We start from the raw sequence: 57,671 nt of genomic DNA, 5'->3' as shown, positions 1-57,671 counted from the left end.
TAGCTTTGGGTAGTTTTAGTGAAGTAAAAAAAGGGAATTTGTTTACTCGCAAAAAGTTGAAAAACTTTAAAGCGAAACTTGGCGATTTTTATAATGCAAAATGGAATATTTCAGCCGCAGATGGTTATAATGGAGTGGTTTCAGTCGGTACCCCGGGAGATAAACGACGTATTATTAACGTGGCCAAGGGGCGAATTAGTGAAAAATCGTCAGATGCTATTAATGGCAGTCAGATTTATTACTTAGCTAATGATTTAATGAATCAAATTACCGCTGCCGGCGGTAGTGTTGCACCGGGAACGAATATTGCGTCTGTAGTTGAAGGCACTGATAAAGACGGCAAGAAACAATATACTGTTAATGCTAAAGGTGCCAGTGTAAGCGTTGATGAAAATTTCGTTTTAACATCGAAAGAAGATGCCTCAACAAATATAACGGATTACAACATTAAGTTAAACGACATTGTTACAATCGGGACCGCTACAGAAGGCAACCATCCGATTAAAATTGATGGCAAAGAAGGTTATATTACCGGCTTAACTAATACGACACTTACGGTTGAAGATTTTGCGACTGTTGGTCGTGCAGCTACAGAAGAACAGCTTAAAGCTGCTATGGGGGATATGAAAGCGGATCAAAAACTTCGAGACCAACATCTAGTTGCAAATCCGGCTGGTGGTAACTATAAAGCTGATGCCGAAGGTAAAGTAACCTTAAAAGTTCAAAGTATTGACGATAATGGCAAGACGATATATAACGATGTAGTTGTGGAAGATGTGGCCTCTAAGACACATTTAGACAATCTGCAAAAACAGGTTGGGGATGGTAAGTACATCAATAACGAGACCGGCCAGGGAAATGTTGTCAACAACAATATGAATGTGACCCAAGCTATTGGCGAATTAGATAAGGCTATTGATACAGTTAAAGGAGAAGCTAGTAAGCATATTGATATCAATAAGGGCAATGGTATTCATCTCGAAAAAATTGACGAAACTGAAACTGAGGGAGCTATTCATGTTATATCCCTTGAAAATGACATTACTTTGGCAGAAAATGATAGTGATCACAGTGTCCGTATTAATGGTATAGATGGTACCGTTACAGTTACAGATAAAGTATCAGCAGGCGTAACTTCAATTAGTAGTGATGGTGTAACAGTAGGTGAGAATACTTATATCACGACAGAAGGGCTTAATGCGAATGACCAGTTAATTACCAATGTGAAAGCAGGGGTAAGTGATACAGATGCTGTCAATGTAAGTCAATTAAAAGAGCTTGAACAAAATGTGACGAACAACAGCAATGCTATCGTTAACCTCGGCGGCAAAGTAAACGAATTAGACAACCGCATCGACAAAGTAGGTGCCGGTGCCGCCGCGTTGGCAGCCCTTCACCCACTAGACTTTGATCCGGATGACAAATGGGACGTTACCGCCGGTTACGGTCACTATCGTGGTGAAAACTCCGTAGCCTTGGGTGCTTTCTATCGTCCTAACGAAGACACCATGTTTAGCGTAGGCGGTACCATAGGTAACGGCAACAGTATGATAAATGCCGGGATTTCCCTTAAAGTCGGTCAAGGCAACAATGTGTCTACCTCTAAGGTAGCCATGGCCAAAGAAATTAAAGACTTACGTCAAGAATTGGAAGCTTTGAAATCAGCCATGCTCGACTCCCAAGCAGGTCGTAAGATTGATACATCCAAACTGCAACTCTTCCCGGATGTACCGCAGAATCATTGGGCCTATGAATACGTTGCCGTACTCGCCGGTAACGGCATGATTAAGGGCAATGCGGATGGTAACTTTGCCGGCGATCGTCCGTTGACCCGCTATGAATTTGCTCAAATGTTATACGATGCCATGCTTAACGGTGCTACTTTGTCGGATAAGATTCTTACCGAATTTGCTCCGGAATTGGAACGCTTCACAGTAGATGTCGTTCATACGGACAAAGATGGTAATCCGACGGTAGAACGTGTTCGTGTAAAAAAATAATCAAATCGTGAAAAATTTAATAATTTTGCCGAACAACCGGTAAATAGCTAAAAAAAAAGCCTGCATCTGGGGTGATGTACACCTCGGATGTAGGCTGTTTTGCATTTTCATTGACAATAGTTCATCTGAGAATTACAAAAACTCGATTTTTACATAAACTTTACAAATGAAAAGTGTAATGTTGTTAACCACGATTGCCAATTCGTGTTATACTAAGAGTAAAGGCTTTGTAAATTATCAAGATAGTGTAAAATGTATTTGTGTGGAGGAGTCGAACATGTCCTTACAAGAAGTCTCAGAACGACCTTTGGTACTCGGCGTTTTGACCGTATCGGATACCCGTACACCGGAAACCGATAAGGGCGGCGACACGGTTGTTCAACTAATCGAGGAAGGAGGCCATATTGTAAAAGTCAGGACGATTGTACCTGATGATTTTACAAGAATTTCCGAAGTATTGCAACGTTGGATTGCAATCGAAAGTCTGGATGCTGTTATTTTAACAGGCGGTACAGGCATAGCCAAGCGTGATGTATCGATTGAAGCAGTGGAGTCACTGTGCACTAAAATAATCCCGGGATTTGGCGAATTATTCAGATATTTAAGCTTCACCGAAGATATCGGCACGAGAGCCATTGCGTCGCGAGCAACGGCCGGTGTAAGTTCCGATGTATTGCTTATTTCATTGCCCGGATCGGTCGGCGCCGTTACACTCGGCATGACCAAATTAGTATTGCCTGAAATTCGTCACTTAGTTTTTGAAATCAATAAATAGCAAGTACCACAATCATAAGTTATGGAGGATATTATGGCTTTTCATTTAAAAGGCAAGGAAGAAAAATTTTTCAACATTTTAAATAATCATGTTTCACTATGCCATGACGCATCCGTTGTTATGGAGCAGGCATTTAAAAATGAATTACCTAAAGAAGAAGCACTCCGCGTAATCGATCAGAAAGAAAAAGAAGCCGATCAATTGGTGAACCAAACGATTGAACAGTTGCGTTCCACCTTTATTACCCCAATGGATCGTGAAGATATTCAACAACTCATTGAACAGTTGGATATTACCTTGGATAGCATGAAAGACATTATGGATAAAATGTGCATGTATAACGTAGGTCAACCTACCAAAGGTGCTATCCGTTTAATTGAAATTGTGCAGAAATGTTTAAAACATATTACAAAATCCATTTCTTATATGAATAGCCTTAAGAAGAATCATGTTCGTGTAGAAGGCCGCGTGCTTGAAGTACTTCGTTTGGAAGAAGAAGCTGACGCCGTATATCATGAAGAAATGGCCATTTTATTCCGCGATTGTAAAGATCCGATTGAAATCATCAAATGGAAGGAAATCCTCAGCTCCATGGAAGAAGTCATTGACGGTTGCGAGGATTTGGTCGGTACATTCCGCCGGGTTGTGTTGAAGTATGCTTGATCATTGGTTTGTATGGCTGGTGGTACTTTTAGCATTGGCTTTTGACTATATTAACGGGTTCCATGATACGGCCAACGCCATTGCGACATCCGTATCGACGCGAGCCATTTCACCTAAAAAAGCGGTTATGATGACGGCGGTCCTCAATTTCGTGGGGGCTCTCGTAAGTACCGGTGTAGCTAAGACCATCGGCGGTGATTTAGTTATGTCCGCCAATTTAATTAATGCGGAAGTTATCAGTGCGGCCCTCTTGGGCGCTATTATTTGGAACTTGGTTACATGGTGGTACGGAATTCCGAGTTCTTCGTCACACGCCCTTATCGGCGGTGTTATCGGGGCGGTTATGGTAGCTGTGGGTCATGAAGCCCTTAATTTTAACGGCATCGGTAAAATTTTCTTATCACTCGTGTTATCGCCGATTATTGCCATGATTTTAGGTTATATTATCATGCACATCTTGTTGTTCCTGTTCGGTAGTTTTTCGCCGATTGCTTTGAATGACAGATTCCGCAATATGCAGTTATTATCCGCCACCTTAATGGCGTTTTCCCACGGTTCTAATGATGCGCAGAAGGCGATGGGGATTATTACCTTAACCTTACTTAGCGGCGGTTATATCGATACTTTGGATGTACCAACTTGGGTAAAAGTAGCCTGTGCGTCCGCTATGGCCTTAGGTACGGCAGCCGGCGGTTGGCGTATTATCAGCACCATGGGTACTAAGATTTTTAAATTGGAAAGCATCAACGGCTTTGCCGCCGATTTGAACTCCGCCATTACGATTTTTACCGCTACTTTCTTACACTTACCGGTATCGACCACGCACGTTGTGAGCGGCTCGATTATGGGGGTAGGGACGGCTAAACGTGTTAAGGCCGTAAACTGGGGTGTAGCGCGCTCCATGGTATTAGCTTGGTTTGTGACCATTCCGTTAAGTGCCATTATGTCAGGCATAGCCTATTTAGCAATCGATATGATTCGCGAAATTTTATAAAAATTCGCTGAATATCTTGTAAAATTGAATAGATATGTTATTGCAATTACACACTGTATTGTCTATAATGTAAGTAATAGAAAAAATGCTCGAGATTTGAGCATTTTTTTGTGAACTCAATGTATACTAAGATTGTATTGTTCAATCTTACAAAAGGGAAAGCGAATTATTGGGATAATGATTCGAATTAGGATTTAGGGGGTCACAATGAAACTTAACCAAGCAACAGATTATGCATTCCGTATGGTTTTGCATATGTCGCTCCTGCCGAATGGGACGAAAATTACCGGCGGGGAGCTCGCCAAAGCGCAGAAAATTCCGGATCGATTCCTTCTCAAAATAATGAGAAATTTAATATCAGGCAATATTATGCAATCGTTCCGTGGTGTAGATGGCGGTTTTGCCTTAGCACGTAAACCTAAAGAAATCACTTTATTAGATGTTATAGAAGCTGTAGAAGGGGCAACCTATTTGCAGCGGTGTTTGTATGATAGTGAAACTTGTTCCCGTGGTTGTCACGGTAATTGTTCGGTACAAGAGCAATTTTGTCAAATTCAAAGCCATTTAGTTAAGGAACTACAAGCTGTGGATTTTGAAACCTTGGCGAAACGTGAACGAGAAATACATTTACAGAGAGTTTGTCCATCGAAGGCGCAAGCGCGCGATTTATAAGTGAGGAGGTTTTACGTATGATGGAAGCATTACTGTTAGCTCGATGGCAATTTGCCTTGACATCGATCTATCACTGGCTGTTCGTTCCGGTAACTCTCGGGATGACAGTTGTCGTTGCAATTTTGGAAGTTACCTATGTATCGACAAACAATGAAGTTTACAAAAAAATGGCAAAGTTCTGGGGGAAATTATTTTTAATCAATTTTGCCATGGGTGTTGTAACCGGTATCGTACAGGAGTTCCACTTCGGTATGAACTGGGCTGAATATTCCCGTTTCATGGGCGATATCTTCGGCGCACCTCTTGCTTTGGAAGCTTTAACAGCTTTCTTCCTTGAGTCCACTTTTATGGGTGCTTGGATTTTCGGCTGGGACAAATTGTCCGCTAAAGCTCATGCGGTTGTAGCCGTATTGGTAGCTATCGGTACCAACTTATCCGCTTTCTGGATTTTGGTTGCCAGCTCCTTTATGCAGCATCCGGTTGGTTATGTGATTCGTAATGGCCGTGCAGAAATGCAGGACTTCGGCGTTATTTTGAGCAACGGTTATGTACCGGGTCAATTCAGCCATATTTTCTTTGCCGGTCTCATGACTGCAGGCGTTATCATCGCATCTATCAGTGCTTGGCACATTCTCCGCAATAATGCGGTAGATTTCTACAAACGCTCTATTAAATGGGGCTTAGTTTTCACCATTATCGGTGGTGTTTTAGTTGCCGGTGCCGGTCACTTACATGGCCAGTATGTAACTAAAGTACAACCTATGAAAATTGCATCCGTTGAAGGTCTTTGGGACACAACTAAAGGTGCATCTTTCAGTTTAGTTGCTTCGATTGATGAAAAAAATCAGGTAACTAACAGTGCTATCGAAATTCCGGGTTTACTCAGCTTCATCGCTACTGATGACTTCAACGGCGAAATGAAAGGTATGAAAGACCTTCAGAATGCTGATGTACAGAAATATGGTCCTGGGGACTATATCCCACATGTAACTTCCATGTACTGGACATTCCGTGCTATGATTTTCTCCGGCTCTTTAGTATTGTTGGTAGCTATCATTGCCTTCGCAATGAACCGTGCCGGCAAATTGGAACAATCCCGCGGTATGTTACAACTCGTATTCTGGATGTTACCATTCCCTTACATTGCTAATGCAACCGGCTGGTATGTTGCTGAAATGGGTCGTCAACCATGGATCGTTTACGGCTTACAGAAAACAGCTGACGGTGTATCCAGCACTGTAACGGCTGCTGAAGTTTGGACTACTATTATTGGTTTCTCCGCTGTTTATATCTTGGCAGCGATTGCAGCTCTTTACTTAGCTGTTAAACACATTAAAAAAGGTCCTGAAGGCAATCCGTCTCATGATATCGAAGGAGAGGAGGCAGCATTATGGAAGTAATTTTACAGAACTTAGACGTAGTGTGGTTCATCCTCGTTTGCGTATTATTCGCCGGGTTCTTCACACTTGAAGGCTTTGACTATGGTGTAGGCATTTTGCTTCCATTCTTAGGTAAAACTGATGTGGAACGTCGTCAAATGATCAATACGGTTGGTCCTGTATGGGACGGCAACCAGGTATGGATGATTACGGCCGGCGGTGCAACATTTGCATCTTTCCCACATGTTTACGCTACTTTATTCAGTGGTTTTTACTTGGCTTTGTTCTTGATGTTGGCTGCATTAATTGCGCGCGGCGTGGCATTCGAATTCCGTAGTAAAGATAAATCTATTGCATGGCGTAAAACTTTCGATTATTGCATTTTCTTCGGTTCTTTAATTCCGGCTCTTCTTTGGGGCGTTACCGTTGGTAACTTGATTCAAGGTACTCCAATCGATGCTCAGATGAACTTCGTAGGCGGCTTCTTCGATTTGCTTAGCCCTTACACAATCCTTTGCGGTTTGGCATTCATCTTGGTATTCGTTTATCATGGTGCTTTGTACACGGCGATTAAAACAACCGGTCCTATCGCTGAACGTGCACGTGCTACCGCTTTGGTAGAAGGCGTGATTACTGCTGTAGGCGCGCTCGTATTAGTAGGTGCTACTTACTACTACACCGATTTATTCAACAGCATGATTGCAACAGTTGCGTTTGCTCTTTGCATCGTATTCTTCTTGATTTCCTGGGGCTTCACCCGCGTACGTCGTCCGGGCGTTGGCTTCACATTCAGCTGCTTGAGCATTATTTCGGTAACAGCTGCTTATTTCTCAGGTTTGTTCCCACGTATCATGGTTTCCAGCTTGAACCCTGCTTGGAGCTTAACAATTAAAAACGCATCTTCTTCCGAATATACGTTGACATTGATGACGATTGTAGCCCTTATCTTCGTGCCAATCGTATTGCTCTACCAAGCTTGGACTTACTGGACATTCCGTCATCGTGTAAGCCCTGACGATTTACACTATTAATTAAATACTGACTCATTAGAGCCTTCGATTGGATTATAATGAGATTTTGAAAAGCGTGCCGCAAGGTGCGCTTTTCTTTTTGTATGGCGGTGCTTTTCCTTTAATATTCAGCCATATCATTTTATATATTTATTCGTATTCGATATACTAAAAGACGGAATAAATTGTATTATGAGATTACAGATGTCCCCGGAGTGTGGTAAGATAAAGATAGCAGTTGAAAAATACTCGTAATTAAGACATTAGGGAGGCGTGGTTCACATGAGTACATATAAGAGTGTTGCATTTGCCAACGATAATCGTGAAAAATTTATAGCTATGCGTCGTGATTTGCATCAATATCCGGAACCGGGTTGGTTGGAATATCGGACGGCGGCTATGGCAGCCGATCGTTTGACCGAATTAGGTTACGATTTAAAAGTCGGCAAAGAGGTTGTTAAGGCCGAATCACGTATGGGGGTTCCGGACGAAGCCGTTATGAAAGCGGCTATGGACCGAGCGCTTCAAGAAGGGGCTAATCCAAAGTGGGTAGAAGCCATGGGATATGGTTTTACCGGCATGGTAGCGACCTTGCATTTTGATGACGAAGGACCTACGGTAGCTTTTCGTGCCGACATCGACTCCAATGATGTTATGGAATCCACGGCTGACGATCATTTACCGGTTAAAGAAGGGTTTGTGTCGCTCCATGAAAAAGCCATGCATGCTTGTGGTCATGATGCCCATTTAACAATGGCTTTAGGCCTGGCCGAATATATAGCAACTCATAAAGAGGGCCTCCACGGTACCTTTAAATTGATTTTACAGCCTGCTGAAGAAGGGGTTCGTGGTGCGAAATCCATGGTTGATGCCGGTGTTGTTGATGATGTAGATATCTTCTTCGGTATGCATATCGGGATTAATAAGAATATTGCCGGTTGCCTTGCTTGTTTAAATAACGGCTTCTTAGCTACGACTAAATTAGATGTAACATTTAAAGGCTATTCGTCTCATGCCGGTGGTTCGCCGGAGCTTGGCAAAAACTCCTTATTGGCAGCTTGTACGGCGGCTTTAAACTTACAAGCTATTTCTCGTCACTCCAAAGGAAATTCCTGTATTAACGTAGGTGTATTGGAATCAGGCACAGGCCGTAACGTTATTCCGGACCGAGCCTATTTACAGATAGAAACGCGCGGTGCTACCGGTGAAGTTAATGATTATATCTGCAAACGAGCCTATGAAGTGTTAAACGGTGCGGCCGCTATGTATGAAAATGAAGTGGACATCAAAGAAATGGGCAGTGCGCCGGCCTGCATTAACTCGGAAGATTTGGCTAAAGAAGTACAGGTAATTGCCAAAGATTTAGGTATCTTTAAAGATGTACCGTTAGCCAATGAAGGGGGCGGCAGTGAAGACTGCGCTTACTTCTTGGAACGGGTAATCGGCCACGGTGGACGCGGTACTTATATGATTTTAGGTTCCGATATTGCGGCACCGCATCATAATCCTAAGTTTAATATTGACGAAAAGGATATGATTAACGGTATCGCTTTTACAGGCGCTTTAATTGAATCTTATTTACAAGGTAAAAAATAAGAATTACATTAAGACGGTTTTCAAAATCAATGTAAGGTGATAGAAAGCCGGTTGGCGATTCATTCGTATATAAAAACAGAGCCTCAAGCAATCGGTTTAACCGGTTACTTGGGGCTCTGTTGTACAATTACAGCCTATATTTATTTTTTAAGCAGTTGCTACTTTAAATTTTTGGTGTTGAATATACCAAACACGCCAAGTGAAGAGGGTAGCGGCAATAGCGGTACTGCCTAAAAGACCGATCCAAATTGCGTACGGGCCGTAGTTGAGTACAAAGGTAAAGAAGGCTGCAATGGGAATACTGGTGCCACAGAAGCTGGTGAGCGCGATAATGGAGATGATGCGCACATCTTTATAACCACGCAAAATACCTTGAATCGGAGTTCCTAATGCATCGATAACCGTGAAGAATACGGCATAACTGAGGAAACTGCCGATTAAATCAACCATGTTTGGGTCGTTCGTGTAATAACCGGCAATCGTCGGTAAGTTTGTAAAGGTGTACAGACAAATGCTGAGTGCCAAGACGACAGCCATACCGCGCGCAATGTAGGAATAGGTTTTGGCCATATGGAAATCCTTGGCGCCTACGGCATAACCTACCGTAATGGTGGCAGCAATACCAATACTGAGCGGCACGCCGTAGAATAGGGATGTAAAGCTGATAGCAGCCTGATGGGCGGCTATAATTTTCGTACCATAAGCTGTGGCAGCGATACCGGCGAGACTGAAAATACTGCTTTCCGCAAAAATAGCCAGCCCGATAGGAATACCCAAACGCAATTGCTCACGAATATAAAAGAAGTCAAACCGGAAGCGTTCACGGAATAAGCGATAGCCTTTGAATGTTTTGCCAACCAGTAATACGGCAACAAAGGCTAAGAAGTTAAACCAGTACGCAACGATAGTGGCGATACCGGCCCCGAGGGCACCGAGGGCGGGAAAACCGAAATAGCCGAGAATCAGGGCGTAATCGAGAAAGATGTGAATAACTAAACCACACATGATGATGTACATGGTATAGCGTGTATAGCCGTGACAATCGACAGTATTTCGTAATACGCAGGTTAAAATGAGCGGTAGAAGCCCCCAGGCGATGATTTTTAAGTATTGCCAACAGATTTCGTAGGCAGCGGGCTCCAGATTTAAACTCAGAAGCAGCGGATCCAGAAGAGTGGCGCCCAAGATAATCAAAAGTAAGAAGAAGCAGACACTTAAAATTAAACCATGATAGATAATGGTAGGAATACTTTCTTTGCGATTAGCCCCCAACAGTTGGGCAATAATCGGGGAAATCCCTAAATGAATACCCAATATGCCGTAATAACAGGCTGTCCAGAGATTAAAGCCTACCGACATGCCCGCTAAATCGACGGTGCTATATTGGCCGGTTAAAACAACCGATATGAAGGAGCCGCCGGTGATGGCAAATTGCGTCAGAATAATGGGGATAGTCAAGGCGACGAAGTGTTTTATTTTACTGAATAAAGTTGTGTAAAGTAATTGTTCCATGCTATGATACCTCAAAAAAAAGCACCAAAGTATCTATCTTCAAAGACCTACGATAGATGCATTGATGCCGCTTACCCGCATCCGGTGACATCGGGTAAGATAATAACTGCTAAATTAAATTATAATTGAACTATACATTTAACTCTAACATAGAACAGATAAAAAGTCTAGAGTCACAGCAGGGGGACAAAAATCTTGTAGGTATGTCCGGCAAAGCGCTGACAGTTAGTATAGAGGATGTATAAAAGCCTCACCCTGTGACGGATGAGGCTTTTAAGCTGTCATAATTGACAATCATGCATTATTGTTTAGCTGCTTCTTGAATAATCTGCAATGCTAAGCGTGCGGAATTATATAAATCTTCTTCTTTAATGCATTCTTCCTTGGTATGTACATTAGTCATGCCCACGCCGAGTACGGCTGTCGGTACACCATAGGCATTGAAGAAGCTGGCATCACTGCCACCGCCGGATTCAACTACATTAACGGTGAAGCCCAATTCTTCGGCCGCTTTGGAAGCGAGGCGAATTGTTTCGGAATCTACCGGCACATCGAACGGATCGTAAGCCGGTAATACTTTTACTTTAATGGACGTATTGGTGTCTTTAGCGCCCTGTTCGAAAATAGCTACTACTTCGTCGGTTAATTTAGCTAATTTTGCTTTATTACGGCTGCGGGTTTCCATAAAGATAACCGCTTCTTCCGCTACGATATTGGTAGCACGACCGCCACTGATGGTACCAATGTTGCAAGTCGTTTCTTCGTCGATACGGCCTTGCGGTAATTTTGTTAAAATATGACCGGCAGCTACGATGGCGTTAATGCCTTTTTCCGGCGCATTGCCGGCATGAGCAGCTTTACCGGTGATTGTGGCACGTACTTTATTCTGGCCCGGTGCTTTATGTACGATACGGCCCGGTGCACCGGAGGTATCAAAAGTATAGCCTAATTTAGCTTTTAGTAAGGACGAATCCATATTCTTAGAGCCGTTTACGCCGCCTTCTTCCGCAATAGTAAAGACAACCTGCATATCGCCATGAGGGAGATTGTCTTCTTTAACAACACGCAAGGCTTCCAAGATAGCCACTACACCGGCTTTGTCGTCACCACCGAGGATTGTAGTGCCGTCCGAAGTAATGAGGCCGTCTTTAATTTGTGGCTTAATATTGGCGCAAGGTTCTACGCAGTCCATGTGAGCGGTGAGCATAATCATAGGGGCGGAAGGAACATTTCCTTTAAGAGTTGCCACTAAGTTACCTGCATTGCCACCCAATTTTTCACCGGCATTATCTTCTTCAACGGTAAAACCGAAAGCTTCTAAACGCTTGGTCAGTAAATCGGCGATTTCACGTTCTTTAAGGGTGGAGCAAGGAATTTGAATCAATTCTAAGAATTCATCAAGGATACGCTTTTCTTGGATCATGAGAACCTCCTAAACATAATGTGAGAGAATAAAATAAAGAAACTGTATAATGTGAGAGTTTGCAGTTATAAATAATTAATAGTACCGGTTAATATAGTAATGAATAGGGGATGCAAATTTCAACTTAGAATAAAATAAGGAATGTAATAACGCCAACCAACATTGGCACGATATTACGTTTGGCAAGTTCCATAGGACCTACATTGGCGAGGGACGCACAAATAATGGCTGCACCCGCTACCGGTGAAGTAGAACGACCGATAGCCCCTGAAATCTGTGCCAAGGAGCCAAGGTCGACCATGTTCATGCCGAAGCTGGCTGCATGCGGTGTGATGGCACCGTTGAAGGCAAGCGCTGCCGCATCGCCGGAACCGCTTAAGATAGCGATAATGAACGGACCGAAGCTGCCGGCAATTTTAGCGATGGATTGAGAATCCTTCATATACGTTAATAACGCATCGGTAAGGCCCATGGCCTGCATGCCTTTGGTGAAAACCGCAGCGGCGATGATAAGACCGATGATGCTGCCGTAGGCATCGCCCATGCCTTTGAAGAAGTCTTTCGTTACTTCTTGCGGATTGGCGCGGGCAATAATGAGAGCTACTACGCAGCCGATAATCATAGCGGCCGGTACGCTTACTTTAGCAATCCCCATATCTTTGAGCGCAGCAATGTTTAAGTTGGTTACAACTAAAATAACGAGCGGCACAATCGGTGCCATAGCTTTAAGACCGTTAACTTTGAATTTACCTACGATAGAAGCGGTACCTTGTTCTGCTAACGCTTCCTGGCGAGCCTTGCTTGGGCCTTCCTTGCGAAATGCCGCTACTAAGGTAAGTGATACGGCTACTACTAAGGATGCGATGATAGCCGGTAAGGCAGTTTCAAGGACAACAAACATAACGTCTACATTGGCCATCTTGGAAATGAAGGCCACATGCGTGTTGCCGGGGCTGATGGCACTGCCCCAAGTGCCGGCTAAGATAGTGGCACCGGCCATGGCCGGATGTACGCCGGCCGCAATTAAAGCGGGAATCAAGATACTGCCGATAGCCGCAGCGGCACCGGCTGCACTGGTAACGGCGATGTTGAGCCACCAGGTTACGAGCATGGCAAGCGGAATGATAATGGCATGGCTTTTAGAAATAAGGCCTGATAATGCATGCACTAAATGTTGGTCACATTCCGTATGCTTCATAACGAAAGCAAAGCCCATTACGGTACAAATAGTTGGGACTAAGGAACCGTGAATCATGGTTTTGACAAACGAATCCATGAATTGGCCCATTACGCCGCCGATGAAACACATAAGTGCGCCGGCTACCAGTAGAACGGTGCGAGTTTCATACTTTCTAATGATGGCGGCAAATGCGATGATTACGATAATACCACCTGTCAGTTGCATCATAGGTAACACCTCCGTAAGAAATACCCCCTACTATATAACATGGTATAATACTACTATAGGCTAAATTAGAAAAAAATGCCACATTTAAATGATAAAATATAATTTTGATTATGTTAATTTTGCATATGTTATGAGTGTTTTCAATTGCGTATATGATTTGAGCATTTGCAATTATGTATAAAATATGCTGTTTTACGGTGGAGGTAGAAGTATGACAACCGTCAGGGAATGTGTGTGGGCTAAACGCAGCTTGGAAGAGCAAGTATATCATGATACCGAGTGGGGCGTGCCAACTCATGAGGATTCCGTTTTGTTTGAGTTTTTAGTATTGGAAACTATGCAGGCCGGACTCAGTTGGACGATGGTACTAAAACGACGTGAGGCCATGCGAGAAGCATTTGATGGTTTCGATATAAATAAAGTGGCGGCCTATACGCCGGACAAAGAGGCTCAATTATTGGAGAATCCGAATATTATTCGTAATCGACTTAAGATTGCTTCACTTCGTAAAAACGCCTTGGCATTTAAGAAAATTCAGGCCGAGTTCGGCTCCTTTGATGCGTATATCTGGGCGTTTACGAACGGTGAAAGTTTAGTTGGTCACCGGCAAACAGAAGCGGATGTGCCGGCTATGATACCGTTGGCGGAACAAATCAGTAAGGACTTGAAGAAACGCGGTTTTACCTTTGTCGGTCCTACGATTGTATATTCTTTTTTACAGGCTATCGGCATGATAAACGACCATATTGTGAGTTGCCCTTGTTATGAACGTTTAACTAAGTAGGAGGAACCATGCAATTTTATAACTTTTTATACCAACATGGACATATAGCCTTCAGCCAATATATTTACCGGATTGGCACGTATCATTATAATTGGCATCCGGAGATTGAAGTGCTCTTAGTACTGCAGGGCGCGGTCGAGGTATGTCATGACAATGAGTACACCAATTTGGGCCCCGATGATTTTATTATATTGCCGCCGCAGTGTGGCCATGCTACGTTGGCTTTGGAGCCGGATACGATAGCCATGGTGTTACATTTACATCCGCAAATGTTGGCACAATATGACAAGGTATTTAGGCAATCCAGTTTCTTTTTGGCCACCGATGAAACAACGCGATACGATTCCGGGTATGACAAGCTGCGGTCACAACTTAGTGAATTGATGCGGCAGTTGGCCAAATATAAAGCGGGTGAGGTTAAGACCATTAATGTGGTAGATGAACCGGATATTGCGATAGAAACGGAATTTTTAGGTATTCTCCATTGTTTAATCGATTTGTTAAAACCTGTTTCCTATATGCCTCAGGGAAATCCGGTGGCCTTGCAACAGGCGGCTACCTTTGAAAAAATGATTACCTATATTGATCAACACTATAAAGAACCGTTAACTTTGGGAGAGATAGCCGATATTGGCGGCTATACCGAAAGTTATGCTTCACAATTTTTTAAACGGCAGTTGGGCATTTCATTTAAGGCCTATGTACTGCGCATGCGCCTAAGAGAGGCGGCGGTACAGTTAGTTAATACGAAACAGCAAATCGTCGATATTGCCAATGAATGCGGCTTTTCTGATGTAAAAGCCTTTAATACAGCCTTTCGCAAACATTTTCACACGACGCCGACGGAATATCGGCAGGTTGCCGGCAAGGTAGAGCGGCATACGATGATGGATAATTGGAAGGAATATATTGCTGTCGATGATGCGGGGATCAATGAGCGGTTAGAGGCTTATAGAAAAGATACGTCTGAAAATGAGGCAACCGCAGCTGATAAGGGCGCGAATCCTGGGTGTGAGCCAAGTAGCGCTGATGCTGAATTGGTGGTCGCTCGTGAACAATTACGTCTCGCTTTGGCAACTCTGGATGATGTTCTGGACAAATAAAATAAGGCTATCTACAAAAAATAGAAGTGGGTATTATTTTATATTTTTGAATTTAGAAATTGATGAATAAAAATTAAATTTTAGTGTATTTGACCGGCTTTTAGACATAAAAGTCCGGTCGTTTTTTTATATCAAATGCCTTGCAGACATATATCAAAGTGTTAAAAAAATCATAGTTGATAATAATTTTCATAGCGTAATTTGGATAGCTGAATTATGGTATATGCGTATAATGAAAGTATCGAATGCATTCACAGTATCACCAATTCGTTGTAATGTACGAGAGGAGTCAAATATGGATGGTGTTATTGTAACCCTAGTTCTTTTAGTTTTTGCCATTATTATGTTCGTTTGGGAGAAAATCCCGTTATCCATAACCGCTATGACGGTAGCCGTTTGCTTGACCTTGACCGGTGTGCTCACACCGAAAGAAGCATTCTTAGGCTTTGTGGATTCCAATGTATTACTCTTTATGGCTATGTTCATTGTAGGGGCCGCCTTTTTCGATACCGGCGTGGCTCATGCGGTGGGCGGTTTAATCAATCGTTTTGCCAAAACGGAACGTCAGTTAATTATCGCCGTAATGTGTATTACCGGCCTTATGTCGACGTTCTTGTCCAATACGGGTACAACCGCCGTATTGATTCCGCTGGCCATGGGTCTTGTGCAGCGCACCGGCATTAAAGCAACGAAACTGTTAATGCCTTTAGCTATTGCCGCTTCAGCCGGTGGTAATGTGAGCCTCATCGGTTCACCGGGCAACATGATTGCTCAATCTGGTTTGGCACAGCAGAATTTGGCCTTCGCTTTCTTCGACTATGCCTTGGTAGGTTTGCCGGTATTGCTCGTAGGTATTGCGTACTTCGCTTTAATCGGTCATAAATTATTGCCGGAAGAGCCGACCCATACGCCGGCTACCGAATATACGACCGACGCCGATTACAGTAAAGTGGCCATGTGGCGCAAAGTATTTGCTGCCGGTACCTTGGTTGCGACCGTGCTGGGGATGATTTTTGAATCACAATTGGGCATCAAGCTTCATGTCATTGCCTGGATTGGCGCCTTATTCCTCGTAGCGACGCGCACGATTTCTGAAAAAGTATCCGTTAACGCTATTGATATGAAAACGATTTTACTCTTCGTAGGTTCCTTGGCTTTGGCGCAGGCTCTTGTGAAAACCGGCGCCGGTGCTATGATTGCGGATACGATTATTCAGAGCCTCGGTGATGATCCTTCACCGTTTATGTTATTGGCTGTGGTATTCTGTATCGCTGCTATTTTGACACAGTTCATGTCCAACACAGCGACGACTGCTTTATTGGTGCCAATCAGCTTGGCCTTGGCTCAGCAGGTTGGGGCCGACCCGAAAGCGGTGCTCATGGCGACCGTTATCGGCGGTTCTGTAGCCTTTGCTACACCAATCGGTTGTCCGCCGAATACGATGGTATATAACGTAGCAGGCTATAGTTTTATGGACTATGTAAAAGTAGGTGGTCCTTACCTCATCTTAGCAATGATCACTTCACTCATTTTATTACCGATTTTCTTCCCGTTTTACCCTTGATTTTAAGAGGCAAAACATTTCTGATAAAAATTTTTCTAAGTTTTTCTATATGTACAGATTGTAATTTGGGATCGGTACATCCCATAAGTTAAAGGAGGATATGTATGGATAAGGAAAAAATGAGTCAACGAATGACTCAAATTCTTGCGGATTTTGTAGGCTATTTCTCTAAAGTATTGCCGGATGATGTTGATGCTAAATTAAAAGAATTGGCAGCGGATGAAAAGAATCCGTTAGCTAAAACGATTTATGACACAATGCACAAAAATATGGAATTGGCTAAAGAATTGAGCCGTCCATCCTGTCAGGATACAGGCGTATTGCAGTACTGGGTAAAATGCGGTGCCAACTTTCCGTTAATCGGTGAATTGGAAACTATTTTGCGCGATGCCACCTATCAGGCTACACAGGAAACGCCATTGCGTCATAACTGTGTAGAAACATTTGACGAATTTAACACGAAGAAAAACATCGGCTTAACGGCTCCTTACATTCTTTGGGATATCATTCCTGATCGTGATGATGTAGAAATTTACCCTTACATGGCCGGCGGCGGCTGTTCCTTGCCGGGCAGCGGTAAAACTTTAATGCCGGGCGAAGGTTACGAAGGGGTTGCCAAATTCGTACTCGATTTGATGACTTCTTACGGCTTAAACGCATGTCCTCCGTTATTGGTTGGCGTAGGTATTGCAACCTCCATCGATACGGCTGCTTTATATTCCAAAAAAGCGATCATGCGTCCGGTAGGTTCTCATAATCCTAACAAAAACGCAGCGTATATGGAACAATTGTTGGAAGACGGCATCAATGCCCTTCATTTAGGACCGCAAGGTATGGGCGGCGACAAATCCGTTATGGGTGTTAATATCGAAAACGGTACTCGTCATCCTTCCGTATTGAGTGTGGCTGTTAACGTAGGTTGCTGGAATCATCGTCGTGGTCACTTAGTATTTACTAAAGATGGTCAATGTACAGTTTTATCGCATAGTGGGGTGAAATACTAATGGAAAAGAAAATCTTAACAACACCGATTTCTGCAGAAGATTTAGAAGGCATTAAAGCCGGTGATATCGTATATTTAACAGGTCACATTACAACTTGCCGTGACGTTGCTCATCGCCGTTTGATTGAATACGGTCGTGAACTACCGGTTGACGTTCGCAACGGTGCTATTTTGCACGCCGGTCCGATTGTAAAAACTATCGACGAAGCTAACGGTAAATACGAAATGATTTCCGTAGGTCCTACAACCAGTATGCGTATGGAAAAATTCGAATACGACTTCGTAAAACATACCGGTGTGCGTCTCATCGTCGGTAAAGGCGGTATGGGCCCGGGCACTCAAAAAGCTTGTCAGGAATTCAAAGCCTTACATTTAGTATTCCCGGCCGGTAATGCTGTATTGGCTGCTACGGAAGTAGAAGAAATCGAACAGGCCAACTGGAAAGAATTAGGCATGCCGGAAACATTGTGGACTTGCCGTGTTAAAGAATTCGGCCCATTGATCGTATCCATCGACACCTATGGTAATAACTGGTTCGAACAGAAAAAAGTGGAATACAACGAAACGAAAGAAAAAGTGCTTGCTGAAATTAACAAACACGTAAGCTTCATTAAATAAGCATTCGTTTACACTTAATTAGTTATTAACCCAGTCATGGTGCTAACCGTATACATCGTTTACTGCTAATTGCGATGCATAAGGGTGAGCCATATGAGGTTACAATTTTATACTCGCTGCAAAGGTCGTCCCGAAAGGGGCGACCTTTTGCATTTTAATAATAATTTTCAGCAGGCACACTTGAAATGTAGTATACTGTTTTTAGAAGATAATGTAATAGTCAAATCGCCGGTTGAGATTGCCATAGTTGAATGGTTGGAAGTAGCTGCAGTATTTGGCCGGTAGGAGATTACATTAAACGTATTAATGGTGATTAGGTATAAGCACAGGAGGATATTATATGAGTATAGAAGTGGGATTAAAAGGTGAGGCAACGGTCGTTGTTAATGAGCAAAATATTGCCAAAACTATGAAAAGTGGTGCTCTTGAAGTATTTGCTACGCCCGCAATGTGTGCCCTTATGGAAGAGGCGGCCGTAGCGGCTTTAAAAGGACAGTTACCGGACGGTGACGGTACGGTTGGTATTTCGCTCAGTATTTCCCATGATAAAGCCTCAGCTTTGGGGGTGCAGATTCGTGCGGAAGCGAAGGTAACAGCTGTGGATGGCCGTAAAATCAGCTATGAAGTGGCTGCCTATGAAGGTGATACTTGTATCGGTAAGGGAACGCACGAACGATTTGTTATCAACAATGAAAAGTTCATGAGTAAATTAAAATAGGAAGTTTAATGGTGACGTGCCGGAAACATAATGACGTCGAGCCGGAAACATAATAGCGCCGTGCCGGAAGCATTGTGGAGCTAGTGTTGGAAATATAATGGCGCTAGTGTTGAAAACGAAACATAAATTCTGTAATATTGAATTATTTTCTCAATAAAAATGTCCGAATGGAGCCGAGATGTAGCTGTGGCTACCGTTTTAAAAGAGGATGAGGTATACAATAAAGATACCCCATCCTCTTTGTTTTACAAAGGTTACAGACTTTTAGTGCACATCGATAACTATCGTTTAAGTGAAAGCTATAGATTCTTTGCTTAAATTTCATAATTGAAAATAACTGTCAATTATATTGACAGAACAGCGCTTTGATTGTATGATGAATTAAGAAGATAGTTAGCTTAATTATTTTAAAACCAAGTCATAGTAGCTTGGTAAAAGCTACTATTCATAAATCCGGATTTACTAGTATGACAGCCTTGAGAGCAAGTGTTCTCCTGAAAACATTGAGAGGCAGGGTGAACTATGGTAAGCGAAATAGATTCTATTATCGGTTATCATTGTGCGCCGGCAATACGGGGAATCAAGGTGGCGAATCTTGTGGCCATTCTACGAGATATGGATTTGCATTTGACAACGGCTTTGTCGGCGTATAATGAGAAATTTAATGATCGCGGTTTGTTCTTTTATGAACTGTGTCATTGCGATCGGCGAAGATTATTGTTGGTGTTCCGCAAACGAATGTTAGAGGAATATTTACGTCGTCCCGAACATGCTGCGTTTTTAAAACTCTACGGCTATTTGCCGACAGAATCTTTGGAAACGTGGTTTGAACGCTTAAAAGGTCGTTTGGAAGAACGGATGGACTTTCCTCATGAAATCGGTCTGTTCTTGGGCTATCCACTCCACGATGTACGCTCTTTTATTCGTATGAAAGGCGCGGGCTATAAGCTTTGCGGCGAATGGAAAGTCTATGGCAATCCTATGTCCGCCATGCATTCGTTTCACTGTTTTCGGGCATGCAGAAATTACTGTCATACCCAGCTTTTAAATGGTAAACAATTAGAGTCTTTGGTAGCCGTAACGGCATGCTAGTAGGAGGTAATCACATGATTGGTGTAATTTATTGGTCTGGTACAGGTAACACACAAGCAATGGCAGAAGCAATCGGTAAAGGTATTGCCGGTGCAGGTCAAGAAGTAGTCGTTAAATCCGTGTCTGAAATTTCCGCTGATGAAGCAGTTGCATTCGACAAATTAGCTTTAGGTTGTGCCGATATGGGTGCTGAACAATTGGAAGAAATGGAATTCGAACCATTCTACACAGCTTTGGAACCTAAATTATCCGGCAAAAAAGTAATTCTTTTCGGCTCCTATGGTTGGGGCGGTACTTGGCTCGAAGATTGGGCTGAACGCGTAAAAGCAACCGGTGCTGAAATCGTAGCTGATAACTTACCTGTTTTCGGTGCTCCTGATGATGCTGCTTTGGCAGACTGCGAAGCACGCGGTAAAGCTTTGGCTGAAGCATAAAATTAGAATATACAATAACTTAAAATAGTACATAGCAAAATTTTGTTGTGTAAACATATTAGAGGCTGTAATTGTAAGATTACAGCCTCTAAGCATATATAGGTAAGAGGATACTAGTTTATAGGGGGATTAGTATTATGGGTTATTCATTTTTCAAAAAGGGGATGGCCGCATTGGCGGCGATTGCCTGTACTTGTGGTGTAAGTGTTGCAGGGGCAGCATGGGTGGGAAGTTTAGTGGCAAGTGACAATTATAATTTATATTGGGGTGGGAGTTACGCGAATGTAACCAACACGGGAAGCAGTAGAACTACAGGGTATAATACGGCTTTAGGCAAAGGTACATCGGCAGGTATGTCTGTTGACAAGAATTGGACCGGAGAATATACAACTACAACAAGCCAAACCTATTCGTATGGCATGGCTTGGGGCAACGAATCGCGAGCCGCCAATAATTTAGCTACTGCGTTCGGGTTGAAGTCGGTGGCTACCGGCGTAAAAGCAACTGCTTTTGGTGAAAAAACTTTGGCATCCGGTGAGACCGCCACCGCCTTCGGACACTTAACAACCGCATCCGGTGATAGAGCGACAGCGTTTGGTTATAGCACGACTGCTTCAGGCATTGCGTCAACAGCTTTTGGGGCAGAGAGCACTGCATCGGGACAAAGTTCGGTTGCTTTTGGTCAAAAAACTACAGCCAGTGGCGAAGCGGCAACGGCCTTTGGTCAGGAGTCAGTGGCAAGCGGCCGATCGGCTGTAGCTATGGGTGAGCATTCTGAAGCTAAGGCCACTAACTCGTTAGCCGCTTTAGGTGGTACAACGATGGAAGGGGCGACAGGTTCGGCCGCCATCGGTATCGGGGCTGTAGCAACGGGGGAAAATTCAGTAGCTTTAGGTAATGGTGCTGAAGCCACTTTGACTGATTCAGTAGCTCTAGGTAGTGGCGCTGTAGCGGATCGCACAGCCGGTCAAGACGGCTATTTGAAAACCGACGAACGTACCGGTGCAGCCTGGACAGCAACGGCTAATGCAATTTCTATTGGGAATGTAAATGCTGTCGATGATGATGGCAATGCGGCGCCTGTTACACGTCAAATTATTGGTGTAGCTGCCGGTTCTCAAGCTACCGATGCGGTTAACGTGGCGCAATTAGAAGCGGCAACTAAAGGGCTGGCAACGGAAACAAAACTGAAGGCTACTGATGATAAAGTAACAGCTCTTAATGGTCAGGTTGGTACGCTGAATACGCAAGTAGGCGTATTGAATACACTAACCGGTGAAATAAATACACAGGTTGGCGCATTGAACACACAAGTGGGAACGCTAAATACAGTAACCGGTGAACTGACTTCTCATGTAGGGCTGTTAGATACCCGTGTGACAACGTTGGATGGTCGCTTAGATTCGGTAGATACTCAGCTTGACACATTAAATAGTCAGGTTGAAAGTGTAAATAATCGAGTTGATAATGTAAATACGCGCGTTAATCAGTTGGATAACCGAATCAATAAAGTGGGGGCTCATGCGGCAGCCTTAGCAGCGTTGCACCCGCTGGATTATGATCCGGCATATAGATGGGATTTTGCTGCAGGGGTTGGCAATTACAAGGATGCCAATGCCATGGCTGTAGGCGCTTTTTATCGACCTAATGGTATTACTATGTTTAGCGTGGGGACGACTTTTGGCGGCAGCGGTAGCATGGTTAATGCTGGTATCTCACTTAAAGTGGGGCCCGGTGTAAACAATGGCACAACGCGTTCTAATCTGTTGGATACTGTGCAGAATTTGAAAGCTGAAAATGAGGCCTTAAAAGCGCGCGATAATGCGCAAGATAGTATTATTGCTCAGCTACGCCAAGAATTAGATGCCCTCAAGGCTAGTTTGAGTAAATAAAAAAATATGGAAGGATATGCAATACAAGCTTAAAATTTGGTTGTAATAAAATATATCCTAGGACATAAAAATGCGGTTTGAAGATAAGTTGCTTCAAACCGCATTATTGCTTTATTTTATTTTTTCAAACCGTTAATGAATCGTTCGATTCGATTTAGCGCTTCCTGAATGGTTTCGCGAGATGATGCATAGGAGCAGCGGATGCGGCCTTTACCGCATTCGCCGAAAGCAGAGCCCGGTACTACGGCTACATGTTCCTGCTGTAATAATTGAACGGCGAAGTCAAAGTCGCTTAAACCGCAACTTGAAATATCAGGGAATACATAGAAGGCACCTTCCGGTACAGCGATGGGAAGGCCCATCTTTTGGAAGCCTGCAACAATTAAATCGCGCCGTGCTTCGTATTCTTCACGCATAGCAATTACGCTGTCGTCGCATTCGTTGAGCGCCACAATAGCGGCATGTTGAATCGGGGTAGCCGGGGCCACGATACTGTACTGGTGAATTTTGATGGCCTGCTCAATGATTTCCGTAGGAGCCAAGAGAAAACCGATACGTAATCCGGTCATGGCGTAAGCTTTGGAGAAACCGTTTAAAATAAGCGTGCGTTCTTTCATGCCCGGTAAAGCGGCAATGCTCGTATGAGTGCGACCATAGGTCAACTCGGAATAAATCTCATCACTTACAACGATGAGGTCATGTTTTTTCACAACCTCCGCAATGCCTTCCAGTTCTTCCCGTGTTAAAATGGCGCCGGTCGGGTTACTTGGATAACCCATGAGTAACACTTTAGTTTTAGGAGTAACCGCTTTTTCAATGGCAGCCGGTGTAATTTTGAAGCCTTCTTCCAAATGAGTCGGCACCATGACAGCTACGCCTTTATTTAGTTTGACTTCCGCCGCATAGGCTACATAGGATGGGTCCGGAATGAGGACTTCGTCCCCTTCGTCGAGTAATACACGCATAGCCAAATCGATGGCTTCGCTAGCGCCGACGGTGAGCATCATTTCGTTTTCTGTATAGTCAACGCCATAGCGCTTGCCGTACCATTTGCGAATGGCCGTGCGAAGCGGTAATAAGCCGGCGTTACTGGTATAACTTGTTTCTTTATTTTCGAGGCTTTTGATAGCGGCGTCCAGTACTTTCTGCGGTGGTGCATAGTCCGGTTCGCCAACGCCTAATGACAGCACATTGTCCATGGCTAAGGCCATCTCCCAAATTTTACGAATGCCTGAAGCAGGCAATTCTCGTGCTGTTTTTGAGATGTAATTGTTCCAATTCATAGTATGTTCCTCCTTAAATACGACTCAATATGATAGGCAAATCTTCTGTGTCACATTGAGGCTCTCTTTTCTCTTTTTATAGTGTATCATAAAATACTTATAACAAATAGTAATTTGTTGAAGGATTAGTCACATTGAAGGGCTATATATAGAAATTTATTGAATTATTATCTATAATAAATGGCCAATTTATAGTAAAATAATACTTTAGAGATGTATGTAAAAAGGAGGCAAAAATGGAGACCTTGTGTAATGAGCGGTTTGTGGTGACCTATCAGATAGAAGCGCCAAGCTATGAAGAGGCGAAAGCCATTGCTTGGGGTGTACAAGTGGAACAAACCATTGAATTTCCTTATGATTTTGTAACTAATGAAGATATTAAACGCGATATAGTGGGGCGCCTTGAATCGTTGGAACCTACCGGTGACGGCAAATATTATTTGGCTCGCATTTCCTATGGTGTGGAATGCAGTGCTTTTGAAGCTACTCAATTTTTGAATGTGGTGTTCGGTAATTCGTCTTTGCAGCCCCATATTTGGGTAGTGGACATTGAGCTTGCACCATCGCTGATTGAGCACTTTAAAGGCCCGCGATTTGGTTTAGCGGGAATCCGTGAATTGGTGAAAACGCCAAAGCGCGCTATGATACAAGCGGTTATTAAGCCGATGGGGACGTCACCGGCCAAACTGGCGGACATGTGCAGAGCCTATGTGCAGGGTGGGGCCGATGTCATCAAAGACGATCATGGCATTACGAATCAACCGTTTTGTACGTTTGAAGAGCGAATCAAGCGTTGTGCAGCCGCTGTAGCTGAAACAAATGCACAAACCGGGCATCATACGTTGTATGCGGCCAATGTATCGGCTGACGGTGAAGCGGTGTTGGAGCGAGCTCATTATGCAAAAGCCATGGGCGCTACGGCGTTAATGGTGGCACCAGCATTAGTCGGTTACGGTTGGCTCAATCGTTTGGCTACCGATGATGAATTAGGTTTGCCGATTATTACGCATCCGGCCATGATGGGCGGCTTTGCCTTACCGGGAATTTCCGGTATTGCCGATTATTTATGGATGGGCTTATTGCCACGTTTGTTTGGTTCCGATATGTCGATTTTTGTGTCCTATGGCGGTCGTTTTACCTTTACGGCGCAGCAATGCCAACGTATTTCCGCCTACTGTACGAATCCGATTGCAGGTTTGAAAGCTACGTGTCCTTCACCGGGCGGTGGTGTTACGGAAAAACGTTTGCCGGAGTTACTGGATATTTACGGTCCCGATACGATGTTCTTAGTCGGTGGCGATATGTTCCGTCGCGGCCCCGATTTGGCGGCCAATATGAAGGCTTTTGTTGAGTTATTAGCTCAGCACAGTTAAATTTACAGGCGGTGTCAGAATCTTAGCTTGAACTGTGTGAGTACAGTTTGTTTATGATGTGCACCAACTGTTTTATACAAAGAGAAAGAGAGACAAAAAATGAGTTCAAGTGAGTTGAATACTGAATTGCAGACTAAACTGTCTGCCTTGGAGGCTACTTTACAACGCATGGGGAGCGCTGTAGTGGCATTTTCCGGCGGCGTAGACAGCACTTTTTTAGCAGCTGTAGCACATAAGGTCCTTGGCGATAAGGCTGAGGCATTTACGGTGAGTTCGCCAACCTTGCCGGAGAAAGAAATTGAAGATGCCAAACGCTTTGCGAAGGCGATAGGTATTAAGCATACGGTAGTGGAAATTAACGAATTGGAAATGCCCGATTTTACGCGCAACGATCCGGATCGTTGTTACTATTGTAAAAAGAATCGTTTTCAGAAGTTAATCGACTGGGCGAAAGAACAGGGTATTAACGGTGTTCTTGACGGCGGTAATTTGGACGATACAAAAGACTATCGCCCCGGCATGCGTGCTTTGGAAGAGCTTGGCACCGTTCGCAGCCCTTTGTTGGAAAACGGCTTTACCAAGACTGATATTCGCGCCGTAGCGAAGGCTTGGGACCTAGAAGTATGGGATAAACCAAGTTCACCATGCTTGGCTACGCGTATTCCTTACAATCATGAGATTACCGGCGAAGCGTTGACGATGATTGAAAAAGGCGAAAAGTATTTGCATCAATTCATTGACGGTCCTTTGCGGGTGCGATACCATGAAGGTATGGCACGCATTGAAGTAAGTCGTGAAGATTTTCAGATTTTTGCCGATGATGAACGGCGTGAGGCGATTCGTAAAGCCTTTGAAGAATTTGGTTTTACCTATGTGAGCGTCGATTTACAAAGCTTCAAGAGCGGGAATTTGAATCGTGAAGTGAAACAGTAATACGAGCCGAGCAAGAAACGAAAGTAACGAAATTAAGCTATAAAGTAAGAAGATATAAAAATTTTTAAGAAGTAAAAAGTAAGAAGTAAGAAGTAAGAAGGAGTTATTTTGGAAGGCAAAGAAGTGACAAATGCAATGACGGATCGAGCCCGTGCTATAGCGGCGGCTTACGAAACTTTAGAGTCTTCGGAAGCTCCGTTTGCCGTACATGTGCTGGCCAGTGGCAGTCAAGGCAATGCAACGCTTATAACATACAAAAATACCACAATTTTAGTAGATGCCGGCATCAGTGCCCGGCGCATCACCAACGGTCTTAAAGCGGTCGGTTTAGGCCTCGATAAATTAAGTGCTATCTGCATTACCCACGAGCACACCGACCACATGGCGGGGCTACCGCAATTACTCAAACAGTGCCATGTGCCTGTGTATACCAGAGCGGGGACGATGCGCGAACTCGTAAATCGCAAGAATCTTGATACCAAGGCCTTTTGCGTTTTGACGAAGAATAATTTCACTATCGGTGATTTACAAATAGAGACGTTCCGCACCAGTCATGATGCGGCGGACCCTATGGGGCTCAGTTGTTATAACGGCAAGCATAAATTGACCTTTATGACCGATACGGGACTGGTGGATGACACTATGTTAAAAAACATGGATGAAAGTGATTTGTTGGTTTTAGAAGCGAATTACGATCCGCAAATGCTCAAGTACGGACCGTATCCTTTTGATTTGAAAAAACGTGTAGCCGGCCCTTACGGCCATTTAAGTAATGAACACGCGGCGCAAGCATTACTCATGATGAAGCGTCCGGAACATTTGCAAGTAGTTATGGCTCATCGTTCTGAAAAGAATAACGAACAAGCTGTGGTAACCGATACGGTGACGACGGCGCTAACGGCGGAAGGGCTTATAATGAAGCAGGATATAACAATTTTTCACGGTCAACCGAAAGAAATGGTAACAATCCGTGCGTAGCTGATTCTTAAGTCAGGAGGTTTATTATGGATAACAAAAGAAGAGGCTTATTTATTCTGTTAGCGATAGTGCTTATTATTGCAGGCGTTGTAGGTGGTTATTTTGCGGGAGACTTTTTAGGCAATACCAAGAGTACCACCCAGGAGACTACGGCGGTCACAGCCGATGGGACTAAAAAAGCGGTACCTCTTTCCGATAATCGCAATACGGCGATTGTGTCGGCGGTTAAGAAGGCCGGACCGGCTGTGGTAGGTATTACCACTAAGGTGTATGATCGTAATATTTTTGACCAACAAGTATTGGTTGGTGAAGGCGTAGGCTCCGGGGTTATCATCGATAAAGCGGGCTATATCGTTACTAACTATCACGTAGTAGCGCAGGCGAATAATCGCCGGGTTACGGTGTCCTTAAGTGACGGTTCTTCGCAAACCGGTACCATTGTGGGCGTCGATCCGTTGACCGACTTGGCAGTCGTTAAAATTAATCCGACTGAAAATATGCCGGTTGCTACTTTGGGCGATTCCGACCAATTGCAGGTTGGTGAACCGGCGATTGCCATCGGTAATCCGTTGGGCTTAGAATTCCAGGGAACTGTTACAGCCGGTGTTATCAGTGCCTTGCATCGTACGATTAATATGGAATCGCAACGATTCCCGCTGATTCAAACGGATGCGGCCATTAATCCGGGGAACTCCGGTGGCGCCCTAGTTAATGCAGATGGCGACGTTATCGGCATTAACAGTGCTAAAATCTCGCAGACCGGTATTGAAGGCATGGGTTTCTCTATTCCTATCAATGAAGTGAAACCGATTGTTAAAGAGCTGATTGAAAAAGGTAAAGTAGTTCGTGCTTACTTAGGTTTAGGTCTTTTGGATAAACAAAATGCGGCGAAATACGGCTTACAGCTTAAAACAGACGGTTTATTGGTAGCGCGTATTTATAGCGACGGACCGGCCGCTAACAGCGATATCAGTGAAGGTGATATCATCACAGCGGTAGGTGAGAAATCTATTACCAATTTAATGCAGTTGAAACAAATTTTAGATAATCATAAACCGGGCGAATCGTTGGATCTTACGGTGCTCAGCAATGGTGCTGAACAGACGGTATCCATTACTCTTGGCACATTGCCGGATTCAACGAATTAATAAAATTACGGGGAGGCAGGTGTAATCTGATTTATGAAATTTACCGTATTAGCCGTAGGCAAGCTTAAAACCGCTTATCTGCGCGACGGGGTAGCCGAATTTGTGAAACGCCTTACGGTGTATGGCGGTGTGACAATTACGGAATTGAATGAAAGTAAATTGCCCAGTGCCGATGATAGCAAGCGTCAGGCTATTGTGGCGGAGGAAGGGGAACGATTGCTCAAACAAATAAACCCGAAGAGCTTTGTCGTTTTACTGGACGTGAAGGGCAAGACCATGTCGTCGGAGGCCTTGGCGGAAAAGATTGCCGACTTGGAAGTACAAGGTATCAGTGAAATGACTTTTATCATCGGTGGTGCCTTTGGGGTGTCGGAAGGGCTTAGGTCGCGAGCCGATTTAAGATTATCTTTCAGCCCCATGACCTTTACCCATCAAATGGTGCGGCTCTTATTGGTAGAACAGATTTACCGCGCTTGTAAAATTAATCGTCATGAACCTTATCATTGGTAAGGGAGCAGATGGAGGTAATAGAGTGACAGATAAAGTAGATACAACAAATAATGAAGCAAATGCCAATTTCAGTGGCATGCCGAGTCTGGAAACGCTCTGGCAGGTGCAACAGAACGAGGGCAGTGACGGATTTTATAAAACCTATATTGATGCCGCTAAGACGGCGCAGACAATCATTCACAATAACTTGGCCTTATTACAGCAACAGGCCGCTGTATTGGCCGAAGCTGTAGCTGCCCTTGATATGCAGATAGCGGTTGCGGCGGAATTGAAAGAGCGGAATGATTTTTTGCAAAAAACATTGGAAGAGGTTGCGAATACGACCCGCATAGTGAATTCAACCTTAGGGGCCTACGCTGATGCGGCTATGTCCATTCAAAAGTTGGAAAAAGGCAATTTTACACCACAATACATTATGCATCGCAAAGAAGAGTTGGGCATGCAAAGCGGCGATTTGACGAAGTTATTGGTTGAGTTCAGTCGCTATGCGCAGACCTTTTTGGACGCCTTGGCGAGTGAAAGCAAAACGGCGAGTCTCATCAAAACCGAAGGTACAGCGGGAGATGTAAATCATAAGGTATTGAAGGTAGCTTACCAGTCATGGCTCCAACGATCGTTTGATGTAAACAAAATTTTGGAAGGGCGTCTCGTATTCATCAGCGGCCTTTTGGAATCTTTGAAAAAGGATCTTACCACACTTCAAGTAAGTCAGATGGAACTTGATGTGCAGGAGCGTGCCAGGCAGGTTGCGGCGCGACGCTATAAGAAACAGGTGGAAGATGTAAGAGACTATGACGACTTGGAAGGACAGTACCGCAATCGTTATGATGAGGAGGGCAATTTAATCGGCGTTGACGAAGGCGGTGAAGGCGGCAATCGTCGCGGTTGGCAGGTTGTCATTGTATTTACCGTCATTGTGTTGGCAGTGATTGCTTATTTTGTACTAAAATAAACACTTGTTTTTCACTAAATAAAGATAAAAATAAATTATATAGCAGGATTTTACGACTATATTGTCAAAGATATATATATATAAGTTGTAATTGCGATTAGTGCAGAATTAAAGGGTTTGAAATTAAATGATTTAAAGTTTTTACAATCAGACTTAGAATTTGATGCTTTTACATTCAGCACTAATAGTAAATTTTGTAGTGAGGGAGGTAATCCTATGTTAATCGCTGAAGCTATGAACAAATATCCCGCAACAATCAGTAAAGAGTTGTCAATCAATGAAGCAGCAAAGTTGCTTGTTAAATATCAGGTAGCCGCTTTGACCGTAGTGGATGAAGATAATAAATTAATCGGCATCATCACAGAAGGGGATTTACTTTATAAAAAGATTCGCCCTCATGCACCGCACTATGTCAATGTTTTGGGTGCCAGCATCTATTACAGTGGCATTGGCGAATATAACGCTCAGTTCAAGAAACTCTTGGCCGCTCATGTAGAAGAATTAATGACTACCGAAGTTATTACGTGCTCGCCAAAAGATGAAGTGGAAGGTGTAGTGGCCACTATGCTGGAAAAACATTTGAAGACCGTGCCGGTAGTTGATGAAACTAATACGGTAGTGGGCGTGTTCAGTCGCCGCGACGTAATGGAATTGATTGCGAAAGAAAATTAAAATAAAATCGCTACTTTTATCACATAAAATTGCATACATTCAAATTTTATGATAAGATAAGGAATGCAATATTATAAAACAGAAATTTTGGGCATTTAGCCCTCAAGGAGGACATATTTTCATGAATGCAACTGTAACCCCTGTTGATCAACATAAGGTAACCTTAACAATCGAAGTACCTGCTAAAGACGTAACCAAAGGTATTCAGCAAGCTGTAAAACGCATTGCCGGCCAGGTAAATATTCCGGGCTTCCGTAAAGGTAAAGCACCTCGCCGTATTTTAGAAATGAACTTCGGCAAAGAAGCTATTTTGGAAGAAGCTTTTGACGTAATTGCCGGTCGCGCTTACCAAGAAGCTTTGACTGCTAATGAAATCATTCCTGTAAGTGAACCTGAAATCGAACGCGTAACGTTTGAAGAAGGTAAAGATTTAGTGTTCAAAGCAACTCTTACTAAACGCCCTGAAGTTACTCTTGGCGAATACAAAGGCCTTGAAGCTGAAAAACAGGATGCTACGGTAACTGATGAACAGATTCAGGAACAGTTAGATAATATCCGCAACCAGCAAGCTAAAATGGTAGTATCTGATGCAGATGCTAAATTACAGAAAGATGACTTTGCTGTTATCGATTTTGCCGGTTCTATCGACGGTAAACCTTTTGACGGTGGCGAAGGTAAATCCTACCCGCTTCAAATCGGTTCCGGCAGCTTCATCCCGGGTTTTGAAGATCAATTGATTGGTCATGCAGCCGGCGATGATGTAGAAGTTAAAGTAACCTTCCCTGAAGATTACTTTGTAAAAGAATTGGCTAACAAAGAAGCTGTATTCAAAGTTCATGTTCACGACATTAAACGCAAAGAATTGCCTGAATTGAACGACGAATTCGCTAAAGAAGCCAGCTCTTATGAAACTATGGAAGAATTAAAAGCTGATCTTCGCAAAAACATGGAAGAAGACGCTGCACATCGTGCTATCGATGCTTACAATGCTGCTATTATTGAACAGGCAGTTAAAAATGCATCCGTAGATATTCCTGAAATCATGGTAGACGATCGCGTTGAACAGATGATTCAAGAAATGGCTATGAATTTGGAAGGCCGTGGCTTGAAATTGGAAGACTATTTGAAATTCTCCAACAAAACTATGGAAAGCCTTCGCGAAGAATACAAAGCTAATGCAGCTGAAAACGTTCGCGCCGATTTAGTATTGGAAGCAATTGCTAAAGCTGAAAATGTAGAAGTAAAACCTGAAGATATGAACATGGAAATCTACATGATGGCTCAACAATTCGGGGCAGATCCTAAAGAAGTTATGAATATTATTGTTAAAGAAGGCCGTGTAGCTATGTTGAGAAATTCTGTAGCTCGTAAAAAAGCCGCTCGTTTAATCATCGAACAGGCTAAAGGCGCAGAATCCCAGGATAAATAATCCACGGGCTATATAGGTACATGGACCCATGAGGTAAAAATTTTATGTATGTACCAATCGTTGTAGAACAAAGCGGACGTGGCGAACGTTCCTATGATATTTATTCTCGTTTGTTAAAAGACAGAATTGTCTTCTTGGGCGGTCCTATTAATGATGATGTGGCTAACCTTGTTATTGCACAATTACTGTTCTTGGAAGCGGAAGACCCTGATAAAGACATTCATTTGTACATTAACAGCCCCGGTGGTGTAGTAACTGCCGGCATGGCGATTTATGATACAATGCAATATATTAAGCCGGATGTATCTACCATTTGTGTAGGTTCTGCAGCCAGCATGGGTGCTGTATTATTAACCGCCGGTGCTAAAGGTAAGCGTTATGCATTGCCTCATGCCCGCGTGATGATTCACCAACCGCTTGGCGGCGTACAAGGTCAGGCTTCTGAAATTGAAATTCATGCTCGTGAAATTTTGCGCATGCGTGAAGAATTGAATGGCTTATTGGCATCTCACAGTGGGCAGCCGATTGATGTTATCGCCCGTGATACGGATCGCGACAACTTCATGAGTGCCGAAGATGCTGTGAAATACGGTTTAATTGATGAGGTATTGACTCGTCCTGTAGCAACAGACAAGTAATTAGGAGGACTCAGCTTGAAAAAAGACGAAAAAGAAACGTTGCGTTGTAGCTTCTGCGGGCGCACCGGCGACGAAGTTCGTAAATTAGTGGCAGGTCCTAATGTATATATTTGTGACGAATGCGTAGAAGTTTGTCAGAATATTATTGATGAGGAACTCGGTCATAGTGATGAAGCAGGGTTTTCATTAAAGCATGTACCTACGCCTCATGAAATTAAGGCTTATTTAGATGAATATGTAATTGGTCAGGAGGCTGCTAAAGTCTCCCTGGCCGTTGCTGTTTATAATCACTATAAACGGTTGCAGGTAAATAATACGGTGGATGATGTAGAATTACAGAAAGCCAATGTGTTGTTTATCGGACCAACCGGTAGCGGTAAGACGTTATTGGCACAGACTCTGGCAAAAATGCTGGAAGTTCCGTTCGCCATTGCTGACGCTACCAGCTTAACCGAAGCCGGTTATGTAGGTGAAGATGTAGAGAACATTTTGCTTAAACTCATTCAGGCTGCTGATTATGATGTGGCCAAAGCAGAGCGCGGCATTGTGTATATCGATGAGATTGACAAGATTGCTCGTAAATCTGAAAATCCGTCCATCACTCGCGATGTATCCGGTGAAGGTGTGCAGCAGGCATTGCTAAAAATATTGGAAGGTACGGTTGCATCTGTGCCACCTCAAGGTGGGCGTAAACATCCGCACCAAGAATTAATCCAAATTGACACCACGAATATCTTGTTCATTTGCGGCGGTGCATTTGATGGCCTCGAAAAGGTTATTTCTAAACGCACGGCTAAGAAGACATTAGGATTTGGTGCCGATATTCAAAAACAGGAAGAAAAAGACGTATCTGCTATTTTGAAGGAAGTTGTTCCGGAAGATTTGCAGAAATTTGGCCTGATTCCTGAATTTATCGGACGTTTGCCTGTAATGGTAACGCTCGATCCTTTAGATAAGGAAGGCTTAATTCGCATTTTAACAGAGCCTCGCAATGCATTAACGAAACAATACGAAAAGATGCTCTCTTTGGAAGATGTATCCTTAACGTTTGAGAAAGATGCTTTAGAGGAAATTGCGGCTGAAGCAATGAAGCGTAATACGGGAGCTCGTGGATTACGATCCATCATTGAGAAAGTAATGAAGCAAGTCATGTATGATATTCCTTCGCAAAAGGGTGTTACTGACTGTATCATTACCCGTGATGCTGTGAAAGGCACAGCTGAACCTATACTCAAGAATGAGTCTGCCGTAAAGGGCATGAATTAATTGTAAGTCTAAGAAACTCATTTCCTTTGGAATGAGTTTCTTTTTGTAAATATAAACTTGAAAAGGAGCCTATATGAGTGAGACGAATTTTTCGCTGCCTTTAGTACCGTTACGCGGTATGGTAGTGTTCCCAAAAGTAGAAGTTCGACTGGACATCGGTCGTGACAAATCCATTCGGGCCGTTGAAGAAGCCATGGCTAATGAGCGTTTGCTCGCCGTATCCGCTCAATTAGATGACGAAGTGGAGAACCCGACACAAAAGGATATTGCCGAAGTAGGGACCATCGTCAAAATCAAACAAATGCTACGCTTGCCGGGGGGCTTGGTTCGCATTTTAGTTGAAGGTATTGCCCGCGCTAAAGTGGTTGATATAGATAAAAGTGGCGTATATTATCGCGCCACTATGGAAACTTTGGTTTCCCAGTATGACGATCATGTAGAAATTGAAGCCTATCGTCGTCTGGCTCAGTCCAATTTCTTGAAATGGGCCGAAGAAACCAAACTTGTTACGGAAGATGAAATTCGCCGTGTTATGGAGCGCACCGATGCCTCTGAAACGGCTGACCAAATTGTACAATTCTTACAGACGGAACTCGTTACGCGCCAAAGCTTTTTGAGCGAACTCAATGTGTTACGTCGTTTAAATATGGTTGTAGGCGCCTTGAATATGGAACTTCAAATCTCTGATTTGGAAAACTCCATTAATAACCAAGTGCGTCAGCAGATGGAAAAAGCGCAGAAAGAATACTTCTTGCGTGAAAAAATCCGTGTAATTCACAATGAATTGGGCGATAAATCCGATCCTGATGAAGAAGCGGAAGAATTGCGTGAACAGCTTAAGAAAATTAATGTATCCGACGAAGTGCGTGAACGTATTGAAAAAGAAATCAGTCGTTACAGCCGCATGCCGTCCATGATGCCGGAAGCAAATATTTTGCGCAATTACCTCGATTGGGTATTATCCCTACCTTGGGATAAAGTAAGCGAAGACCGTCTCGATATCGGTGAAGCAGCTAAGATTTTAGACCATGATCACTATGGCCTCAAAAAGGTTAAGGAACGTATCTTGGAATTCTTGGCGGTACGTAAATTATCCGATTCCCTGAGTGGCTCTATTCTTTGCTTGGTAGGACCTCCGGGGGTTGGTAAAACATCCTTGGCTACGTCTATTGCTAAAGCCATGAATCGTAAATTTATCCGCGCTTCCTTGGGCGGCGTTCGTGACGAAGCGGAAATCCGCGGTCATCGTCGTACCTATATCGGTGCTTTGCCGGGCCGTATGATTCAGGGCCTTAAGAATGCAGGCACCCGTAACCCGGTATTCTTGTTGGATGAAATTGACAAATTGGCATCCGATTATAAAGGCGATCCTTCGTCCGCATTATTGGAAGTGCTCGACCCTGAGCAGAACAAGACGTTCAGCGATCATTTTATTGAAATCCCATTTGATTTCTCCGATGTATTCTGGATTACCACGGCTAATGTACCGGGCAATATTCCGGCACCATTGATGGACCGCATGGAAGTGATTGAATTATCCAGCTACATGGAAGATGAAAAATTGGAAATCGCTAAACGTTATTTAGTGCCAAAACAAATTAAGAAAAACGGTTTAAGCGGTCATAATGTGAAATTATCCGATGCGGTACTTCGCAAAGTAATTTCTGAATATACTCGTGAAGCCGGTGTTCGTACTTTGGAAAAAACGATTGCCAAGATTTTCCGTAAATTGGCTTTTGAAATTATCAACGGTTCGGAAGCAACACCGCGTGTAACCGTTAAAAACTTGTCCAACTATTTGGGGGCGCCAATCTATTTGGAACAGGAACGGGAGAAGAATGCTCAAGTCGGCCTCGTTTGCGGCCTTGCTTGGACATCCGTGGGCGGTGTCGTACTTCATTGTGAAGCGACCACTATGCCCGGCAGCGGTAAGTTGTCCTTAACCGGCAGCCTCGGTAAAGTCATGCAGGAATCCGGTCAAGCCGCCTTATCCTACATCCGTCATAATGCTAAGGAGTTAGATATTCCGGCAGACTTCCATAAAACTATGGATTTACATGTACATTTACCGGAAGGGGCCACCCCTAAAGACGGTCCGTCCGCCGGTATTACCATGACATTGGCTATTGTATCGGCTTTAACAAACCGTAAAGTTCGTTCCGATTTAGCTATGACCGGCGAAATTACTTTGCGCGGTCGCGTCTTGCCGATTGGCGGTTTGAAAGAAAAATTATTAGCAGCTTTACGCTACGGTATTAAAGAAGTATTGATTCCGCAAGGCAATATTAAGGACCTTGAAGAGATGCCGACATCTGTTATTGAAGGCCTTAAAATTACGCCGGTAAAAACAATGGATGAAGTGTTAGCAAGAGCATTTGTAAAATGATGAAGCAGAAGAAAAACACACCAAGACAACCAAAACCTGTATTTACCCGTAAAGAGCCGCAAGGACCTCGTATTATTGCGTCCAAATATGTGGCTTCTGCCGTACGCTCCGACCAATATCCGGAAGGGGATACGGTGGAAGTGGCCTTCTTGGGCCGCTCCAATGTGGGCAAATCTTCTTTGATTAACTCGCTGTGCAATCACCGAGGCCTTGCCTTGGTGAGCGGCCAGCCCGGTAAAACGAAGACGATAAATTTTTTCACAATTACGTCCAAAGAGGATATCAGTGAAACCGAAGAACGCCGTTATGAGTGGTTCTTGGTGGATTTGCCGGGTTATGGGTACGCAAAAACTGATAAGAGTAATCGAAATATATGGTCTTCCTTTATTGCCGATTATATTTTACAATCAGAACGACTGATGTTGCTCTGTTTGTTGGTAGACGGTCGTCATCCGGAATTACCAATCGATCAAGAAGCTTTCAATTGGCTTCGTGAGGCCGGGGTACCGTTACAAATTGTGGTGACGAAGGTTGATAAATTAAACAGTAAGGAACGACAACAAAACATGCGCTTTATTAAGGAGAATTTCCCTTGTGAAGCACCGGCTATTCCGTACAGCTCGCTTAAGCATACGGGCCGTGAATTGTTGTTGAAGCGTATTAATCAAGTGATTGTGGGGGTCGACGAATGAGTTTGGAAAAAGAACTGGCATTAATTGAACAAGTAAAAGCAGACCTCGTAAAAGTGGAAGCCTATTTGGCGGAGTCCTTGCAAACCGGTTCTGAAGATTTTAACCGCTTAATTCGCCCCATTTCGGCGGCCGGCGGTAAACGCTTAAGGGCTCGGTTATGTCTGCTTATAGCCGGTGCCGGTGAAGCATCGGAAGCGGATCGTGTCCGTATTGCCGCAGCTGTAGAAATGCTGCATTTAGCCACATTGATTCATGATGATGTACTCGATCAGGCTGCAGTTCGCCGTGGAGCCAAAGCCATTCATTGCAGTAAGGGCAATAAGGTAGCCATTTTAAGCGGTGACTACTTATTTGCCAAAGCGTTTGATGTGGTGGCACAAATTGGTTCGGTAGCGTGTTTACATGTTTTCTCGTTTATTATTTCCGCCTTGGTGGAAGGGGAATTCATGCAGATGGAAGATGTGTATCGTCTCGATCAGGGCATTGAACGTTATTTGACGAAGACCCAAAAGAAAACGGCTGATTTTATAGAAGCTTGTTTGGAATTGGGCGGCATTCTCGGTAAATGGTCGGAATCCGAAATTCGTTTAGTAAAACAATACGGTCATGGCCTGGGCATGGCATTCCAGATTACCGATGATATCATGGATTATGCTGCTACTGCTGAAACAACGGGCAAACCGGTGGGCAAAGACTTACGTGAAGGTCTCATTACCTATCCGTTATTATCTGTTATTAACGAGGCTAATAAAGCGGAAGTCACTAAAGCCGTGCAAGCTATTGCTGACGGTCAGGCGCCGGATGAACTGATTGCTTATGTGGCGGCTCAAGGCGGGGTGGCCAATGCAGAAGCATTGGAAGCCGATTATCGTCGTGATGCCCACGAAGCATTAGAGGCTTTGCCTGATTTTGCCGGTAAAGCTGTCCTTTATGAAGTATTGGATTCATTGGCTGATAGAAAGGTGTAATATATGGAATCGTTTCAGGTACGTGATTTTAATGACCCGAAACGAAAGCCTTCCTTGAATAGTGTTTTGGCGCAAAAAGAACGCCTAAAGGCAGCCGAACGAATTCGCCGCGGTGAAGTAAATGACGAAGCGTCGGCTGAGGAGTTGAAGGCTGTATCTGGTGATGTAGCGACTGTTGATCTCGCTGCGACTGAGTCGCAGTATACACCGCTGGAAGAGCAGATTATGGCTGAAAATAAAGCCATGTCCTTAGTAGGTCACCTGGGTGAACTGCGTAAGCGGATAATTATTTCGGTCCTCGCTATTTTGGTGGGCTTTTGTGTCGCCTATTATTATGTAGATGATATATTGGCCATGATTGTGGCGCCGGCCGGTAAACTGTACTATATGCGTCCGACGGAAGCTTTTTTTACCTATATGAAAGTAGCTTTTGTGGCCGGCGTTATTGCAGCCTCACCGGTGTGGCTCTATGAAATATGGGTCTTTGTTATTCCGGCACTAACACAACAAGAGAAAAAATTAACCAATTGGTTTTTACCGTTTGCGATTATGCTGTTTGCTATTGGCATCGTGTTTTCTTATGCTTTGGTATTACCGGTGGCCATTAAATTTTTCATTGGTTTTGCCACCGATGAATTGCAGCCCTTATTTTCTATCGGGCAATACTTAGATTTTGTCATAGCTTTTGTGCTACCTTTCGGATTCATATTCGAATTGCCTATTGTTATGATTATTTTGGCCAAACTGAATCTGATTACGTCGGATTTTTTGCGCTCCAAACGAAAAATCTTTATCTTCCTGTTCTTTGTTATCGGAGGATTCATATCGCCGACACCGGATATGTTTTCGCAGACTATGATTGCCATGCCGATGATTATTCTTTATGAACTAAGTCTCTGGATGGTAGCCAAGGTGATGAAACGGTAAGTAAAAATTGACAGGTTGGACATTTTTAGATATTATGAGTAGAGATACAGTTGTTTAAATTCTCGTATATCAGGTAGGGCCTGATTACCGTATGATTACAGCCGTATTAATTGATATTTGTATAACAAAGCTGAGATAAGGAAAAATCTTCTCATAGCGTGGCAGAGAGCGTTGGTAAGGTGCGAGCAACGTACGTGAAAGGAAGAGGGTAGCCTTTGAGCTGACTTGATGAAGCAATCTTTGGATTGTGTGTAGTTTTGTCCGGTTAACCCCGTTAGAGGTAATGAGTGATTGCAACGGCAATAATCTAGGTGGTACCGCGGAAGTTAAGCCCTTTCGTCCTAATGGACGAGAGGGCTTTTTTTATATCATAGAGGAGGAACTTGAGATGAGTGAGTTCAAGAATTTAACAACCTATAATCCGGGGGAAATTGAGCAGAATTGGTATGAATTTTGGGAAAAACAGGGATACTTCCACGAAGAAGTAGATGAAAGTAAAAAGCCGTTCAGTATCGTATTGCCACCGCCTAATGTAACGGGACAACTTCATATGGGGCATGCGCTCGACAATACCTTGCAGGATATTTTGATTCGTTTCAAACGTATGCAGGGTTACAATGTGCTTTGGATGCCGGGTACCGACCATGCCGGTATTGCTACGCAGGTAAAAGTAGAACAGAACCTTAAAGAAACAGAAGGTAAGTCTCGTTATGATCTTGGTCGTGAAGAGTTCGTTAAACGCGTTTGGCAATGGAAAGAAGAATATGGCAGCACCATTGTTAAACAGATTCGCAGCTTAGGCGCTTCCTGTGACTGGACCCGTGAACGCTTTACCTTGGACGAAGGCTACTATAAAGCTGTTCGCGAAGTATTCGTAAGCTTATATGAAAAAGGTCTTATTTATCGCGGTGAACGTATTGCCAACTGGTGCCCAAGCTGTCATACCGTTCTCAGTGATATCGAAGTTGAGCACAGTGATGAAGCAGGCCATTTATGGTTCATCAAATATCCGGTAGTCGGTGAAGAAGGTCGCTTCGTAACGGTTGCTACAACCCGTCCGGAAACGATGTTCGGTGACGTGGCCGTAGCCGTTAACCCAGAAGATGATCGTTATAAAGATATTATCGGTAAAACATTGTTATTACCATTCGTAAATCGTGAAATTCCGGTTATTGCCGATGATTATGTAGATCCAAGCTTTGGTACAGGTTGTGTAAAAATTACACCGGCTCATGACCCTAACGACTTTGAAATGGGTCAACGTCATAACCTCGAATCTATCGTAGTTATGAATCTTGATGCGACGATGAACAGCGAAGCCGGTCATTTTGAAGGTATGACCCGTGAAGCCGCTCGTAAACAAGTAGTAGCCGAACTTAAAGAACAGGGTCTCCTTGCCAAAATCGAAGACCATGAACACAGTGTAGGTCATTGCTCCCGTTGTAACACCATCGTAGAACCGCTCGTATCGAAACAGTGGTTTGTAAAAATGGCACCCCTTGCCGAACCGGCTTTGAAAGTTGTTAAAGATAAAGACATCGAATTCGTACCGGAACGTTTCACGAAAACGTACACCAATTGGTTGGAAAACATCCGTGACTGGTGTATTTCCCGTCAGTTATGGTGGGGCCATCGCATTCCTGCTTGGTATTGCGATGATTGCGGTGAAGTGATTGTATCTAAGGACGATGTTACGGAATGTCCTAAATGCGGCGGTCATGTTCATCAGGAAGAAGACGTACTGGATACTTGGTTCAGCTCCGCTTTATGGCCGTTTGCGACTATGGGCTGGCCGGAACAGACCAAGGAATTGGCTCATTGGTATCCGACCAGTGTAATGGTAACCGGTTATGACATTATTTTCTTCTGGGTTGCCCGCATGATTTTTATGGGTCTTGAATTTGAAAAAGAAATTCCGTTCAAACATGTATTCATTCATGGCCTCGTACGCGACAGCCAAGGCCGTAAAATGAGTAAATCTTTGGGCAACGGTATCAATCCGCTTGATGTTATCAACGAATACGGTGCCGATGCTCTTCGCTTTACATTGGTAACGGGCAATACACCGGGTAATGATATGCGTTTTTACATGGAACGCGTAGAAGCTAATCGAAATTTTGCAAATAAGATTTGGAATGCCGCAAAATTTGTTATAATGAACTTAGATAATTACGATCCTGAGTTTGTTCCTAGTGAAGAAGACTTTACGTTGGCAGATCGCTGGATTATTGATACCTACAATACTGCTGTGGCCACCATCACCAATAATCTCGATAAATTTGAGTTAGGTGAAGCAGCTGCCGGTGTTTATGATTTTATTTGGAACAGCTATTGCGATTGGTTTATCGAATTGGCTAAGCCGCGTCTTTATAATAAAGAAGGCGGTCGTGACCGTGCGGTAGTTCAATACTTATTGGTAACTATTTTGCGTCATATGCTCGAATTATTGCATCCGTTTATGCCATTTGTTACAGAACACATCTGGCAGCATCTCCCTCATGAAGGGGAAAGCATCGTAGTGGCTCCATGGCCAACGGCTTTACCGTTCGGTGATCAGAGCACCGCCGCTGCGCAAATGAACATCATGATGGATGGCATTAAAGGGATTCGTAATATGCGTGCCGAAATGAATGTACCAATGGGTAAACGCAGCGCCGTTATTTTAGCTGTCACTGATGAATCGCTACGCACCATGGTAAGCGAACATCAGGATTACTTTAAGACTTTGGGCTGGGCTGAATCGGTAACTATTTTGGGTGCCGATGATGCGAAACCTGAAAATGCTACCGTAACGGTAGTTAATGGTCTTGAAGTATATCTCTTACTCAAAGACTTAATCGACGTAACCAAAGAACGGGAACGTTTGACGAAAGAAAAAGAAACACTTAAGAAAGAAATTGCTCGTTTAGAAGGTAAATTAGGTAATCCGGGCTTCGTGGCCAAGGCTCCGGCAGATGTAGTTGCAAAAGAACAAGCCAAATTGGCTGAATATCAGCAAAAACAACAAGCTGTTATTGAACGTGAAGAATTTCTTAAAACCTTATAGGAGGTAATCATGACGTACGCAGAGGCAGTGGCCTATTTAGACAGTTGTGCATCCTTTGGCATCAAACCCGGTTTGGAACGCATTCATGCGTTATTGGATGAATTGGGGCATCCTGAACGGTCCTATAAAACAGTCCATGTGACGGGGACCAACGGTAAAGGTTCCGTTACAGTGTATATCGATTCGGTACTCACCACCAGCGGACATCGTTCCGGCCGTTTCACATCACCCCATTTAATCAGTTATACGGAACGCATTGTGGTAAATGGTCGCAATATTACCGAAGAAGCGTTTGGAGAATTGATTGCAAAAGTAAAAGACGCTGTAGCTAAAATTGAAGCGAAAGGATCGGAATCACCGACTCAGTTTGAAGTATTGACGGCAGCTGCTTTCTTGTTCTTCATGGAACAGCAGGTTAACTATGCAGTCATCGAAGTAGGCCTCGGCGGTTTATTGGATTCAACCAATGTGATTTTCCCCGAAGTATCCGTAATTACCAATGTATCCATGGACCATCAGGCGTATTGCGGTAACACCCTCCGTGAAATTGCTACCCATAAAGCGGGCATTATTAAACCGGGCATTCCGGTAGTGACGGCGGCGCAAGGGGAAGCATTGGCTGTTATCAAGGATAAAGCCAAAGAATTGAATTCTAAAGCGTATGTGTTTAATGAAGACTTTTCAATCAGCAGTCGCACTGTCACTGAAGATGGTCAGATGATTACCTTGGAAGATAAGAGCGGGCATAAAGACATGCTGTTTACCAAAATGGTAGGCGTTCATCAAGCTGTTAATATGGCCTGTGCCTTCCGTGCCGTTCGCGTTTTAATGGAACGCGATGAAGTAATCAGCGAGGAAACGTTGCGTGAAGGTTTGGCACGGGCTCACTGGGCCGGCCGTTTTGAAATCATCAAAAAACTCGACCGTACCTTTATTTTTGACGGCGCTCATAATGCAGGCGGCGCCGAAGCATTCCGTTTAACGTATGAAGAAGTATTTAAAGACAGACAAAAAACGGTAGTGTTGTCCGTCTTAAAAGATAAAGAAGTCAAAACAGTTGTAGAGGATTTGGTAAACCCTTACGATACTGTAATTACGGTGCCGGCTTCGACGCCGCGCACATCCACACCGGAAGAATTGGCTGAATTTGTGTCGGGTGTAGCTCAGACGGCTCAAACTGTCAGTGAAGGCATGCAAAAAGCCATGGCCGCTACTCAGACCGGCGATATTATTGTAGTAGCCGGTTCCTTGTATATTTTAGGTGAAGCAGAAGAGTGGTTAAAAGCTCAGTAAAGGATGAAGTAATGACAGGTGCAGTATCTATTGACGGGGGCCGTCCGTTGCAACATTATATTACACGACTCCTGTATGCCGTGGTGCTGGTTATGCCTTTACATCCGTGGCTCGGTGATGCACTGGTCATTATTGCCCTTTTACTCAGCGTTTGGGATACCTTGCGTTACAGACCATTGTCAAAACCTGCATCGTGGCTTCAGTGGTGCGTGTTGGGCTTTATGGGGTGGAGTTTATTGTCGGCCCTCGGCTCAGCTCGGCCGATGTGGACAACGGCCAGCTGGCTTTATAATGTAGGCATGTACGGCGGTATTTATTTCCTCACCTATCGCTATTTGCGTGAGCCCGAACAATGGCGCGTTTTTTTGCGTATTTTCATGTGGTCCGCATTCGTTGTTTGTTTGGTAGGCGTCTATCAATATATGACGACATCCATGGAATTATTAAAACAGTGGGTAGATGCGGCGCATTTTCCGCTCTTGAAGCGGCGCATGTTTGCTACATTGCAAAACCCGAATTTATTCGGTGAATATTTATTAATTGTATTGTCCATGGCAGGAACGGGGATTTTTCAAGGGCTTAAAGAAAAACGCTGGCGCTTATTGGCCTGGATGGTGCCGATGGCATTGTTTTTCCTGGTTTGTATGACCCTAACCTATTCGCGGGGCATATGGCTTAGCTTTGCCTGCGTTGTTGTGTATTGGGGGCTGACTATCGATCGACGCTTGCTTTTGTCGTTATTAATAATCCCTATTGTACTTTTTTGTTACCATGGGGAAGTGGCGTCAAGGCTTTGGTCGCTGTTCGACGGTAACGATACATCCGCTGTGTTGCGCTGGGCTTTATGGGACAGTACAACCTATATGATTGCGGATTATCCGATTCTGGGGATCGGTTGGGATGCCTTCTGGTTTGAATATCCACATTATAATTACTATATTCAGGCCCCTGATGTGATAATTTATCATGCCCATAACATGTTTCTAAATATGTTGGCAGAAATAGGAATTCCCGGCGCACTCTTCTATTTTGTCGCAATATATGGCCATGCTGTGTATGCTTTACGTTTGCCGAAAGCAACTATAAGTAACATCGTGAAGTATGGTATCGGTGCCGTTGTAGTAGGTATAACGGTTAGCGGCTTGTTTGACCATGATTTGTTCAGTCATCAGGTATCGGTAATTTTTTGGCAACTCTTAGGTTGGGCTTCATCCGTTTTATATACTTACAAAAAACGGGGGAACAAACCACTTGAGAATGAACCGACAACAGATATAAAAATTAATATATTCGATTCGTAAGTTAATTCGTGTACTTACTAAAGTCACTGTAATTAATAGACAAATATTGATATATTGGATTGAAATATTCTGATGTATATGATTAAAAAATCTGATAATCTAATTTATTGATAACCGAAAAATTCAGATGTTTGGTTAACAATAAACCTGAAAAAGTATAGGTATGATGAGACTAATTCATCATACCTATACTTTTTGTATATGAAATATCATTTATGCATATTGGTTGACAAAAGAAAATAATTCTTCTAAACTTAGCCATAGTTTGAAGTATAATTCTTTAAACAACATCTAATTATGTCAACATCTAATTATGTCGATGAAAGAGAAGATTTTCGATACGGTAAACTGTGAGTAAAAATAAAAAAATATTCACAAAAAAAGAGGATATTTTAAACTTTTGTCGAATATGTATTAGTGTTGGAATGCGGAAGTACAATTTAATGTCATTCAAACTTTTTAAAGGAGATGGTAGTGATGATTAACATCCTCGATCGCGTACAAGGCAGTGCTCTTCAAGCTAAAATCGTTACAGCTGAAGAAGCAGCTTTGTTGATCAACCCGGGCGACCATGTGGGTATTAGTGGTTTTACCCCATCCGGTTATCCGAAAGCAGTTCCTTTGGCCTTAGCTAAACGAATGGAAAGCGATCCATTTCAAATTGACTTGTGGACAGGCGCTTCAGTTGGTGATGAAGCTGATGGTGCTTTAGTTCGAGTTAATGGGATTGCCCGTCGTTTCCCTTACCAGACAAATGGTGATATGCGTAAAGCATTGAACGCTGCGAAAGTACGTTATAATGATATGCATCTTAGCCAGGTGGCTCAGAATGTACGTTACGGTTTCTATGGCGACTGCGATGTAGCTATCGTAGAAGCTGTATGCATCCGTGAAGACGGCGGTATTATTCCGTCCACTTCTGTTGGTAACACCCCGACCTACATCAGCCAAGCTAAGAAAGTAATTGTTGAAGTCAATGTATCGCAACCTATGAGCTTAGTAGGTATGCATGATATCTACGAACCATTGGATCCGCCGCATCGTCAGCCGTTACCTATTACAGCTGCCGGTAACCGCGTGGGTACACCTTATATCCCATGTGATCCTGAAAAAATCGTAGCTATCGTACCTTGCGATATTACCGATAAAACTCGTCCATTGGCAGCAATTGATGACGACGCTAAAGCAATGAGCCAACATTTAATCGAATTCTTCCAGAATGAAATTAAACATGGCCGTTTACCTAAGAATTTATTACCGTTACAATCCGGTGTAGGTTCGGTAGCAAATGCTGTTATCAGTGGTTTGGCACAAGGTCCGTTCACTAACCTTTCAATCTTTACCGAAGTAATTCAAGATGGTATGTTTGACCTTATTGATGCCGGTAAAGTTGAAGTATGTTCCGGTACGGCATTGTCGCCATCTCCGGACGGTTTAAAACGTTTCTATGACAACGTTGATTTGTACTCGAAGAAAATTATTCTTCGTCCGCAAGAACTTTCCAATAGTCCTGAATTAGCTCGACGCCTCGGCGTTATTGCTATGAATACGGCTATTGAATTTGATATTTTTGGTAATGTAAACTCCACTCATATCATGGGTAGCAAGATGATGAACGGTATCGGCGGTTCCGGCGACTTCGCTCGTAACGCATATATCTCCATCTTCTGTACTAATTCGGTAGCGAAAGATGGTGCTATCAGCTCCGTTGTTCCAATGTGCTCGCACATTGACCATACAGAACACGATGTAATGGTATTCTGTACTGAACAAGGTGTGGCTGACTGCCGTGGTTTGTCACCTGAAGAACGTGCTCGTTTAATTATTAAAAACTGTGCACATCCGGATTACAAACCAATGTTAGAAGATTACCTCGAAAGAGCCATTGCAGCGACAAAACACGCCCATACACCGATTTTGCTCGACGAAGCTCTTTCTTGGCATAAACGTTTCCAAGAAACTGGAAGCATGAAGAAGTAAAGGTATATTTAGGAGGATGATGAAAATTATGGCTAACGAAGCTCTAAAAGCTAATCTCGCCAAATACGAGGCAGAAGTTGCAGAAAAGATTGCTAAATTCCCAGAACGTAAAAACTTGAAGTACAATCGTTTATACACTCCACTTGACATCGAAGGTTTCGACTACGAAAGAGATTTAGGATTCCCTGGTGAATATCCTTACACTCGTGGCGTACAACCTACAATGTACCGTGGCCGTTTCTGGACAATGCGTATGTATGCTGGTTTCGCAACTGCTGAAGAATCCAACAAACGTTATCGTTACCTTATCGAATCCGGTGCTACCGGCCTTAGCTGTGCATTTGACTTGCCAACTCAGATCGGTTATGACTCCGATGACGCTATGGCTGAAGGCGAAGTTGGTAAAGTAGGGGTAGCAATTGACTCCTTGAAAGATATGGAAATCTTGTTCGACGGTATTGACCTCGGTAAAGTTTCCACTTCCATGACTATCAATGCTCCTGCATCTGTTCTTCTTGCTATGTACATTGCAGTAGCTGAAAAACAGGGCGTACCTGCATCCGCTTTGATGGGTACTATCCAGAACGATATTCTTAAAGAATATGCTGCTCGTGGTACTTACATTTTCCCACCAAAACCATCCATGCGCTTGATTACCAATATTTTCGAATATTGCTCTCAGAATGTACCAAAATGGAATACAATCTCCATTTCCGGTTACCATATTCGTGAAGCCGGCTCCACTGCTGCGCAGGAAATCGCATTCACAATCGCTGACGGTATTGCTTACGTAGAAGCTGCTTTGAAAGCCGGCTTAGACGTTGATGCTTTCGCTGGTCGTTTATCCTTCTTCTGGAATGCTCATAACAACGTACTTGAAGAAGTTGCTAAATTCCGTGCGTCACGTCGTTTATGGGCTCACATCATGAAAGAACGTTTTGGCGCTAAAAAAGCTAAATCCATGATGCTTCGTGTACATACTCAGACGGCCGGTTCCATGTTGACTGCACAACAAGTTGATAACAACATCGTTCGTGTAGCTTTACAGACTGCCGCTGCTGTAATGGGTGGTACTCAGTCCTTACATACTAACTCCCGTGACGAAGCTTTGGCTCTTCCTACAGAAGCTTCCGTACAGGTTGCTCTTCGTACTCAACAGATCGTTGCTTATGAATCCGGCTTAGCTGACGTAATTGACCCATTGGGCGGTTCCTACTATGTAGAAGCTATGACTAATGCAATTTACGACGAAGCTGCTGAATACATTAAGAAAATCGACGAAATGGGCGGCGCTGTAGTTGCTATTGAAAAAGGTTACATCCAGAAAGAAATTCAGGAATCCGCTTACAAATGGCAGATGGAAGTTGAATCCGGTCTCCGCACTATCGTAGGCGTTAACAAATTCCAGGTTGAAGAAAAACCTGTTGAAGGTCTTCTTCGCGTAGACGCTTCCGTAGGTGTTAACCAGGCTAAGAAAACTCAGCAAGTTCGTGCAGAACGCGACAACGCTGCAGTTGAAAAAGCATTGGCAGCACTTAAAGAAGGGGCAAAAGATGAAAATGTTAACCTTATGCCATTAATTCTTGATGCAGTTCGTACTTATGCAACATTAGGCGAAATTTGTAACGTATTACGTGAAGTATTCGGCGAATACCAAGCTCACTCCACGTTATAATTCTCAAGTATAATTAGCGTAACGATTAGTTCGGAGGTAATCTATCATGGCAGAAAAACGTATTCGTGTATTAGTAGCAAAACCAGGTCTTGATGGTCATGACCGTGGTGCTAAAGTTGTAGCTCGCGCACTTCGCGATGCTGGTTTTGAAGTAATTTATACTGGTCTTCGTCAGACGCCGGAACAAATTGTTGCAGCAGCTGAACAGGAAGACGTTAATGTTGTTGCGTTGAGCCTTCTTTCCGGTGCTCACAACACATTGTTCCCTAAAATCGTTGAAATGTTAAAAGAAAAAGGTATGGGCGACGTTCTTGTAGTAGGCGGCGGCGTAATTCCTGATGCTGATATCCCTGGTCTTAAAGAAGCAGGCGTTGCAGCAGTATTTACTCCTGGCACTCCTACAGGCGACGTAATCGAATTTATCAAAGCTAACGTAAAATAAGATGTTTTTTAGTAACAGGCTCGGATTTTTACAAGTCTGGGCCTGTCACTATATAAGAAGGCGGTGCAACCAATGGATTTAGTCAAAGAACTATTAAACGGTTCCCGACTGGCCTTGGCGAGAGCCATCACTGCAGTCGAAAGTGAATATGATGAAGCAATCGACATTATGAAAGCGATTTATCCTAAAACGGGTCATGCTCGTGTTTTAGGTGTTACCGGGGCTCCCGGCGCCGGTAAGAGTACCTTGACTGATAAAATTGTTAAACAATACTTACAGCAAGGTAAAAAAATCGGTATCGTTGCGGTGGACCCGACCAGTCCGTTCTCCGGTGGTGCCATCTTGGGTGACCGTATTCGAATGAATGATTTGACGTTAAACGAAAATGTATTCATTCGCAGTATGGGTACTCGTGGCAGCTTAGGCGGATTATCTAAGAAAACATCTGATGCAGTTAAGCTGATGGATGCGTTCGGTATGGATCTTGTTATTATTGAAACCGTAGGTGTTGGCCAATCAGAAGTCGATATCGTCAAAAATGCCGATAGCGTTTTGGTTGTGCTCGTACCGGGTCTCGGTGATGATATCCAAGCTATTAAGGCCGGTATTTTGGAAATCGGCGATGTATTCGCCATTAACAAAGCAGACCGCGATGGCTGTGATAAACTGAATGTTGAAATTGAAATGATGCTCGACTTAGACTCCCGTGAGGTTAAATGGCGTCCTCCTATTAAACGTACCATTGCGAGCAAAGACGAAGGTGTTGATGAATTAGTTGAAGCGTTGGATGAACATTTTGAATTCTTGGAAGACAGCGACGAATTAACTGTTCGCCGTCAGGATAGAACAAGAAATGAAATTATCGCGATGATTAATGAACAAATCGGACGTCGTGTTGCCGATGTAGTGGTAGCGAGTGACGACTTTAATAGCCAAGTTGATGCTGTTAACCAGCGTCAAAATGACCCATATACAGTGGTCAACAAAGTCTTGGCAGATGTTTTAAAAATTTAATGATACCAGCCTTCTAAGGCCTATCAAATGCAAAGGAGATTTTAACCATGGCATTTAAAGTATTAAACGTAGATCACATCGGTATTGGTGTTAGTGACTTAGCAGCAACTAAAGAATTCTACAAAAACACATTGGGTATTGAACATCTTCCTGAAGATGAAGTAGTAGAAGAACAAAAAGTAAAAGTAAGCTTCTTCCCTTGTGGCGATGCTGAATTGGAATTCTTGGAATCCACTACTCCTGATGGACCTATCGGCAAATTTATCGAAAAAAATGGTGGCCGTAACGGTATCCAACACGTTGCTTTACGTGTAGACAACATCGAAGCTGCAATCGCTGATTTAATGGAAAAAGGCGTTCGCATGATCGACGAAAAACCTCGCTACGGTGCAGGCGGATCTGCTATTGCTTTCATTCATCCAAAAGCAACTGGTGGCGTTCTTCTTGAACTTTGCCAGAGAATGAAGTAATATAAGATATATAATTTATTTATATAAAACTCTATGGAGGTGTAGTGATGGCAACAGTCCAAGAAAAGATTGAGTTGTTACACAAAAAGTTAGAAGTTGTGAAACTTGGCGGCGGGGAAAAACGTATTGAATCCCAGCACAACAAAGGCAAAATGACTGCCCGTGAACGTATCGCTAAGTTGTTTGACGAAGGCAGCTTCGTTGAATTGGATCAATTTGTTAAACATCGTTGTGTAAACTTCGGTCAAGACAAAAAAGAATTACCTGGTGAAGGTGTAGTTACCGGTTGGGGTACTATCGATGGTCGTTTAGTGTATGCTTTCGCTCAAGACTTCACAGTAGAAGGCGGTTCTTTAGGTGAAATGCATGCTGCTAAAATCGTTAAAGTACAGCGTTTAGCAATGAAAATGGGTGCTCCTATTATCGGTATCAATGATTCCGGCGGGGCTCGTATTCAGGAAGCTGTTGACGCATTGGCAGGCTATGGTAAAATCTTCTTCGAAAATACCAACGCATCCGGTGTTATCCCTCAGATTTCCGTAATCATGGGACCATGTGCAGGCGGTGCAGTTTATTCTCCTGCATTGACTGACTTCATCTACATGGTTAAGAACACTTCCCAAATGTTCATCACCGGCCCGGCTGTAATTAAATCGGTAACGGCTGAAGATGTAACGGCAGAAGCACTTGGTGGTGCTATGGCACACAACAGTGTATCCGGTGTTGCTCACTTTGCTGCTGAAGACGAAGATGACTGCATCCAACAGATTCGTTACTTGTTAAGCTTCTTACCAAGCAATAATATGGAAGATGTACCGCTCGTTGATACCGGCGATGATCCAAACCGTATTTCTGAAGAACTTAACACATTATTGCCAGACAACAGCAATATGCCTTATAATATGTTAGACGTAATCTCTGCTGTTGTAGATAATGGTGAATACTATGAAGCTCAACCTTTCTATGCAACTAATATCATTACATGCTTCGCTCGTTTCAACGGCCAAAGCGTAGGTATTATTGCTAACCAGCCAAAAGTAATGGCAGGTTGTCTTGATATTAATGCATCCGATAAATCTTCTCGCTTTATCCGCTTCTGTGATGCATTTAATATTCCAATCGTTAACTTCGTAGACGTTCCTGGTTTCTTGCCTGGTACTAACCAAGAATGGGGCGGTATCATTCGTCATGGTGCGAAAATGTTATACGCTTATTCCGAAGCTACAGTACCTAAGATTACTGTTATTACTCGAAAAGCATACGGTGGTTCTTATCTCGCTATGTGTTCTCAAGACCTCGGTGCCGATCAAGTATATGCATGGCCTACATCTGAAATCGCAGTTATGGGTCCTGCAGGTGCAGCTAATATCATCTTCCGTAAAGATGCAGACAAAGATGAAAAAACTGCCAAATATGTTGAAGAATTTGCTACACCATATAAAGCTGCTGAACGCGGTTTCGTAGATGCTGTAATCGAACCAAAAGTAACTCGCCCTGCAATTATTAATGCACTCGCTATGCTTGCAAGTAAGAGTGAATCTCGTGCAGCTAAAAAACATGGTAACATTCCATTGTAATTTTTAGAATGTAAAACTTAGTTTTGATTTGGAGTATCATAATTCTTATTCTTAGTTGTTAGAAAGAAAGAGGAATTTATTATGGGAGGAAACGAAAGTGCTATGAATCCGTGGCTATTTATGGCAATCAATATGACTGTCGTATTTGCCGTGTTGGCTGTATTAGGTGCAATCATGGTCATTACTCATAAAATTGACCCTACAAAAAAAAAGCCTAATGAACCGGCCAAGAGCGTAGCGCCAGCAGCTGCTCCTGTGACTGCAGCAGCGCCAGTGGTAGCTAATGATGAACCTGTAGTAGCCGCTATTACGGGAGTCATCGTGGCTATGGGTTACTCGTCAGATCAAATTGCATCAATTCGTCCGGCTACAACCAGCCGTAACTGGACACTAGATGGCAGACTAAGTGGTAGATACTAGTCAAACGTAATCTAGGAGGTGTAAACATGAGCAAGACGGAATTTAAAACCGGCAGCAACAAAGTCAATGATGAAGTAGTTGCAGTAATTGCTAGCGCTATTAGTGCTATGGGTTATTCGGTTAATCAGATTGCCAGTATTCGTCCAAGCGTAAATATCTATAACTGGAAATTGGACGGACGTTTGCGCATGAGTCGTTAATTGTAATATTGTGATGAAGAATTAGCAATTAGCATTGAAGTTTATATGTTTGGAGGATAACAAAATGAAAAAATTTAGCGTAACTGTAAATGGTACTGTATATGATGTTGAAGTTAATGAAGTAAAAGCTGGCGGCGTAGCTCCAGCAGCTCCTGCACCTAAAGCAGCTCCGGCTCCAGCACCTGCAGCAGCTCCAGCAGCTCCAGCGCCTAAAGCAGCAGCTCCTGTAGCAGCCGGTGCAACTACAGTTAAAGCTCCAATGCCTGGTAAAATTTTATCTGTTGCCGTTTCCGCTGGTCAAGCAGTTAAAAAAGGCGACCTTTTATTAGTTCTTGAAGCTATGAAAATGCAGAACGAAATCTACGCTCCACAGGATGCTACTGTATCTGAAGTTCGCGTATCCGCTAACCAGACTGTAGCTACCGGCGAAGACATGGTAGTTTTAGGCTAATAAAATATTTGTAGTGAATTGTTGATTATATCAGTAATTAAGTTCTCTGAGAAAGGAGATCACGTATGGATGCCTTTATCGTAGCGGTCTCTTCCGTTTGGACAGACAGCGGGTTCATCAACTTCAACTGGGGCAACGGCGTTATGATCTTAGTAGGTTTACTATTATTGTACATGGCCTTTGCTAAAGAGTTTGAACCATTATTGCTCTCGCCAATCGCTTTTGGTTGTATTCTCGCCAACATCCCTCGCAATGGTTTTGAAGAAGGGGTTATGGCCCTTATCAGCGCCGGGGTTGCTAATGAAATCTTCCCTCCGCTTATCTTCTTAGGTGTAGGTGCGATGACTGACTTCGGTCCTTTAATTGCTAACCCTAAAACATTGTTCTTAGGGGCAGCAGCTCAAATCGGTGTATTCGTTGCTTTAGCCGGAGCTATGGTGATTGGTTTCACTGCGCCACAGGCAGCAGCTATTGGTATTATTGGTGGTGCCGACGGTCCTACATCTATTTATCTGGCGGCTAAATTGGCACCTGAATTACTCGGTGCTATCGCTGTAGCAGCTTATTCTTACATGTCATTGGTACCATTAATCCAACCACCGGTTATGAAATTGCTAACAACGCAGAAAGAACGTGCAGTTGTTATGGAACAGCTTCGTGAAGTATCTCACTTCGAAAAAATTGCATTTCCAATCCTTTCTACAATCTTTATTTCCTTATTATTACCATCCATCACTTCTTTGTTAGGTATGTTGATGTTAGGTAACTTATTCCGTGAATCCGGTGTAACAGAACGTTTATCCGATACATCTCAAAACGCTTTGATTAATATCGTTACTATATTCTTAGCAACAGGTACCGGTCTTACTATGAATGCTGAACACTTCTTAACAATTGACACTATTAAGATTATCATCTTAGGTTTAGTTGCGTTCATCTTCGGTACTGCCGGTGGCGTATTGTTCGGTAAACTCATGTATATGATGGATGGCGGAAAAACAAATCCGCTTATTGGTTCCGCCGGTGTATCCGCTGTTCCAATGGCAGCTCGTGTATCTCAGGTAGTAGGAGCCAAAGCAAATCCTGCTAATTTCTTGTTGATGCATGCTATGGGTCCTAACGTAGCCGGCGTTATCGGTACTGCAGTTGCAGCCGGTACTATGCTTGCCATGTTGGGCGCACACTAATTAAATATTGAAATGCTGGCTTGGGGGCCTCTTCCCCCAAGGTTAGCTTTTTTCTTGTCGATTTACAGTAATGTGAAGAGATACTTTGACAATAAGTTCTGCTCGAAGTATTCTTTGGGGATATTACCAATTAGTATCGATAAATCGTGTTGCATTTATAATTTAATGTAGAGGTGATTTTGACTTGTTCTCCATAGAATTGAAAATTTTAATTTCTTTCGTGTGGGCACTTATTGTCTTTTTTGTTGTAGCCATAATTATTGGCCCTGAGCGTAAGTCTCAATGGTTCCAACGTCGAACAAAGTATTCCTTCTTTAATCGACGAGGTTTTATTAGTGAACACTTATTTTTCGGCTATCCTAAAACTAAGGAAGGTATTTTTATAACGGCAGGCATGGCAGCTGTCATTGGGGCAGTTATCCTTGGTCTGTATTATGTATAGCCCCAGTTTAAGATAGACTATGTTCTGATTATATACGGTCAGATAACTGAAATTATCTAGTTGAATAATTAGATTCATTTCCTAAAATTAAGGGGTTTACTAATAGATTTAGTGAATATTGAATATTAAAAGGAGATGACTTTACATGGATGCTGCAGTACAAACGTTGATCGTACTCGCTGTTATGGCGGTTTTCTTTGTAACTGAAATTATCCCGCTCGCAATTACCTCATTAGGTGGTGCCATTGCGTTAGCATTGATGGGAATTATTAGTAGTAAAGAAGCTTTTTCCGGCTTATCCGATAGTACCGTAGTATTATTTGCTGGTATGTTTGTAGTAGGCGGTGCTCTATTCTACACCGGTTTAGCCCAAAAAATTGGGGAAACCGTAGTATCCAAAGCCGGTACCAGTGAAAATGGCTTGATGTTTGCAATCATGACTGTTACAGCCGCTATGTCCGCATTCTTATCCAACACCGGTACAGCTGCGGCTTTATTACCGGTAGTAGTTGGTATCTGTGCGGTTGCTAAAATTCCTGCCAGCCGTCAATTAATGCCATTAGCATTTGCTGCCGGTATTGGTGGTATCATGACAATGGTTGGCACACCTCCAAACATTATCGTTAACGGTGCCTTATCCAAAGCCGGTATCGAACAATTCGGTTTTTTTGAATTTGCATGGATTGGCATTCCTTTGACTGTTGCCACTATCGTTTTCATGATGTTCATCGGTAAATATTTCTTACCTAAACATGAAATTACCGATGTTGGCGAAGTTGAACAAGAAGTGTCTGCTGAAGATATTTCTAACGATCCTAAGAAACAATTATATTCCGGTTTAATTCTTTTAACTGTTATCGTATTGATGATTTTAGGCGATCCATTGAAATCCATTGGTATTAACTTACCATTGAGCTTGGTAGCTGTTATGGGTGCTTTAGCTTGCGTACTTACCGGTTGCTTGGAAGAAAAACAAGCTTACACTTCGATTGACTGGGTTACTATCTTCTTGTTCGCAGGTATGATGCCTGTAGCAGGTGCTATGGATAAATCCGGTGCCGGTCAATTAATCGCTGACGCAGTACTTGGTGTTATGGGTTCCGATCCTAGCCCTTACTTCGCAACAGCAGTATTGTTCTTATTATCTTGCGTTATGACTCAGTTCATGTCCAATACCGCATCTTGTGCATTGCTTGCTCCTATCGGCATCGCAATTGCAAAAGGTATGGGTGCTGACCCTCATGCCGTATTAATGGCTATCGGCGTTGCTGCATCTTGTGCTTTCGGTACACCTGTTGGTACGCCTCCAAACACATTGGTACTTGGCCCTGGTCAATACAAATTCATGGACTATGTTAAAGCCGGTGTTCCATTGATCGTTGTATGCTTCATCGTAAGTATCTTGATCATTCCAATGGTATGGCCTTTCTTCCCTGGTAAATAATTACCGGTCAGAAAGTAACTTTAGTTGAGATAATACTAAAAAATACTTTATAATTAATGTTGAGGCGGTGCGCTTTACGTGCTGCTTCAACATTTTTTATTTTATTGAGCGGTATTTTTATGGGAGTTTATGATTATGAAGATTTTTGGAAAGGCTGAATCGAAACGGAGTAGAACGGCCGGATTTATTATAGCCTTCTTCTGTATTTTATTATTGGTCGCAATGGGCTGGACGATTTCCAGAAGTATTGCGAAGGGAATTATTATACTGGATGAATTATTCGTTGAAGTGGTGGCTTTATTTGTGATTTTAAAGTCCGCGGTGGCACAATATATGTATCTTTTGACGGAAGATAAATTAGTTATTGTGGAGAAGATTCTGTTTTATACTAAAAAAATGGAAATTCCTTATAATATGATCGATGGAGTGTATGCTCATAAGACTGAATTTATCAGTAAGTTCCGTTTGCGCTATAAATATCGAAAATGTTCAACCGTAGACAATCGTCCTATTTGGGCGTTAATATATTCCATTGTTAATGGTAAAAAGGTTAAAAACGGTCGTGTATTGTTAAAAGCCGATCCGGCTTTTTTTGAGGCATTTGATCGCTTTGTGCCGAATAGAATCTGTGCACCGCAAGCCGATGTCATGTTATATTCCTATGCAAGACGTGATGCTGTAATGCATGATGAATCGGTAGAAGAATATTTTAAGAAACTATCGGGTGCGTCTGAAGCGTCGGCTGATACAGCACATACGGAAGAGGAGGGCAGTCGCTAATATGAATCATGAAGAATTAACCAAAAGACGTAAGGAACTGATTGATGAACGAGCCGCCCGTTTAGAGGAGTGGCGTAAGTTAATTCAATTGGAGGATCGGCCTCCGCTAGCTATCTCCATCATTGGTTTTATTTTAATCGCTGCCGGTACTGTTATGGTATATTTGGTGGAACATCCTTGTATTTATGAACCTATGTTTTTAGGCGGCTTAGTATTAATGCTCATAGGGGCGGCTGTTTTTTATAATAGTAAAATTACAGTAGATGGTCGATTTAAACGTAAACAAAGATTGCGTACCATTGTGGAAGAGCTGAATGAACAAATTCGTGATGCTTCACAAGAATTAGGGTTACCGAATCCTAAAATAAAATTCCCTAAAGATCACAGTAAACGCAAAAAGTAATTGATAATGCTAGTCATTTGAAATTGAGCATAGTTCACATCTTAAATGAGAATGCACTGTGGGCCTATGGTTGGACAAAAAACTTAAAAATGTATATTGAAAATATCTATCAATAACCTATAAAGTGGTATTCCTGCTATGTAAATAAGTCAATTGAACTTGCGTAAAAATAATAAGAAATCATTCTCCATAAGTTTGACAAGAAGGAAAAATCGTGCCATAATGAGAACATAAAGTTAAGGTAAGTTCCTTAAAGAAATGATAATTCAGAAATTATCCGGTATATTATGTGGAGGTGTCCAACTATGAGATTGATCGGTGACGAATGTATTAAATGTGGTTCTTGTGCTTCTGTATGCCCAGTAGGCGCTATCAGCGAAGGCGAACTTAAATACGAAATCAATGAAACTTGCATCGACTGCGGTTCTTGCGAATCCGTATGCCCTGTAGGCACTATTCATCCAGCTGAATAATCTTGGATGCTCAAAGCCCTCTAGATAGAGGGCTTTTTTTCTTGCCCTTTTTTAGGCTCTTTGTCAAATTTTGGGGCGCTAAAGAGTCTATGCACTTTGAGGAAGGACATGCGACATAACTGTTGCGTGTCCTTTTCTTGTATTGATGAATAAAATCCGGTTACGGAAGTAGTGGAAGTTCCGTATCCCAAAAGAGCAACGTTTTAAAACTTTAATTTTGTTGTTGCAACCCTCGGTAAAGCCGTTTGAATATGGTAAGGTTAAGGCATTAATAATTT

53 protein-coding genes and 1 other annotated feature (1 of these 54 running past the window's edge) are annotated in these 57,671 nt (G+C 43.1%); of the genes, 48 read left to right on the top strand and 5 right to left on the bottom strand.

All coding sequences use genetic code 11. The features are described from left to right. From E7204_RS07140 to E7204_RS07105, 8 genes are all read left to right on the top strand, one after another. Window positions 1-2,000 carry the 3' portion of an ESPR-type extended signal peptide-containing protein gene (locus E7204_RS07140; protein ID WP_295183087.1) on the top strand. 1,837 nt of this gene lie to the left of the window's left edge, so 2,000 of the gene's 3,837 nt are visible here — the last part of the coding sequence; its start codon lies off the left edge, out of view; it ends in the stop codon at window positions 1,998-2,000. Between the two features lie 277 nt (window positions 2,001-2,277). Continuing rightward, the gene (locus tag E7204_RS07135; RefSeq protein ID WP_021841742.1) at window positions 2,278-2,775 is read left to right on the top strand and encodes a MogA/MoaB family molybdenum cofactor biosynthesis protein; all 498 of its coding nucleotides are present in this window, start codon (window positions 2,278-2,280) and stop codon (window positions 2,773-2,775) included. 33 nt (window positions 2,776-2,808) lie between these two features. Then, window positions 2,809-3,438, top strand: coding sequence for a DUF47 family protein (locus E7204_RS07130; protein WP_021841741.1), 630 nt, complete (start codon window positions 2,809-2,811; stop codon window positions 3,436-3,438). Further along, window positions 3,431-4,432 (top strand): inorganic phosphate transporter, encoded by a 1,002-nt coding sequence (locus E7204_RS07125; protein ID WP_021841740.1) that lies wholly within the window; start codon window positions 3,431-3,433, stop codon window positions 4,430-4,432. The genes E7204_RS07130 and E7204_RS07125 overlap by 8 nt, the downstream gene beginning before the upstream one ends. A 207-nt stretch (window positions 4,433-4,639) precedes the next feature. Beyond that, a complete protein-coding gene (locus E7204_RS07120; protein WP_021841739.1) occupies window positions 4,640-5,104 on the top strand; it encodes an Rrf2 family transcriptional regulator in 465 nt (154 codons plus the stop codon). Window positions 5,105-5,121: 17 nt separating this feature from the next. Then, the gene (locus E7204_RS07115; protein ID WP_295183083.1) at window positions 5,122-6,504 is read left to right on the top strand and encodes a cytochrome ubiquinol oxidase subunit I; all 1,383 of its coding nucleotides are present in this window, start codon (window positions 5,122-5,124) and stop codon (window positions 6,502-6,504) included. Then, on the top strand, window positions 6,495-7,514 hold the full coding sequence (gene cydB / locus E7204_RS07110; RefSeq protein WP_295183081.1) for a cytochrome d ubiquinol oxidase subunit II: 1,020 nt from the start codon (window positions 6,495-6,497) through the stop codon (window positions 7,512-7,514). Before E7204_RS07115 ends, cydB begins: the two co-directional genes overlap by 10 nt. Window positions 7,515-7,775: 261 nt before the next feature. Continuing rightward, a complete protein-coding gene (locus E7204_RS07105; protein WP_295183079.1) occupies window positions 7,776-9,089 on the top strand; it encodes an amidohydrolase in 1,314 nt (437 codons plus the stop codon). Window positions 9,090-9,236: 147 nt separating this feature from the next. Here E7204_RS07105 and E7204_RS07100 read toward each other — a convergent pair whose 3' ends face one another. The 3 genes from E7204_RS07100 to dcuC all read right to left on the bottom strand — a co-directional run bounded on the left by E7204_RS07100 (window position 9,237) and on the right by dcuC (window position 13,432). After that, window positions 9,237-10,601 carry an MATE family efflux transporter gene (locus E7204_RS07100; protein WP_295183077.1) on the bottom strand — a complete coding sequence of 455 codons (1,365 nt, stop codon included), beginning with the start codon at window positions 10,599-10,601 and terminating at the stop codon, window positions 9,237-9,239. Window positions 10,602-10,902: 301 nt separating this feature from the next. Further along, window positions 10,903-12,024: a M20/M25/M40 family metallo-hydrolase gene (locus E7204_RS07095; RefSeq protein ID WP_295183075.1), complete on the bottom strand. Its 1,122-nt coding sequence runs from the start codon at window positions 12,022-12,024 to the stop codon at window positions 10,903-10,905. Between the two features lie 124 nt (window positions 12,025-12,148). After that, window positions 12,149-13,432: a C4-dicarboxylate transporter DcuC gene (dcuC, locus tag E7204_RS07090; RefSeq protein ID WP_295183073.1), complete on the bottom strand. Its 1,284-nt coding sequence runs from the start codon at window positions 13,430-13,432 to the stop codon at window positions 12,149-12,151. 211 nt (window positions 13,433-13,643) lie between these two features. Here dcuC and E7204_RS07085 point away from each other — a divergent pair, with 211 nt between their 5' ends. From E7204_RS07085 to E7204_RS07045, 9 genes are all read left to right on the top strand, one after another. Beyond that, window positions 13,644-14,216 carry a DNA-3-methyladenine glycosylase I gene (locus E7204_RS07085; protein WP_295183072.1) on the top strand — a complete coding sequence of 191 codons (573 nt, stop codon included), beginning with the start codon at window positions 13,644-13,646 and terminating at the stop codon, window positions 14,214-14,216. Between the two features lie 8 nt (window positions 14,217-14,224). Then, window positions 14,225-15,319 (top strand): AraC family transcriptional regulator, encoded by a 1,095-nt coding sequence (locus tag E7204_RS07080; protein ID WP_295183070.1) that lies wholly within the window; start codon window positions 14,225-14,227, stop codon window positions 15,317-15,319. 295 nt (window positions 15,320-15,614) lie between these two features. Next, window positions 15,615-16,883, top strand: a complete 1,269-nt coding sequence (locus E7204_RS07075; protein ID WP_295183068.1) for an SLC13 family permease — start codon at window positions 15,615-15,617, stop codon at window positions 16,881-16,883. Window positions 16,884-16,987: 104 nt separating this feature from the next. Further along, entirely contained in the window at window positions 16,988-17,887 is a 900-nt protein-coding gene (ttdA, locus tag E7204_RS07070) for a L(+)-tartrate dehydratase subunit alpha (RefSeq protein ID WP_127059178.1), read from the top strand. Further along, window positions 17,887-18,504 (top strand): L(+)-tartrate dehydratase subunit beta, encoded by a 618-nt coding sequence (ttdB, locus tag E7204_RS07065; protein ID WP_021841728.1) that lies wholly within the window; start codon window positions 17,887-17,889, stop codon window positions 18,502-18,504. Before ttdA ends, ttdB begins: the two co-directional genes overlap by 1 nt. 340 nt (window positions 18,505-18,844) lie before the next feature. Next, a complete protein-coding gene (locus E7204_RS07060) occupies window positions 18,845-19,222 on the top strand; it encodes a thioesterase family protein (protein ID WP_295183065.1) in 378 nt (125 codons plus the stop codon). 522 nt (window positions 19,223-19,744) lie between these two features. Continuing rightward, complete coding sequence (locus tag E7204_RS07055; RefSeq protein ID WP_295183063.1) at window positions 19,745-20,314, top strand: DUF3793 family protein; 570 nt, start codon at window positions 19,745-19,747, stop codon at window positions 20,312-20,314. 14 nt (window positions 20,315-20,328) lie between these two features. Beyond that, window positions 20,329-20,748: a flavodoxin gene (locus E7204_RS07050; RefSeq protein ID WP_295183061.1), complete on the top strand. Its 420-nt coding sequence runs from the start codon at window positions 20,329-20,331 to the stop codon at window positions 20,746-20,748. A gap of 137 nt (window positions 20,749-20,885) precedes the next feature. Beyond that, window positions 20,886-22,640: a YadA-like family protein gene (locus E7204_RS07045; RefSeq protein ID WP_295183059.1), complete on the top strand. Its 1,755-nt coding sequence runs from the start codon at window positions 20,886-20,888 to the stop codon at window positions 22,638-22,640. 116 nt (window positions 22,641-22,756) lie between these two features. Here the strand turns inward: E7204_RS07045 and E7204_RS07040 are convergent, their stop codons facing one another. Next, window positions 22,757-23,923: an aminotransferase class I/II-fold pyridoxal phosphate-dependent enzyme gene (locus E7204_RS07040; protein ID WP_295183057.1), complete on the bottom strand. Its 1,167-nt coding sequence runs from the start codon at window positions 23,921-23,923 to the stop codon at window positions 22,757-22,759. 245 nt (window positions 23,924-24,168) lie between these two features. Between E7204_RS07040 and E7204_RS07035 the strand changes: the two genes are divergently transcribed. The 31 genes from E7204_RS07035 to E7204_RS06885 all read left to right on the top strand — a co-directional run bounded on the left by E7204_RS07035 (window position 24,169) and on the right by E7204_RS06885 (window position 57,393). After that, entirely contained in the window at window positions 24,169-25,296 is a 1,128-nt protein-coding gene (locus E7204_RS07035; RefSeq protein ID WP_295183091.1) for a RuBisCO large subunit C-terminal-like domain-containing protein, read from the top strand. A 99-nt stretch (window positions 25,297-25,395) separates the two neighbouring features. After that, window positions 25,396-26,229, top strand: coding sequence for an ATP-dependent sacrificial sulfur transferase LarE (gene larE / locus E7204_RS07030; protein ID WP_295183055.1), 834 nt, complete (start codon window positions 25,396-25,398; stop codon window positions 26,227-26,229). A 108-nt stretch (window positions 26,230-26,337) separates the two neighbouring features. Next, on the top strand, window positions 26,338-27,207 hold the full coding sequence (locus E7204_RS07025) for an MBL fold metallo-hydrolase (protein ID WP_295183053.1): 870 nt from the start codon (window positions 26,338-26,340) through the stop codon (window positions 27,205-27,207). 26 nt (window positions 27,208-27,233) lie between these two features. Further along, window positions 27,234-28,355 (top strand): trypsin-like peptidase domain-containing protein, encoded by a 1,122-nt coding sequence (locus E7204_RS07020; protein ID WP_295183051.1) that lies wholly within the window; start codon window positions 27,234-27,236, stop codon window positions 28,353-28,355. A gap of 33 nt (window positions 28,356-28,388) precedes the next feature. Continuing rightward, window positions 28,389-28,865, top strand: coding sequence for a 23S rRNA (pseudouridine(1915)-N(3))-methyltransferase RlmH (gene rlmH / locus E7204_RS07015; protein WP_021841719.1), 477 nt, complete (start codon window positions 28,389-28,391; stop codon window positions 28,863-28,865). A gap of 22 nt (window positions 28,866-28,887) precedes the next feature. Beyond that, window positions 28,888-29,817: a hypothetical protein gene (locus E7204_RS07010; RefSeq protein WP_295183049.1), complete on the top strand. Its 930-nt coding sequence runs from the start codon at window positions 28,888-28,890 to the stop codon at window positions 29,815-29,817. 216 nt (window positions 29,818-30,033) lie between these two features. Continuing rightward, window positions 30,034-30,489 carry a CBS domain-containing protein gene (locus E7204_RS07005; protein ID WP_021841717.1) on the top strand — a complete coding sequence of 152 codons (456 nt, stop codon included), beginning with the start codon at window positions 30,034-30,036 and terminating at the stop codon, window positions 30,487-30,489. Window positions 30,490-30,610: 121 nt separating this feature from the next. Further along, a complete protein-coding gene (tig, locus tag E7204_RS07000) occupies window positions 30,611-31,918 on the top strand; it encodes a trigger factor (protein WP_295183046.1) in 1,308 nt (435 codons plus the stop codon). A 44-nt stretch (window positions 31,919-31,962) separates the two neighbouring features. Continuing rightward, entirely contained in the window at window positions 31,963-32,556 is a 594-nt protein-coding gene (gene clpP, locus E7204_RS06995) for an ATP-dependent Clp endopeptidase proteolytic subunit ClpP (protein WP_127059188.1), read from the top strand. Window positions 32,557-32,571: 15 nt separating this feature from the next. After that, window positions 32,572-33,822, top strand: coding sequence for an ATP-dependent Clp protease ATP-binding subunit ClpX (clpX, locus tag E7204_RS06990; RefSeq protein WP_021841714.1), 1,251 nt, complete (start codon window positions 32,572-32,574; stop codon window positions 33,820-33,822). Between the two features lie 73 nt (window positions 33,823-33,895). Beyond that, window positions 33,896-36,208 carry an endopeptidase La gene (lon, locus tag E7204_RS06985; RefSeq protein WP_295183043.1) on the top strand — a complete coding sequence of 771 codons (2,313 nt, stop codon included), beginning with the start codon at window positions 33,896-33,898 and terminating at the stop codon, window positions 36,206-36,208. After that, complete coding sequence (gene yihA / locus E7204_RS06980) at window positions 36,205-36,900, top strand: ribosome biogenesis GTP-binding protein YihA/YsxC (RefSeq protein WP_295183041.1); 696 nt, start codon at window positions 36,205-36,207, stop codon at window positions 36,898-36,900. Before lon ends, yihA begins: the two co-directional genes overlap by 4 nt. Continuing rightward, window positions 36,897-37,868, top strand: coding sequence for a polyprenyl synthetase family protein (locus tag E7204_RS06975; protein ID WP_295183039.1), 972 nt, complete (start codon window positions 36,897-36,899; stop codon window positions 37,866-37,868). The genes yihA and E7204_RS06975 overlap by 4 nt, the downstream gene beginning before the upstream one ends. Before the next feature lie 3 nt (window positions 37,869-37,871). Then, on the top strand, window positions 37,872-38,795 hold the full coding sequence (gene tatC, locus E7204_RS06970) for a twin-arginine translocase subunit TatC (RefSeq protein ID WP_295183037.1): 924 nt from the start codon (window positions 37,872-37,874) through the stop codon (window positions 38,793-38,795). Window positions 38,796-38,918: 123 nt separating this feature from the next. After that, window positions 38,919-39,142, top strand: a binding site (T-box leader). 41 nt (window positions 39,143-39,183) lie between these two features. Further along, window positions 39,184-41,841, top strand: coding sequence for a valine--tRNA ligase (locus E7204_RS06965; protein ID WP_295183035.1), 2,658 nt, complete (start codon window positions 39,184-39,186; stop codon window positions 41,839-41,841). Window positions 41,842-41,850: 9 nt separating this feature from the next. Continuing rightward, window positions 41,851-43,134, top strand: coding sequence for a folylpolyglutamate synthase/dihydrofolate synthase family protein (locus E7204_RS06960; protein ID WP_295183033.1), 1,284 nt, complete (start codon window positions 41,851-41,853; stop codon window positions 43,132-43,134). Between the two features lie 11 nt (window positions 43,135-43,145). Then, window positions 43,146-44,435: an O-antigen ligase family protein gene (locus tag E7204_RS06955; RefSeq protein WP_295183032.1), complete on the top strand. Its 1,290-nt coding sequence runs from the start codon at window positions 43,146-43,148 to the stop codon at window positions 44,433-44,435. Between the two features lie 477 nt (window positions 44,436-44,912). Then, entirely contained in the window at window positions 44,913-46,415 is a 1,503-nt protein-coding gene (locus tag E7204_RS06950) for an acetyl-CoA hydrolase/transferase family protein (RefSeq protein WP_295183089.1), read from the top strand. 28 nt (window positions 46,416-46,443) lie between these two features. After that, on the top strand, window positions 46,444-48,090 hold the full coding sequence (locus E7204_RS06945) for a methylmalonyl-CoA mutase family protein (protein WP_127058752.1): 1,647 nt from the start codon (window positions 46,444-46,446) through the stop codon (window positions 48,088-48,090). 46 nt (window positions 48,091-48,136) lie between these two features. Beyond that, the gene (locus tag E7204_RS06940; RefSeq protein WP_021841704.1) at window positions 48,137-48,532 is read left to right on the top strand and encodes a cobalamin B12-binding domain-containing protein; all 396 of its coding nucleotides are present in this window, start codon (window positions 48,137-48,139) and stop codon (window positions 48,530-48,532) included. 72 nt (window positions 48,533-48,604) lie between these two features. Then, window positions 48,605-49,546: a methylmalonyl Co-A mutase-associated GTPase MeaB gene (meaB, locus tag E7204_RS06935; protein ID WP_295183029.1), complete on the top strand. Its 942-nt coding sequence runs from the start codon at window positions 48,605-48,607 to the stop codon at window positions 49,544-49,546. A 47-nt stretch (window positions 49,547-49,593) separates the two neighbouring features. Next, window positions 49,594-50,016, top strand: a complete 423-nt coding sequence (mce, locus tag E7204_RS06930; protein WP_021841702.1) for a methylmalonyl-CoA epimerase — start codon at window positions 49,594-49,596, stop codon at window positions 50,014-50,016. A gap of 47 nt (window positions 50,017-50,063) precedes the next feature. Continuing rightward, window positions 50,064-51,593, top strand: coding sequence for a carboxyl transferase domain-containing protein (locus E7204_RS06925; RefSeq protein WP_295183027.1), 1,530 nt, complete (start codon window positions 50,064-50,066; stop codon window positions 51,591-51,593). Window positions 51,594-51,674: 81 nt separating this feature from the next. Further along, window positions 51,675-52,013, top strand: a complete 339-nt coding sequence (locus tag E7204_RS06920; protein WP_295183025.1) for an OadG family protein — start codon at window positions 51,675-51,677, stop codon at window positions 52,011-52,013. A gap of 26 nt (window positions 52,014-52,039) precedes the next feature. After that, the gene (locus E7204_RS06915) at window positions 52,040-52,213 is read left to right on the top strand and encodes a hypothetical protein (protein WP_295183023.1); all 174 of its coding nucleotides are present in this window, start codon (window positions 52,040-52,042) and stop codon (window positions 52,211-52,213) included. 64 nt (window positions 52,214-52,277) lie between these two features. Continuing rightward, on the top strand, window positions 52,278-52,664 hold the full coding sequence (locus tag E7204_RS06910) for a biotin/lipoyl-containing protein (RefSeq protein WP_295183021.1): 387 nt from the start codon (window positions 52,278-52,280) through the stop codon (window positions 52,662-52,664). A 65-nt stretch (window positions 52,665-52,729) separates the two neighbouring features. Continuing rightward, window positions 52,730-53,851: a sodium ion-translocating decarboxylase subunit beta gene (locus E7204_RS06905; protein WP_295183019.1), complete on the top strand. Its 1,122-nt coding sequence runs from the start codon at window positions 52,730-52,732 to the stop codon at window positions 53,849-53,851. Window positions 53,852-54,438: 587 nt separating this feature from the next. Then, the gene (locus E7204_RS06900) at window positions 54,439-55,737 is read left to right on the top strand and encodes an SLC13 family permease (RefSeq protein ID WP_295183017.1); all 1,299 of its coding nucleotides are present in this window, start codon (window positions 54,439-54,441) and stop codon (window positions 55,735-55,737) included. 135 nt (window positions 55,738-55,872) lie between these two features. Beyond that, complete coding sequence (locus E7204_RS06895; RefSeq protein WP_295183015.1) at window positions 55,873-56,517, top strand: hypothetical protein; 645 nt, start codon at window positions 55,873-55,875, stop codon at window positions 56,515-56,517. Between the two features lies 1 nt (window position 56,518). Beyond that, the gene (locus tag E7204_RS06890; protein WP_295183014.1) at window positions 56,519-56,920 is read left to right on the top strand and encodes a hypothetical protein; all 402 of its coding nucleotides are present in this window, start codon (window positions 56,519-56,521) and stop codon (window positions 56,918-56,920) included. A gap of 305 nt (window positions 56,921-57,225) precedes the next feature. Further along, the gene (locus E7204_RS06885; protein ID WP_021841692.1) at window positions 57,226-57,393 is read left to right on the top strand and encodes a 4Fe-4S binding protein; all 168 of its coding nucleotides are present in this window, start codon (window positions 57,226-57,228) and stop codon (window positions 57,391-57,393) included. A gap of 87 nt (window positions 57,394-57,480) precedes the next feature. On the opposite strand, the gene E7204_RS06880 is transcribed toward E7204_RS06885, so the two are convergent. Continuing rightward, window positions 57,481-57,671, bottom strand: a 191-nt coding sequence (locus tag E7204_RS06880) for a transposase (protein ID WP_295183013.1), incomplete at its 5' end; no start/stop codon positions are given.

The sequence above is a fragment of the Veillonella sp. genome, from assembly GCF_015058545.1.
Taxonomy (GTDB): domain Bacteria; phylum Bacillota; class Negativicutes; order Veillonellales; family Veillonellaceae; genus Veillonella_A.
The sequence above is the reverse complement of the archived record's forward strand: the minus strand, read 5'-3'. Positions and strand labels throughout refer to the sequence as shown.

Coding starts and splice junctions, on each gene's coding strand:
- E7204_RS06905 (WP_295183019.1), top strand. CDS start 52,730: ATGGATGCCTTTATCGTAGCGGTCTCTTCCGTTTGGACAGACAGCGGG.
- dcuC (WP_295183073.1), bottom strand. CDS start 13,432: ATGATGCAACTGACAGGTGGTATTATCGTAATCATCGCATTTGCCGCC.
- E7204_RS07075 (WP_295183068.1), top strand. CDS start 15,615: ATGGATGGTGTTATTGTAACCCTAGTTCTTTTAGTTTTTGCCATTATT.
- E7204_RS06900 (WP_295183017.1), top strand. CDS start 54,439: ATGGATGCTGCAGTACAAACGTTGATCGTACTCGCTGTTATGGCGGTT.
- E7204_RS06890 (WP_295183014.1), top strand. CDS start 56,519: ATGAATCATGAAGAATTAACCAAAAGACGTAAGGAACTGATTGATGAA.
- E7204_RS07095 (WP_295183075.1), bottom strand. CDS start 12,024: ATGATCCAAGAAAAGCGTATCCTTGATGAATTCTTAGAATTGATTCAA.
- E7204_RS07055 (WP_295183063.1), top strand. CDS start 19,745: ATGGTAAGCGAAATAGATTCTATTATCGGTTATCATTGTGCGCCGGCA.
- E7204_RS06950 (WP_295183089.1), top strand. CDS start 44,913: ATGATTAACATCCTCGATCGCGTACAAGGCAGTGCTCTTCAAGCTAAA.
- E7204_RS07005 (WP_021841717.1), top strand. CDS start 30,034: ATGTTAATCGCTGAAGCTATGAACAAATATCCCGCAACAATCAGTAAA.
- yihA (WP_295183041.1), top strand. CDS start 36,205: ATGATGAAGCAGAAGAAAAACACACCAAGACAACCAAAACCTGTATTT.
- ttdB (WP_021841728.1), top strand. CDS start 17,887: ATGGAAAAGAAAATCTTAACAACACCGATTTCTGCAGAAGATTTAGAA.
- E7204_RS06920 (WP_295183025.1), top strand. CDS start 51,675: ATGGGAGGAAACGAAAGTGCTATGAATCCGTGGCTATTTATGGCAATC.
- cydB (WP_295183081.1), top strand. CDS start 6,495: ATGGAAGTAATTTTACAGAACTTAGACGTAGTGTGGTTCATCCTCGTT.
- E7204_RS07050 (WP_295183061.1), top strand. CDS start 20,329: ATGATTGGTGTAATTTATTGGTCTGGTACAGGTAACACACAAGCAATG.
- E7204_RS06965 (WP_295183035.1), top strand. CDS start 39,184: ATGAGTGAGTTCAAGAATTTAACAACCTATAATCCGGGGGAAATTGAG.
- E7204_RS06945 (WP_127058752.1), top strand. CDS start 46,444: ATGGCTAACGAAGCTCTAAAAGCTAATCTCGCCAAATACGAGGCAGAA.
- ttdA (WP_127059178.1), top strand. CDS start 16,988: ATGGATAAGGAAAAAATGAGTCAACGAATGACTCAAATTCTTGCGGAT.
- E7204_RS07135 (WP_021841742.1), top strand. CDS start 2,278: ATGTCCTTACAAGAAGTCTCAGAACGACCTTTGGTACTCGGCGTTTTG.
- E7204_RS06885 (WP_021841692.1), top strand. CDS start 57,226: ATGAGATTGATCGGTGACGAATGTATTAAATGTGGTTCTTGTGCTTCT.
- larE (WP_295183055.1), top strand. CDS start 25,396: ATGAGTTCAAGTGAGTTGAATACTGAATTGCAGACTAAACTGTCTGCC.
- E7204_RS06960 (WP_295183033.1), top strand. CDS start 41,851: ATGACGTACGCAGAGGCAGTGGCCTATTTAGACAGTTGTGCATCCTTT.
- mce (WP_021841702.1), top strand. CDS start 49,594: ATGGCATTTAAAGTATTAAACGTAGATCACATCGGTATTGGTGTTAGT.
- tig (WP_295183046.1), top strand. CDS start 30,611: ATGAATGCAACTGTAACCCCTGTTGATCAACATAAGGTAACCTTAACA.
- E7204_RS06955 (WP_295183032.1), top strand. CDS start 43,146: ATGACAGGTGCAGTATCTATTGACGGGGGCCGTCCGTTGCAACATTAT.
- lon (WP_295183043.1), top strand. CDS start 33,896: ATGAGTGAGACGAATTTTTCGCTGCCTTTAGTACCGTTACGCGGTATG.
- E7204_RS07100 (WP_295183077.1), bottom strand. CDS start 10,601: ATGGAACAATTACTTTACACAACTTTATTCAGTAAAATAAAACACTTC.
- E7204_RS06915 (WP_295183023.1), top strand. CDS start 52,040: ATGAGCAAGACGGAATTTAAAACCGGCAGCAACAAAGTCAATGATGAA.
- tatC (WP_295183037.1), top strand. CDS start 37,872: ATGGAATCGTTTCAGGTACGTGATTTTAATGACCCGAAACGAAAGCCT.
- E7204_RS07040 (WP_295183057.1), bottom strand. CDS start 23,923: ATGAATTGGAACAATTACATCTCAAAAACAGCACGAGAATTGCCTGCT.
- E7204_RS06940 (WP_021841704.1), top strand. CDS start 48,137: ATGGCAGAAAAACGTATTCGTGTATTAGTAGCAAAACCAGGTCTTGAT.
- E7204_RS07125 (WP_021841740.1), top strand. CDS start 3,431: ATGCTTGATCATTGGTTTGTATGGCTGGTGGTACTTTTAGCATTGGCT.
- meaB (WP_295183029.1), top strand. CDS start 48,605: ATGGATTTAGTCAAAGAACTATTAAACGGTTCCCGACTGGCCTTGGCG.
- E7204_RS07045 (WP_295183059.1), top strand. CDS start 20,886: ATGGGTTATTCATTTTTCAAAAAGGGGATGGCCGCATTGGCGGCGATT.
- E7204_RS06925 (WP_295183027.1), top strand. CDS start 50,064: ATGGCAACAGTCCAAGAAAAGATTGAGTTGTTACACAAAAAGTTAGAA.
- E7204_RS07130 (WP_021841741.1), top strand. CDS start 2,809: ATGGCTTTTCATTTAAAAGGCAAGGAAGAAAAATTTTTCAACATTTTA.
- E7204_RS07080 (WP_295183070.1), top strand. CDS start 14,225: ATGCAATTTTATAACTTTTTATACCAACATGGACATATAGCCTTCAGC.
- E7204_RS07115 (WP_295183083.1), top strand. CDS start 5,122: ATGATGGAAGCATTACTGTTAGCTCGATGGCAATTTGCCTTGACATCG.
- rlmH (WP_021841719.1), top strand. CDS start 28,389: ATGAAATTTACCGTATTAGCCGTAGGCAAGCTTAAAACCGCTTATCTG.
- E7204_RS06895 (WP_295183015.1), top strand. CDS start 55,873: ATGAAGATTTTTGGAAAGGCTGAATCGAAACGGAGTAGAACGGCCGGA.
- E7204_RS07060 (WP_295183065.1), top strand. CDS start 18,845: ATGAGTATAGAAGTGGGATTAAAAGGTGAGGCAACGGTCGTTGTTAAT.
- E7204_RS07020 (WP_295183051.1), top strand. CDS start 27,234: ATGGATAACAAAAGAAGAGGCTTATTTATTCTGTTAGCGATAGTGCTT.
- E7204_RS07105 (WP_295183079.1), top strand. CDS start 7,776: ATGAGTACATATAAGAGTGTTGCATTTGCCAACGATAATCGTGAAAAA.
- E7204_RS06910 (WP_295183021.1), top strand. CDS start 52,278: ATGAAAAAATTTAGCGTAACTGTAAATGGTACTGTATATGATGTTGAA.
- E7204_RS07120 (WP_021841739.1), top strand. CDS start 4,640: ATGAAACTTAACCAAGCAACAGATTATGCATTCCGTATGGTTTTGCAT.
- E7204_RS06975 (WP_295183039.1), top strand. CDS start 36,897: ATGAGTTTGGAAAAAGAACTGGCATTAATTGAACAAGTAAAAGCAGAC.
- E7204_RS07085 (WP_295183072.1), top strand. CDS start 13,644: ATGACAACCGTCAGGGAATGTGTGTGGGCTAAACGCAGCTTGGAAGAG.
- clpP (WP_127059188.1), top strand. CDS start 31,963: ATGTATGTACCAATCGTTGTAGAACAAAGCGGACGTGGCGAACGTTCC.